Consider the following 56008-nt stretch of genomic DNA (forward strand, 5'->3'; position numbering starts at 1 on the left):
AGGTGGTGTCGGGTCCGACGGTCGCGTTCCAGGTGGCGGAGCCGAACAAGCGCAAGTTCCCGTGGTGGATCGTGATCGTCGCGGTGGTCGCGGTGCTGCTGCTGGCCGGGGGCGGCATCCTGATCTGGAACCTCACCCGACCCGCGCCGACCCCCACACCCACGAAGACCGAGGCGGCGCGGCCGGTGTTCACGACCGGGAACTTCGTCTTCGATCAGCCGACTCAGGACGTGGATCTGGACGGTGATGGGATCATCGACGTCTCCCTGTCCGACGCGGATCTGATCGCGGTGCCCGACAATCGCCCGACGACCGTGACCGGCGCGATGCGCGGCGTGGCCTTCACGACAGATCCGAGCTTCGTGGCGTGCCGTGACGCGACCTTCTCGCCCTCAGTGGACATCCCCGATGCCCAGGGCACGACGTGGGTCTGCACGTTCACCAGCAGAGAGCACGTGGCTGTGCTGGAGTTCGCACCGCAGAATGGGAGTCAGGCGCGCGATGTCTCATACACGGTCTGGCAGTAGGCACCGGCGTCATGTCGCAACCTCAGCGAAGCCGCGATGATACGGTGACGCCGTGAGCGGGTCGGGTGACGCGGGTTTTGGGCCGGTGGGTCCGGTGGGGCCGGAGGGGCCGCCGTTCGCGGTGGCGGGTCCGTCGCAGGTGGTGCTGGATGCCGCCCGGTCGGGTAGCGGGTCGTTCACGGTGTCGAATGTGACGGGTCGGCCGGTGCGGGCTCGGGTTCTGGTGCTGCCGGGTGCGGGTGCGGATGCGGCCTGGTTCCAGGTGGTGGGGGAGTCGGAGCGGGCGCTGCCGGTGGCGGGCACGGCGACGGTGGATGTCACGGTGAAGGTGGCGGAGAAGGCGGCGGCCGGGGCGTTCTCGTTCGCGGTGGGTGCGGCGTTGGAGGAGTCGCCGGATCAGGTGGTGTCGGGTCCGACGGTCGCGTTCCAGGTGGCGGAGCCGAACAAGCGCAAGTTCCCGTGGTGGATCGTGATCGTCGCGGTGGTCGCGGTGCTGCTGCTGGCCGGGGGCGGCATCCTGATCTGGAACCTCACCCGACCCAAACCTGGACCCACGAACACCCCCACCCCCACAACGACGGTGGCGGAGCCGTCCGTCTTCAAAAGCGATCTGTTCCTCGCGACCCCAGGGACGTACTTCGATCTGGACACGGGTCAGCAGGTCATGACTCCCAGCGCGGGCGGCGGCGAGGACGTGTTCTTCTATCAGGGTGCCGGGTCGGGTGAGCTCGGCGTTGTCGGGCAGGGCCCGCCGAGACTGGCCGTGGTCGACCAGCCGACCTTCGCGGCATGCGAGGCCGCGACCTCGTATGACGACCTCAACGCGCAGAACATCGTGCTGCTGCCGGATCGGGCGACGTTCGTCTGCGTCAAATTCACGGATCAAGACCGACGATCGGTGATGACCATCGGCCCTGCGACCGGTGGCGGGTTCCCGGTCTCCTTCACCACATGGAACAGGGGCTGACCTCGTCCCGGTGACGCCCTGGTGCGCCCTCCCGGCGCCTGGTACCGTGTGGCCGTGGTGACCATGGGGGATATGGCGCCGCGGGTGGGTCCTCGACGCGCGCGACCTCGCTGATCCCACGGGCCACCGGAATGGTCCGGTGCACGATCCTCGGCGCAGCGTCGCGGGTAGAGCGTGGGGTAGGTCCGATGTCGAACACATTCGTGCGAACGCTGGTCACCGCCGTGTTGGCAGCGGCCGTGAGCGTGGGCACCCTCTTCGCTGCCTCCGCGTTGTGGCCGGCTCTGCGGAACCCGTGGGTCCTGATCATCGTCGGCGCTGTGGCGCTCATCCTCGGCATCATCGCCGGCATTCTCGGAAGCTACGACCTCACGACGCCCAGCGGCTGGCTCCTGCTGCTGGTGGACAATTCCTGGGCCCTGCCCAGCACACTGCTCGGCGCGGTCGTCGGCAACATCGTCTATCCGTTCTTCGGCTCTCCGTCGACGTCGCAGAGTGCCGGCCAGGACTGGGTCTCGTACAAGGCGCGCGGGTCATCGGGCTTCGGGGTGGACGTGCTGCAGACGCTCGGAACCGTGAACATCGGCGGATCCGGGAACCACGAGCGCGTGCATCTGCTGCAGGCGCGCATTCTCGGACCGCTCTTCCTCGTCATCGTAGGTATCAGCTACGTGGTCCTCTTCCTCTTCCAGTGCGTGTGGTCCATCACGATCGGTCTCATCCTGCGCCTGACCAAGGTGCGCGACACCGCCTGGTTCCGCGCCCCTGCGAAGTCGGCCGTGCCCGGGTTCTGGGGCTGGATCTACTTCGCGACGCCGATGGAGCTGTGGGCGTATGCCACCGAACCCTGAGCCGTCGGAGGACTTCGCCCGCGCCGTCGAACCGGTCGTGGACTGGGCGACCTCCGTCACGAAGCTTCCCGTGGTCCACGACTTCGACGAAGAGCACACCGGTGCCGGCGCCATCCTGCTGCGACCGCTCGAGCTCGAGATCGCGCCGGCGGCCGGACCTGTCATGAGGCACATCAGCAGTGCCGAACTGACCCTCGATCTGCTGGTGACGACGGTCGGGCTGCCCGTGTTCGACGCCGCCGCGATGACGAGCGGGCTGGCGCTGTCTGCGACGGCGGACTCCGACTGGATGATGGATGCCGCAGGCCCGAGTCTCGAGCTCTGGCGGGCACTCGACCGCCCGCCTGCGCCGGCCTTCATCCTGCGGGTGCCTGTACGGCGGATCGTCGAGCGCCCGACGGCACCGCTCGTGCGCGAGCCGGTGCGAGTCATCCCCGCGCAGCAGCGCGTCGTCGTGGGACGGGTCGTGGCGTCGAACGGCCGCCCGCTCGCAGAAGCCCGCGTGGCTCTCGCCGACACCGGGGAGTCCACGATCGCCGACCACGGTGGTCGGTTCCGTCTGCCGGTCGCCACGGTCACCGGCATTCCGCTGACGCTGAGTGTCGCCGCCCACGGCACGTCCATCATGCTCTCCGTCGACGCGCCCGCAGTGGACGCCGGCGGCGACCTCGGGGATCTCACGCTCCCCCTGCCTGAATCCGTCTGACCGACACGCTGAGAAAGGCCGATACATGCCGCAATACCTCACCCCAGGCGTCTACGTCGAAGAACTCCTGGCGGGCACCAGGCCGATCGAAGGCGTCGGCACGAACGTCGCCGCCTTCGTCGGAGCGCTCGACAACGCCGATGCGCCCACCGGTGTTCCGACCGCCGTCAACAACTGGACGCAGTACACGAACCTGTTCGCGAGCGAGGGACCGAGTTCTGCGCTCACCCTCGCCGTTCACGGGTTCTTCCTCAACGGCGGTCAGAGATGCTACGTGCTGAACGTCGGTCCGGGCGGGTCGCTGACCGGCACACCGTCCAAGCCGGGCATTTCTGCGCTCGAGCACATCGACGAGATCGCGATCGTCGGAGCGCCGGGATTCACCGACGCGGCGTCGTACGATGCCGTTCTCAGCCATTGCGAACTCATGAAGGACCGGGTCGCGGTGCTCGACGCGCCGGCCGCGGTGGGCGATCTCAATGACCTCACGAAGCCCGCGACGGCCTCGTCCTCGTCGTCATCCGCAGCCGCGTCGTCATCGGGCGACGCTGGCGAGGCGGCTGACGGCGGTGCGGAGTCGCCGCCGGCGGCGGCGACCCCACGGCGGGGATCCTCCGGCGGAGGCGCGGCACCGCGGCAGTCCGAGTGGGGGGCGGTGTACTTCCCGTGGATCCGGGTCACCGACCCGCTCACCGGCAAGATCGTCGACGCGCCCCCATCGGGGCATGTCGCAGGAGTCTGGGCTCGGACGGACGGGAGTCGCGGCGTCCACAAGGCGCCGGCCAACGAGACGGTGCGCGGAGCCCTCGACCTCACCTACCCGCTCACGCCGAGTGAGCAGGGACTCCTCAACACGTCCGGCATCAACGCGATCCGCAACATCAACGGGAGCATAAAGATCTGGGGTGCCCGGACGCTGGCGGGCAGTGCGAGCGAGTGGCGCTATCTGCCGGTCCGGCGCCTGTTCGCCTTCGCCGAGGAGTCGATCCAGCAGGGCACCGGATGGGTCGTCTTCGAGCCGAACGACCGGACGCTCTGGAACGCCATACGCCGGGACATCCGCGCGTTCCTGCGTCGGCTCTGGCGCGACGGCGCGCTGTTCGGGGCGACGGAGCGGGAGGCGTTCTTCGTCAAGTGCGATGAGGAGACGAACCCGCAGGAGGACATCGATGCGGGCATCGTCACGGCTCTGGTGGGCATGGCACCGGTCAAGCCCGCGGAGTTCATCGTCTTCAAAGTCAGCCAGTACGCGGCCGGCGGAGCCGGCGGGGAGGAAGCACAGTGAGCGACGCATCGGCGACACCCAAACCGGCGGCAGGCGCCGCGCAGAGCAAATGGGTGGACCCCTTCGGGGCGTACAACTTCAAGCTCATGATCAGCGGGCTCGCGGTCGGGCACTTCACGGAGTGCTCGGGTCCGCAGGTGATCCTCGACACCGTCGAGTATCGCGAAGCGGGGCAGTCCCAGGTCGTGCACCACATTCCGACGATCACGTCGTACGGCGAGATCTTCCTGCGCCAGGGACTGACTCGCACGACCGAGCTGTGGGACTGGTTCATGGCGACGGTCCACGGCGAGATCCAGCGCCACGCGGTGTCGATCATCCTGCTCGACTCTCGCGGAACGACTCCGGTCGTCCAGTGGGATCTGTTCGATGCACTGCCCACCCGCTGGACGGGAGCGAACCTGCGGGCGACGGCACGCGAGGTCTACGTGCAGGAATTCGGACTGAAGTACGAGGGAATCGAAAGGGTCGGGGCGCGCGATGCCTGATCGGCGTCGGCCGGGTCTCTGGAAGACGCTGGTCGCCGCCGCCCAGACCGCCATCGATCGCCTCGCCGACGGGATGGAGTCCCTCGCCGACGGCATGCGGTTGTTCGGTCGCGGGAGAGCACCCGCTCCGCCGACCGACCCGCGGCTCGCGGGAGTCGACCCCGCGCTCGCGCAGTACGTCGCGGCCCGGGATCCGGCGTGGTTCTCACTCGACGTGCCGGCGACCCCGGCGGTGGACATCGAATGGCCCTTCGAGGAGGGCGAACAGCAGGCTGCGGCTGCATCGCCCCCGCCGTTCGTGCGGGTGAGTCACCCGGATGCGCCGGACGACGAGCCCGCGGCCGCCCCTGGGCGCGGAACAGGCGCGGCGTCATCCGCCGGCGACCCGCCCCCCGCCGCGTCCGTGACAGCCCCGCGGATCATGTTCCGTCGGCGGCGGGAGGGAGCCCCGGACGCGGGCCCGGGGCGCGAGCCCGCCATCGACACAGTCCGTTCGGCCCGACGCGGCGCCCTTCCACCGCGGTCGGACGAACCTCCGTCGAGTCCCCGCACGTATCCGGCTCAGGAACGTGCGCGATCGGATGCCGCCAGCCCGCAGCCGCCCGCAGGTACGCCGAGTCCCGCACGGACGGCGCCCTCACCACCAGCCGTCCGATCCATCCCATCGTTCCCGGCCGAGGATCCGGCGATCACCCCGCCGATCCTCCGAGGGGCACCCGCACCCCCGGCAGCAGCCCGTGCGCCCTGGCCGCCTCTCGTCCTCGCCCGGACCTCGCCTCCTGCCCACTCGGCCATCCCGTTCCCGACCCCGTCGGCACCGGCGGGGTCGAGTGCGCAGCACCGTGGTGCGACTGCTCCGTCGCCCTCACCTTCGCCTGAGCCGGGCGCAGGCAAGCCGGCTGCCGCAAAGCCGGCGCCGGCGGTGCCGGGGCCCTGGCCGGAGCTGCCGCCGCCGCGCTGGACGGATCCGTCGACCGACATCGGTGGGACTCTCGCATGGTCGGCATCCGCCAATTCCGATGTGCTCATCGACGAGCAGCGGAGGGTGTGATGGAGCGGGTCGCGTTCATCGTCGAGGCGACGGGCGAGCGGATCTCGTGCATGCTCAATCCCGAGCACATCGTGCAGCGCCGCATCGCCGGGCTCGCGCCCCGCCGCACCGGCTCCGGAATCGCGACGGGGCCGTCCCGCTCCGATCAGCCGCTTCTCCACACCGGCGGCGGTCGCACCGAACTCGAGCTGCAGCTGCTCTTCGACGTCGACCTTGTGCCGCCTCCGGTCGTTCCGCCCCCGGCCCCTCCGGTCCCCACGGACGAAGTCACCGACTTCCTCGATGTGGACTTCGCTCCGCCCGCCCCGCCTGCGCCGACCCGCCCGCGGCGGGATGTGCGCGACCACACGCGGCCGCTGTGGCAGCTGGCCGAGAACTCTGCGGAGGGCGGGAGGGGAGTCCCCCACGTGCGCATGGTCCTCGGCAAGGAATGGAACATGCTCGGCGTGGTCGAGGCACTTGCAGAGCGATTCGAGAGGTTCGACGCGAACGGCACCCCCGGGCGTTCGTGGCTCAGTATGCGCATGGTCCGCGTGCCCGACCCCAATCCGCCGGCGCCCGAGACACCGATACCCGTCACGATCCCCGACGCACAGGCGGCAGCGGCGGCAGCCGCTGCGCCGGCGGCCATCCACGCCGTGATCGGAGCCGGCCCGTCACCCGACGACCAGCCGGCATCCGGCGGCGAGACCCTTCCCGAGATCGCGGCCCGATACTTCGGTGGCCGCTCGGCGCTGTGGCGGTGGATCGCCGACGTCAATCTGCTCGACGACGTCATCTGGCCCGAAGCCGGCCGTGACCTGATCATTCCGCCCGCGCCCGAGGAACTGCCGACAGGAGAGCCCCGATGACGGATGCGCAATCCGCAGTAGCCTCCGGACCCACCCGGATTCCGGGGGTGACGCTGCGCGTGGACGGCGCCGAGGTGGACTCCGAGCGGGTCGCGCTCCTCGCCGGCATCCGTGTCCGCCGGGAGGCCAGTGCGCCTGCGGCATGCGCTCTCACGTTCGAGGATCCCGCCGATGCCGAGGCGCTCGAGAACCTCCTCGCCCTCGGAGCCTCGGTCGAGGCATCCGTCGACGGGTTCTCGGATGTGCTCTTCACCGGCGAGATCGTGGCCGTCGACCACGCGTTCGGATCCGACGGGATCCTGCAGATGACCGCGCGGTGCCAGGACGCCGCGCACCGCCTGCGCTTCGACTCGCAGCTGCGCGTCTTCGTCGACGTGTCCGTCGCGGAGCTCGTCCGCGAACTCGCCTCGGCCGGCGGCCTGCAGGTCAGCGCACCGGACGAGGGTCCGCGGATCCCGCGCCTCGTGCAGGATGGCCGGTCGGCGCTGGACCTGCTGACCTCGGTCACCCGGCGTGCCGGACTCTGGTGGCGCGTCGACCGGTCGGGGAACACGCTCGAGCTCTTCGACGAGGCCGGGACCGGGGATGAGGCGACAGTCGTCTATCGTGAGACGCTGCTGCAGGCGACCGTGACGGCGAGTTCGCTCTCGAACCGCTCCGGGTGGCGGGTGATGGGCTGGGATCCCGTCACGGGGGATGTCGCCACGGGCACCGCATCCGGTCAGGCGGCAGGGCCGGGCGCGACCGAGGCGGTGCTCGGCGGGGCGATGACGGCGGGCAGCGCGCACCTCGATGCCCTCGCGCGAGGTCTCGCAGAAGACGACGGCACCGTCGGCCGATCACTGCGGGCGGTCGTCGAGGGGGACCCCACCCTGGACCCCGGGACGTCGCTCATCGTCGAAGGGTTCACGCGGGCGGCATCCGGAACCTTCCTCCTCCTCACGACCGATCACGTCATCGACGCTTTCGGGGGCTACACCACGACCGTCACCACGACCCCGCCCGATCACCTGCGGCTGCTGCGTCGCCTCGACGAGTCCCCGGGGCGCGAATCGGCCGCTATCACGATCGCGGAGGTGCTGCGAATCGACGACCCCGAAGGACGCGGCAGGGTGTGCGTCTCGCTGTCCGCGTACGACGGGCTGGAATCGGAATGGCTGCCGGTGCTCGCCCTGGGCGCAGGTGAGTCGAAGGGGCTCGCACTGCAGCCCGACATCGGCGATCGCGTCGTCATCGCGCACGACTCGCACGACCCCGGGCGCGGCGTCGTGCTCGGGGGGCTTCGGACGAGCGACGGCGGCGAGCCCGGCGTCGGCGTCGTCGAGGGGGCGGTGGGCGTCTACGGCCTGCGGCTTCCGACGGGACAGTCGCTGCGCATGAGCGCCGACGGCGACAGCATCGTCGTCGCCAATAAAGGGGGCAGCCGGGTGGAGCTCACCGAGACCGGCATCGTCGTCCATGCGGCCGGCGACCTCGTTCTCGAGGCCCCGGGGCACCTCCTCCGGCTGCAGGCCGATCGGATCGAACTGGAGCAGGTCTGACATGTGGTTCTGGCTGACACTGGATGCCGACATCCGCTGCGAGCACAAGATCGGAAAGCTGGCCCTCATCGCACCCGAGGACTTCGTCTTCGTCGGAGGCAGGCCGGTGCTGACGGACGGCGACCCGGTCGGTCGCTCGATCGGCGGGTGCCCCAACGTCGGCCCCGGAATCAAGCCGTGCACGACGACGGTGAACGTGCAGCGCGGCGAGTCGGGCTATGTGACGATCGGCGGCAAGCCGGTCGTGCGGGCGGATCTTGCCGGGCTCACCGACGGCACGCCGCAAGGACTGGTGAAGTACCGGGTCGATCATCCCGGACAGACGCTCGTGACGGAGGCACCATGACCATCCAGGTACCGACCAGACGTCGGCCCCCGACGTGGACGGCATGGCGGTTCGGCCACCCCGACCTCGATGACGGCCTCAGCGGGCTCTCGGTCGGTCCGAACGGGCGGATCGAGCTCGTCCGCGACGCCGACGCGATCCGCCAGGCGCTCGTGCTCCTGCTCTCCACCCGTCCAGGGGAGCGCATCATGCGGCCCGACTACGGCTGCGACCTCGCCCGGCTGGTCTTCTCGCCGAACGATGACACGACGGCGGGTCTCGCCATCCACTACGTCCGTCGCGCGGTCGAGCGGTTCGAACCCCGCGTCGTCATCCTCGCGGTCGACGCAGGTCCCGCACCCGACGCCCCCGACCGGCTCGAGGTGACGCTCGACTACCGCCCGCGGCTGGGCGGACCGGCCGATCGGCTCGTCGCGGCCGTGCCGCTGCAAGGGGGTGCGTGACTTTGCCGCTTCCGATCCCGAACCTCGACGACCGCGACTTCGACCGGCTCGTCGCGGATGCGAAGGCGCTGATCGCTGCGCGCAGTCCGGAGTGGACGGATCTGTCCCCGAGCGATCCGGGGGTGACGCTGCTGGAGGTGTTCGCCTACCTCACCGACACGCTGCTCTACCGCGTGAACCGGATTCCCGAGAAGGCGTTCGTGCAGTTCCTCGAACTCATCGGCGTTCGGGTCATGCCTCCCGCCGCGGCATCCGTCGATCTCGTCTTCACCGCCTCAGCCCCCGCGACGACCGAGATCGTCATCCCGCGAGGAAGCCGCGTGGCGACGGCGCGATCGGATGCCGACTCGCCCGTCTTCTCGACAGCGGACGATGCCCGCATTGCCGTCGGTGCCCAGAGCGCGACCGTGCGGGCGTACGCGGGCGAGGTCGTCGAGGGTGAGTACCTCGGTGACGGGACGGGCAAGCCGGGTCAGCTCGTCCGGGTGGCGCACCCGCCGATCTCGCTGCCGACCGGCGATGTCTTCGATCTCGTCGTCGGCGTTCAGGCAGAGCCCGGCGAGCTCGAGAACCGCGAGCCGGCACGCGAATTCGCGGGAGCCACGTATCGGATCTGGACCGAGGTCGAGCACTTCGGGGCACCGCCCGGACCCGAGGCCGAGTCCCACCTCTATACGCTCGACCGGGCCGAGGGTGTCATCATGTTCGCGCCGGCCGCGCAGATCGCCGATGTCGGCGGCGACGGGCTGACGGCTCAGCCCGTCGCGCTCGCGGGCGTGCCTGGTCCGGGACGGCGAATCGTGGCGTGGTACCGCCACGGCGGCGGGGTGAACGGGAACGTCGCCGCCGGCGCGCTGACCACGCTCAAAGACCCCGTCCCCGGTGTCACGGTGACGAACACGGTTGCGGCGACCGGCGGACGGGACCGCGAGACTCTCGAGAACGCGATGATCCGCGGACCGCAGTCGATCCACACGCTCGACCGCGTCGTGACGGCGCGCGACTACGAGCAGTTCGCCGTGGCCGCCAGCGGCGGTGTGTCGCGGGCACGGGCGGTGACCAGGGCGGATGCCTGGGTGGGGGCCACACCCGGCGAGGTGCAGGTGTACGTCGTCCCCGGGGTGGACGGCGGGACGGACGTGAGCCGCGACGCCCTTGCGGCGGCGATGAGTCCGCAGGTGCTCGAGCGCCTCACGGAGGCCCTGCGTTCCCGGCAGCCGATCGGCACCCGGGTGCGCGTCTCATGGACGGGCTTCAAACGCATCCTGGTGCGCGCCTCGGTCGTCGTGCACCGCGCCGAGGATCGCATCGCGATCGAGCAGCGTCTCCGGGAGCGACTCGACCAGGTGCTCTCGCCTGTTCCGGTCGGCACCGAGACCGGCTGGCCGTTCGGCGAGCATCTGCGGGTGGCGAAGGTGTACGACGTGCTGCAGAGCGAACGCGGCGTGCGGTACGTGTCGGATGTGACCCTCGTCGTCGAGGACGTACCCGGCGTGGTCCCTTCGATCGTGCGCGACCCGAACGAGCGCAGGACGTGGTTCGCGGCGAGTGGCGAGCAGGTCTTCCGCACGGTCGACGACGCGACCGGCTGGGTCGCCGTCTCGCGGTTCGAAGGCGAGTCGGTGGAACGCGTCGCGGTGCTGCGGGACGCACCCGGATGCATCGTCGCCGTCGCGCGTGTCGGTGAGACCGAATCGAGCGTCGTCCACGTCTCGCTCGACTACGGCGAGACGTGGGCGCGCGTCCGCGAGTTCGACTCCCACGTCGAAGAGGTGGCGCTCGCGCTGATCGACGGCCAGCCGCATGCGTTCCTCGCGACCGACTCAGGGCTGTACCGCCAGCCGCTGCAGGGCGAGGCCGTGGGCGACCGCATCCTGGTCGTCGCCGAGAATCCCGCGATGGGCTTCTACGGCGTGACCACCTCGGTCGATCCTTCGGGGGCGCTGTGCGTCGCGGCCGCCGCGCAGGAGCTCAAGGGCGTCTTCGTCTCATTCAACGAGGGGCGCCCCGGGACCTACGTCAACTCCGGCCTGAGGGATCAGGACATCCGGGTGCTTCGCACCCTCGAGATCGCCAACCGGCGATACCTCTACGCGGGGGCGTACGCCACCGGCGACGAGGAAGGGGCCGGGGTGTCGCGGGTCGAGGTGCTGGCGGTGCAGCTGGACGCCAAGGGCTGGGCGCCCGCTGGTGCTAAGTGGAGCGGTGGCAGCTGCCGAGACATCTCGTTCATCGGCGAAACCGTCCTCGCATCGACCGAGCGCGCCGGCGTCGCCGTCGCCAACCCGCTGCAGGAGAGCGGCAGCTGGCGGGTTCCCACGCGCGACTGCGGGCTTCCGCTGCGCCCGAACGGGGCGTTCCAGGCGCTGTACACGGTGGCCGCCAGCGACACGAACCCTCCGCTGGCGCTGTGCGGCGGTCCGGACGGCGTCTTCCGCAGCGGGGACGGCCGGGTGTGGCGCCTGGCATCACCGGCCTCCTTCGGAGATGAAGTGTCGCTGCCGCCGAACTGGCTGTTCGCCCCCGGAACCCACGAGATCACGGTCGGGTACGACGATGCAGGCTGACCGCATCGCGACCCTGCTCCCCGAGGTCTACCAGCGCACCATCGTGGCGGGCACCCCGATCGCCGCACTGCTCGAGGTGATGGCGCAGCTCCAGGATCCGGTCGAAGACGTGCTCGGCCGGCTGCCCGACTATTTCGATCCCCAGCTCACGCCCGACCGGTTCGTGCCGTTCCTCGCGAGATGGGTCGACCTCGCTCGCTGGCTGGACGAGACGACCGGAGGCTTCGACTCGGGCGTCGGGCGACTCCGCCAGGTCGTCGCAGGCGCCGCACACCTGTCGCGTCTTCGGGGAACGGCTCAGGGCTTGAAAGAGGCCCTCGAGTGGGCGACCGGGGTGTCCGGCATCCGGATCGACGAGGACGTCCCGGATGCCAAGGGCCGCACGCGTCCCTTCCATGTCGTCGTGGCGCTCCCCAAGGAGGCCATCGCGCACCAGGTGCTCGTGGAGCGGATCGTGGAGCAGGAGAAGCCCGCGCACGTCACCGCCGACGTCGTCTTCGAGGATGGACCGGCCGCACCCGAACCGATGCCCGCGGCACCGGAGCCATCCCCGACGCTGCCGGTGGGCGAGCCCGATACCGCCCCGGAGCCGTCGTTCCCCGGGAGCGAGCCTGCGCCGGTGCTGACCGGAGCGCTGGAGCCGGAGGTTCCGGCCGAGACACCCGCCGCTGCACCGCCCGCGCCTGCCGCGCAGGCACCCGCGCCCGCCGCCCCGGCATCCCCGCCTGCATCTTCTCCTCCGCCTCCCTCGCCTGAGGGGTCGCACGCGTGAAGGTGATGATCGTCGTCCTCGTCGCGATCGCCGTCGCGGCAGTGCTCGTGCTGTTCTACGGGGCCGTGCGCCCCGAGGGCGACGCCGGCGCGGCTCAGGGGGGTGTCGGCGGCGGGCTGGGATGGCTCGTCCCTCGGCCGACCCTCGGGTTCGCCGATGTCCGCAGCGCGTCGTGCGCCGATCAGGAGCTGCGCGTTCTCGTGGTCGCCGCGAACGGACGGTGCGACATCCCGCTGCGCGATCCCTCGCAGATCGTGCTCTGTGTCGATGACCCGACCACCGTCGAGATCACGACGAAAGGCAAGGAGTATCCGGAGCAGCCGGTCGCGGCATCCCGTCTGTCATGTGCGGATCCCCAGGCGATCTCGATCTACGACCCGGGAACGAAGCTCACGATCAGGTGCCCGGGTCTTGCCCCGTGCGCCGTGCGGGTCATCGAGCCCTGAGCCGCGCCGGGGGTGGTCGCGCCGCCAGTGGTCGTCGGCTCCGCCGCTTCGCGCTCGCGCAGCGGGCCACCGCCCTGGCGCCCGAGGTTCAGCTGCTTGATGAGCGAGATGATGCCTCCGATGAACATCAGCAGCCCCCAGATGACGCCCACGATCGCGACGATGAGCGCCCCGATGGCGTCGGTGATGCTCACCAGGATGATGGGCACGATCGAGTGGAGGATCATGATCACGAGCGTCAGGAGCACCGTCAGGAGCAGCCAGAACACGAGGCGCTTGTTGCCGAGCATGCTCTGCTGGGCGACGATCAGGAAGACGATGGCGGCGAGCTGAAGGAACATGATCAGCCCGAGAACCGCAGCCGACGCCCAGATATTGAAGAACCCGAAGATCGCGAGGTAGGCGAGGGTGCCGAACGGCGCGGCGAGGAACAGCGACACCATCGTGATCAGCGCCACGAACGCGAGGATCGCGAGGATGATACCGCCGATGACGGCCACCAGCCCGCCGAGAACGCTCACTATCCCGCCGATGAGCGGGATCATCCGGTTTCCGATGAGCAGCGGAAGCACCATGAGCGCCACGATGATCAGCAGCAGCCCGTTCGGAAGCGCCAGATACGGGATGGCGAGACCCGGGGGATCGGCCGCGCTCGAGCCGAAATCGGTGGGAGCAAGCCCCTGGACATCGCCCGGGGTCACGCCCTCGGGGACCGACGATGAGCCGCTCTGCAGCTGTCCGATGCGGTCCTGGAGCGAACCCGGCGAGATGACGATCCCGGCTCCGACACACGCGAGAACGGCGAGCAGGATCGCTGCGAAGGCGACCCACAGGGCCCAGGCGCGCAAGCCGTGCATGCGCTCAGTCTGTCCACTCGCCGTGCGCGGCGCCAGTGCTCACATCGCGAGCAGGATGCCGCCGATGACGAAGCCGACGACGAGGATCCCGGCAGCGACCCACCACGCCCAGTCCGGCGGCACGAACTTGCCGCCGTACTTCGGACCGGAGACGGATCCCTGCGGGGTCGCGGTCGCACCGGCGATGAACGCGACGACCACGGCGGCCAGGAACGCGATGCCGATGACGATGAAGCCGGCCTGCGATCGCATGGCACCCACGACGATGGCGGTGATCCCCGCGGCGGCGCCGAGCACGTAGCCGAGGATCGACAGGATGAGTTTCAGAGTGCTGTTCATGTGGAGGATGAGAGGTCTGGATCGCGCCGTGATACATCGGCGTGAGATCGTGGCGGGCTGAGCCTCAGGCGGGCGCCGCGTCGGGGTCGAGGGTCTTGAGGGAATCCTCCTCGACCGCGTTGTCGGCCTCGAGCTGCTCCTCGGTGGTCTCGTCACCGCCCGTCGGAGCATCTTGGTGGGGCTGTCCGTTCTCGTCCGCTCGTCGTTCGCCCATGGTCCCACGGTAGGCGGTCAGTCGCGCAACCGATAGGCCAAGCAGGACGGCGTTCAGGCCTCCAGCCTCGGCTCGTAGCGATGCGGAGCGTAGGCCGCGGAAACCAGAGAGCGCAACGCCTCGAGGGAGGCATCCCGTCCGAACCAGCCCTGCGCGCGCGCCTGCACCAGCACATTGCCGATGGCGGTCGCCTCGACGGGACCGGCGAGCACGGGGATCTGCGCGCGGTCGGCCGTCCGCTGGCACAGCAGGGCATTGAGCGCGCCGCCACCGACGATGTGGATCGTCTCCAGCGAGCGCCCCGCGAGGTCGCCGGCGGTGAGCACGGTCGTGGCGAAGGCTTCCGCGAGGCTCTCGATGATGGCCCGGGTGAAGGCGGCGCGCGTGGTGGGCACCGCCAGTTCGCGCGCCCGGTACCATTCCGCGATCCGCGCCGGCAGATCGCCGGGTGCCAGGAATCCCGGGTCGTTCGCGTCGAACAGCGCGACGGGTTCGCCCACCTCGGCAGCATCCGCGAGCAGTGTCGGCAGGTCGATGGACTGGCCCGACTCCCGCTCCCACTGGCGCACGGACTCGCTCAGCAGCCACAGCCCCATGACGTTGTGGAGGAAGCGCACGCGCCCATCGACGCCGCCCTCGTTCGTGAAGTTGGCATCCCGCGCGGCATCGCTCGTGACGGGATGCCGGAGCTCGAGGCCGACCAGCCCCCAGGTGCCGCACGAGATGTACGCGGCCGTGGCCGGATCCCGCATGGGGACCGCCACGACGGCGGACGCGGTGTCATGCGAGCCGACAGCGACGACGTCGATGGCGCGGTCGGCGCCGATCTCGCTTCGGACGGAATCGCGAAGCGAGCCGATCACCGTCCCCGGATCCACGAGCCCGGGGAAGAGGGATGCCGGATACCCGAGCTCGGTCATGAGCTCGACATCCCACTGTCCGTCGTCGACCCGCAGCAAGCCGGTGGTGGACGCGTTCGTCCGCTCTGCGATCCGGGCGCCCGTGAGCAGGAACGCGAGCGCGTCGGGAACCAGCAGGAGTGAGTCGGCGAGGTCGAGGCATCCGCTCCCGTGTTCGGCGGCGAGCTGGTACAGCGTGTTGAAAGGCAGGAACTGCAGGCCGTTTCGGCGATAGAGGTCGGCGAACGGCACGCGGGTGTGGACGGCGGCGACCCCGGCATCGTTGCGTTCGTCGCGGTAGTGGAACGGCTCGCCCAGCAGCCGGTCGCCGCGCAGCATGGCGTAGTCGACGGCCCACGCGTCGATCCCGATGCTGGCGATGCCAGGCTCTGCGCGGACGGCGTCGGCCAGCCCGCGCAGGGCTGCGGCGTAGAGACCGGTCAGGTCCCAGTGCAGGCCGGAGGCCAGCCGCACCGCACCGTTCGGGAACCGCGCCACCTGCTCGAGCTGGAGCGTGCCGCGACCGGGATCCACGCGCCCGAGCATCACGCGTCCGCTCGTGGCCCCGAGGTCGACCGCTGCGACGCTGCCGCCGGTGGTCATCGCAGGAAGGCCGCCGCGACGCCGGAGTCGACGGGCACGTGCAGGCCCGTCGTGCGCGAGAGCTCGGGCCCGGTGAGCACGTAGACGGCGTCGGCGACGTTCTCGGGCACGACCTCGCGCTTGAGGATGGTGCGCTGGGCGTAGTACTTGCCGAGGTCCTCCTCCTTCACGCCGTAGGTCGCGGCGCGGTTGGCGCCCCAGCCGGATGCGAAGATGCCCGAGCCGCGGACGACCCCGTCGGGGTTGATCCCGTTGACGCGCACGCCGTATTCGCCGAGCTCCACCGCGAGCAGGCGCACCTGGTGGGCCTGGTCGGCCTTCGTCGCCGAGTATGCGATGTTGTTCGGTCCCGCGAACACCGAGTTCTTCGACGAGATGTAGATGATGTCGCCGCCGAGCCCCTGTGCGATCAGAGCGGCAGCGGCCGCTTTCGACACCAGGAACGAGCCCTTCGCCATGACGTCGTGCTGCAGGTCCCAGTCCTTCTCGGTGGTCTCCAGCAGCGGCTTCGACAGTGAGAGCCCGGCGTTGTTGACGACGAGGTCGATGCCGCCGAACGCGAGCAGCGTCGCGTCGATGGCGGCCTGCACCCCGTCGGCGTCGGCGACGTTCGCGGCGACGCCGATCGCGACATCCGTGTTCCCGAGCTCCGTCGCGGCGGCCTGCGCCTTCTCCAGGTCGAGGTCGGCCACGACGACGCACGCGCCCTCGGCGGCGAGGCGGGTCGCGATGGCCTTGCCGATGCCGGATGCCGCACCCGTGACGAAGGCGATCCGCCCCTGGTGGGTCTTGGGCTTGGGCATCCGCTGCAGCTTGGCCTCTTCGAGGGCCCAGTACTCGATGCGGAACTTCTCGGCATCCGAGATCGGCGTGTAGGCCGAGATCGCCTCGGCGCCGCGCATCACATTGATCGCGTTCAGGTAGAACTCCCCGGCGACGCGGGCGGTCTGCTTGTTGGCGCCGTAGCTGAACATGCCCACACCGGGGACGAGCACGATGAGGGGGTCGGCGCCGCGGATCGCGGGCGAGTCGGCCGTAGCGTGCTCGTCGTAGTACGCCGTATAGTCCGCGCGGTAAGCCTCGTGCAGCTCCTTCAGCCGTGCGACGGCCTTCTCGATGGGGGCGTCGGAGGGCAGGTCGAGCAGCATCGGCTTGACCTTGGTGCGCAGGAAGTGGTCCGGGCAGCTCGTGCCGAGAGCAGCGAGCCTGGGCGCCTTGGCCGAGGCGAGGAACTCGAGCACCCGGGGGTCGTCCGTGAAATGGCCGACCATCGGCTTGTCGTGCGACGCCAGCCCGCGGATGGTCGCAGCCAGAGCGGCGGCCTTCGCACGCCGTGCGTCGGCATCCAGCGCGGTGTACTTCGCGCGCTCCTTGCCGAACGGCTCGCCCTTGCCGTTGGCGTCGATGTACGCCTGCGCGGTCTCGATGATCCACAGCGAGTTCGCCTCGGCCTCTTCCGACGTGTCTCCCCAGGCGGTGATGCCGTGACCGCCGAGGATGCAGCCGATCGCGCCGGGGTTGCGCGCTTTGATGGCGGCGATGTCCAGGCCCAGCTGGAAGCCGGGCCTGCGCCACGGCACCCACACCACCCTGTCGCCGAAAGCCTTCTTCGTGAGCTTCTCGCCGTCCTTCGCGGTGGCGAACGCGATGCCCGAATCGGGGTGCAGGTGGTCGACGTGCGCGGCATCCACGAGACCATGCATCGCCGTGTCGATGGATGGCGCCGCACCCCCCTTGCCGTGGAGGCAGTAGTCGAACGCGGCGACCATCTCGTCCTCGCGGTCGACGCCCGGGTAGACGTCGACGAGAGCGCGCATGCGGTCGAGCCGCAGCACTGCGAGCCCCGACTCGGTCAGGGTGCCGAGGTCGCCGCCCGAGCCCTTCACCCAGAGCAGCTCCACCGGCTCACCCGTCACGGGGTCGGTCTCGGTGCCCTTCGCAGACGTGTTGCCGCCGGCATAGTTCGTGTTCTTCGGATCTGCGCCGAGGCGATTCGACCGAGCGATCAGCTCGGCGGCGGTGGGACTGGTCATGGTGGGTGTCCTTGCGTCTGTCGCTTCGCCTGTCAGGATCGGCCGGTGGCGTCGGCGTGTCGTGACAGGTGAGCGGAGGAGGGGTGGGAGAGGGCGAGGATTCGAGCGGCGAAGCGGTCGATGGATGCCGTGGCGCCAGGGTGGTCGGGCTGGTTGAGGTGGCCGTGGCGCGTGCCCCGTTCGGTGTGCAGGTCGAGGTCGATGCCGGCCCCGCGCTGGTAGTCCACCGACGCCACCGTGACCCCGCGCCGCGCGAACTGCGCGGCGACCCAGTCCGCCTCGGGCATGTCGGGGTCGCCGCCGGCGAAGCCGCCGGCGTGCAGCCACACCAGCCCGGGGCCTGCCGGGACATCGGGCGCGTAGACCCGCACCGTCAGCGGACCGTGTGGGCCGTCGAGGGTGAGCTCCTCCTGCTGCGCGAGGGTCATGCGCCCCAGCCGGCCTGGACGCCGCCGACGCGGTCGGTCTCGATCTTCTCCTGGTAGCCGGATGCCGCGTACGCCGCCATCGGGTCGGCCGGCAGGCCGCGGTCCTCACGCCACGCGGCCAGCGCGGGACGGATGTCGGTGTAGAACGCGTCCATGAGGACCGCATTCGCGGCGAGCACGTCGCCCGACACCTGCGCCGCGCGGAGCGCATCGTGGTCGACGATGAGCGCGCGGGCGGTCATCTCCTGAACGTTCAGCACCGAGCGGATCTGGCCGGGGATCTTCTTCTCGACGTTATGGCACTGGTCGAGCATGAAGGCCACGTCGGGGTTGTTGAGTCCACCGCCGCGGATCACCTCGAAGAGGATCCGGAACAGCTGGAACGGGTCGGCGGCGCCCACGATGAGGTCGTCGTCGGCGTAGAAGCGCGAGTTGAAGTCGAAGGAGCCGAGCTTGCCCAGGCGCAGGAGCTGCATCACGATGAACTCGATGTTGGTGCCCGGCGCGTGGTGTCCCGTGTCGAGGCACACCATCGCCCGGTCGCCGAGCGCGGCGACCTGGGCGTAGGACGTCCCCCAGTCCGGAACATCGGTGTGATAGAACGCCGGCTCGAAGAACTTGTACTCCAGCACCAGGCGCTGCTCGCCGGTGAGGCGCGCGTAGATGGTCGAGAGCGACTCGTGCAGCCGGTCCTGGCGACCGCGCAGATCTGCCTGACCCGGATAGTTCGAGCCCTCGGCGAGCCAGATCTTCAGGTCGCGCGAGCCGGTCGCATCCATGATGTCGATGCAGTCGAGGTGGTGGTCGATCGCCTTCCGGCGGATCGCCGCGTCCTCGTGGGTCAGCGCGCCGAACTTGTAGTCATCGTCCTGGAACGTGTTCGAGTTGATCGTGCCGAGTGCGACGCCGAGATCCTCGGCATGCTTGCGGAGGTCGTCGTACGAGTCGACCTTGTCCCACGGGATGTGCAGCGCGACGCTCGGCGCCAGAGCGGTGGCCCTGTTGACCTCGGCGGCATCCGCGATCTTCTCGTAGGGGTCGCGGGGCGTGCCCGGCGTCGTGAACACCTTGAAGCGCGTGCCGGAATTGCCGAACGCCCACGAGGGCAGCTCGATGGCCTGACCCTCGAGGGTCTGCAGGACGGCAGGGGAGAGAGTGCTCACAATGGATCGCTTTCGTCGTCGGTCGCGGATGAGGACGCAGTCGCGGCGGCGAGCTGGTCCTCGAGGTGGAAGATCTCGGTGAGGGGTGTGGCGGCCTGGTCGGGCCGGCCGTCAAGGCCGGCGAAGAACCCGCCCATGTCCGCTTCCCATCGAGCGGCGATGGAGGATGCCGCAAGGTACGCCTGCGCGGCTTCGTCGTCGTCGGTCTCGTAGTAGCCGATGAGGCGTCCGCCGTCGCCGAGGAAGAGGGAGTAGTTGCGCCGACCCGCAGCCGCGATCTCGGCGAGCATGTCGGGCCACACGGCGCGATGACGCTCGAGGTACTCATCGAGCAGTTCGGGCCTGACCTGAAGCTGGAAGCAGATGCGGTGCATGGTCTCTGGTGTCGTTCCCTCGGCGGTGAGGGGTGGTGATGGCGGAATGAATCGTTTCATTCTGTCCTGCAACGGTACGGGTCGACGGTGGATCCTGTCAAGCCGGTCGCCGCGGGATCGGTATGAGGCCGAGTTCGCGGACGCGTTCGAAGAGGTCGTCCGAGCCGACCTGCCCGCCCTTCAGGATGAGTTCGAGACCATCGATCCCCGGTGCGGTCGCGTGGGCGCGGAGCAGGACGACGTTGTCCCACGGATTCGCAGCGATCGTCAGCGACGTCGTGCCGAGCAGACTCGCGACACGCCCTGACGTGTCGCCGCCGCAGATGATGACACGGGAGGCCGCACCCTTCACCGCGACCGCCCTGACGATGGTCGCGGCGCTCTCTGCGATCGCCCCGAGCAGGTCGGCGTGTTCGTCCGCTGCGGCGTCGGCCGCCGTGAGCGCGACGCTCCGTCCCGCGGCGAGGTCGGCGATGACGTCGGTGATCCTCTCTGCGCGCCCAGAGGCATCGAGCGGAAGCTCCCCGACATGCCAGCCGGCGCGGGCGGCGGCATCCATCTGCCTTCGTGTCTGCGGGGATAGACTGCCGGACACCGCGATGACCGGACCCCGCGCGGGCGTCGCGGTGGGCAGCGCCACTGTGCCCGACCCCGCGGCCATCGCGATCGCGCGGCTCAGACCGCCGGACCCGATCGCGAACACAGGGCGGGGGAGCGCGACCAGCGCGTCGCCCACCATCCGCAGATGCCCGTCGTCGACGGCGTCGAGCACGACGGCGGCATCGTCATCGCCGCCCAGCCGTGCGGCGATGGCGGCGGCGCTGTTGTAGCCGGTGACGTGGAAGGCCCCGATCGGCAGCCGCGTCTGTCGTGAGAGGTGAAGTGCGAGGTCGGACTCGGTCATCGGGGTGGAGGGGTGCGTCGACATCGTCGGCTGGCGGTCGAGGCGGTAGACCGCACCGCCTTCGGACGCGAAGTGGTGCCCGAACACCGTGTATCGCCCGAAATCCGGCTGCGCGAAGAGCATCGGAACCGAGTGCTCGCCGACGACATCGCGGCCTATCTCGAGAACGCGGCCGAGGCTCCCGATCTGAGGCGAGGAATCCGCCGTCGAGCATGCCTTGTACTGGATGATGGCGGGATCCAGTGCGAGGAGCGCGACGAGCGCCGGACGCACCTCCGCCTCCAGATCGTCGGTTCGCAGCGATCGTGCGATGCCCGCGATTCCGATCACGTCGCAGTCGTCCGTCGCCGTGGCGAGCGCATCGGAGCCGGGAACGCCGACGAAGAGGCGGCCACGCCAGCCCTCCCGTGCGAACTGCAGCAGTGCGTCGACACTGCCGGTGATGTCATCGCCGTAGAACGCCGCGCGCACGTCAGACACGGACCGGCCCGAACCGCTCGGTCGCCCGGCGAAGCGCGGCCGACCGCTCCAGCGCACCCTGGGCGGATTCACCCCGTTCCGCGGACTCCCATGCGGCGCGCATGCTTTCGACTCCGGCCGCCGCGCCGTCGGGGTGACCGTGGATGCCGCCCCCCGCCAGCACGAGCAGGTCGGCCGTTCCGACGGCGGAGTAGGTCGCGTGGGCCAGTCCCGCCCACTGGCCGGATGACAGCACAGGCACGGTCGGCACGAGGCCGAGCAGCGGCTCGCGCACCGCCGCGATCGACTGGAGCACCTCGGCATCCGATTCGTAGAACTTGTTCGACATCCCGTTCGTATGGAGGTGATCTGCGCCGCTCAGCCGGACGAGCTTCTGCCACGCTCGAAAGCCGATGCCGACCTGGTCGGAGCGGCTGATGGCGCCGAAGCCGGCGCGATGCCCATGGATGGGTACGCGGGATATGCGACGGAGGGCTGCGAGTCCGGCAAGGCCCACCATGTTGATGCACACCATGACGCAGGTTCCGCCGGCTGCGACGACGAGGTCGTGGTTGCGCTCCAGCAGGTCGATGTCGTCGGTGATGTTGAAGGCGTACATCGGCTTGACGCCGGTGCGGTCGGCATGGCGCTCCAGCACGGGCATGACGGCGCGCACCCGGTCGGTCAGCGGGGCCGAAGGCCCGTTCCCCTGGAGCTCGTCGTCCTTGATGAAGTCGACGCCTGCGCCTGCGAGCTCCCCCACGACGTCGGCGAGCTCGGCAGGGGACAGCCCGATCGAGGGCTTCACGATCGTGCCGATCATCGCTCCCCGCGGTCGGCTCATCAGGGTGCGCGTCCCGTCGATGCCGAAGGAAGGGCCCTGGTAGCGGTCGACGAACGGCGCAGGGAGGTCGAGATCCACGAGTTTCACCGCGGCCAGCTCTTTGATCTCGAACAGGTTTCCCGCCACGGCAGTGAGGAGGTTCGGGATCGAGGGCCCGAAGTTGTCGAGCGGGAAGCGCAGTCGCAGGAGCGCCCGACGGCGCTGCGCCGGATCGCCGACAGAGCCCGGCAGTGGGTTCCCTCCGGTCGGGTCCAGCTCGGTGAGCTCGTGCACCTGTGCGGCGAAGCGGGTGCGCACGTCGTCGGTCTCGCGCTCGACGCGCACGAACGTGCCTGTCGACTGCTCGCCGGCCAGCACCTCGGCGGCGCGTTGGAGCGCCAGGGACGTCTCGATCACGTAGCTCGCGATGACCTGCTCGCTCATCGGGTCACCACACCAGGGGAAGCCACACCGACATCTCCGACGCCCCGCGGTTGCCCCACGCGAAGTAGGGGATCAGTCTCGCCGTCGCGGTGGTGACCGGATCGCTCCCGAGGACGTCGTAGAGCCGCGTGCCGTCGCCGACGGGCAGGATCGCGAGCTCGGTCTCGAGCGCGACGAGTCGCTGCCCGCCCAGCGTGATCTCGCGGGGCTCGAAGCGTGCGCCGCGATGCAGCGACGCCTGCTCCAGGCGTACGCCCGACGGAAGATCCTGGCTCTCGATGCAGTACACCATCGGCCCGCGCTGCACCGCGACCTGGTTCGCGAGCTCCTCGGCGAGGCGATGGCCCCGCAGGATGCGCACCGGCATCGGCAGCGCGAGGACGATCTCGTCTCCCGCGGTCCAGGTGCGCTCGACCGCCGTGTACGTCCCCGGCGCCGACACCCGAGCGGCTTCTCCATTGATGGTCAGAGTGGCGCCCGCCGACCATCCGGGGATGCGGAGGTGCACCGGCATCCCGCCGCCGCCCGCCTCGGTCACCCGGAAGGCGATGCGCCCGTCCCACGGATAGTCGCTCTCCTCTGAGAGCGCGAGCGTGCGCCCGTCGTCCGCAGCGAACCGGATGTCGCTTCCGCCGTACTGGTGCACATGGATGCCGTCAGTCGACACCGAAGCCACCCGCTCGTGGAATCGCGCCAGGGTGCGCGCGATGTTGGGCGGGCAGCAGAAGCAGCTGAGGTACGGCTCGCGGAGACGCTCGTCGGATGGCGGCGGCGGGGGCACAGGGTGCAGCCCGGTGTCGCCCGCGCGGCGCAGCTCGAACGGGAGGTCGCGCACCTGCCGGAGCGGGTTCGTGTAGAAGTAGTCGGTGCCGGCGAGGCTGATGCCGGCGAGCAGCGCGTTGCAGGCGATGCGCTCGATGGTGTCTGCGTACCGTGCGTCCCCGGTGAGCGCCAGCATGCGCTCGCTCCACAGGATCATCCCGACGTTGGCACACGATTCGGCATGCGCCGTCGCATGGGGCAGCTGATATGCGCGCCCGTAGGCTTGGTGCACGCGACTGATGTCGCCCTGCCAGGGGTGTCCATCCGGGGATGCGCCGTCGTAGAGCGCTCCGCACCCGCCGGTGATGTAGAGCTTCGTGTCGACGACATCCCGCCACAGGCGCTCCAGCACGTCGAGCAGCTCGACATCCGCGGTCTCGATGGCGAGGTCGGCCAGCCCAGCGTAGAGATAGTTCGCGCGCACGGCATGGCCGGCGGCGACGGTCTGCTCGCGAACCGGAAGACGATCCTGGTTGTCGTCGCCACCGTCGAACTCGTCTCGAACCCGGACGAACGACTCCGCAAGGCGCAGGTAGCGGTCGTCTCCAGTAGCCCGATGAAGGTCGACGACCGCCATGTAGTGCGACGGGCAGATCGCACTGCGGGCGAGTTCGCCCGGACTGTCGGCGGCGAGATGCTCGAGGAAGCCGGCGGCCTTGACGGCGACGTCGAGCAGCGTCGTGCTCCCGGTCACCTCGTAGTGGCGCACGCCGGCAGTGATGAGGTGTCCGAGGTTGTAGGTCTCGAAGTCGAACCGGTCGGCGAGAGCGGTGACGTCTTCGTCGTTGCGCGCGGCGATGACGGTCGGGGTGTGCAGGTACCCGTCCTCACGCTGCACAGAGGCGACGAGGAGCGCGACGTCTTCGACGCGAGCGGCGAGGTCGGGATCGGGATCGGTCTCGAGCGTCGCGATCGCGGCTTCGAGCCACTTGTAGAAGTCGCCGTCCATGAACGGCGGCCCTTCGTGGATGCCGCCTTCCAGCCCGGCCGCGCGCTGGAAGTTCTGCAGCCCCGGACTGACCGCGGGGTCGGACAGCGACGCCCACATCGACGGGATCGTGACGTCACGAGTGCGAGCATGGATGCCGCCCCAGAACCCGCGCGACCATCGGGCTCCGTCGGCGCCGAGCGGCCGCAGCGGCTGGTGCGTTGCGAGCGTCATGGCCGGTCTCCTTCGGCGTAGACGGTGCGACCGCCCGAATCCACGCTGTGGCGGAGGCGGTCGACGCCCGACGCGATGCTGGTCAGCACGGGAACACCCACATGGGCGGCCTCGGCCGCGGACGCCATCGACGCCTGCGCGAGGACGACCACGTCCACCGCTGCGCCCACACGCTCGACCGCCGCGGCGACCAGGCGATCGTGGGTCGTCCGGTCGCCCGAGGAGACGGCGGCGAATGCGCCCTCGACGACTTCCTCGATGATCTGCGGATCCCGGCCGGCGAGCGCGGCGCGCTCGCGCAGCAGGCCGACGGTCGGCGCGCACGTCGTGCGCAGGGTCGCCAGCACGGCGATCCGATCCCCGGTCGCGACGGCGGCATCCGCCATCGCCTCGTCGATGCGCAGCACCGGGATCCCGACAGCGGCTGCGACAGGCGCCGCCAGGTCCGAGATCGACGAGCACGTCAGCATCACGACCTCGGCACCCGCACTCCGGGCGGCGCGCACCAGATCGGCGACCCGGTCGGGGACGGATGCCGCGCGCTCGGGGTCGCCGAGATCAGCGACGATGCGATCGTCGAGGTAGTTGACGAAGGTCGCGTCCGGCAGGGCCGCGCGAGCTCGCTCGATGACGGGAGCGATGACGACGACTCCCGTGTGCAGAAAGGCGATGCGACGACCGGCGCTCATGCGATGTCCATCACGGCCTGGAGCGGGAGGATCCGCTCATGGACTCCATGTCCGAGGTCCTCGGGTTCGCGTCCCTCGATGTCGAGCACCGCCGTGGCACCGACCGGGACGGCGACCCGAACTCGCATGCCGCCGTCTTCGAGCCGCCAGTCGATCGCGGCCTCACCATAGGGCGTGAGGTGGCGAGCAGCGGCTGAGGTCAGCCCGCCGCCGGGACGCGGCGCGAACCGGATCCGGCGGTAGCCGGGCTCGGCGGGCGCGAGCCCCGCGACGACGCGATGCATCCAGTCGGCGACCGCGCCCAGCGCGTAGTGGTTGAAGGAGGTCATCGTTCCGGGGTTCACAGTGCCGTCGGGAAGCATCGAGTCCCAGCGCTCCCAGATCGTCGTGGCATCCATGCCCACCTGGTAGAGCCACGACGGGCACTCGCGTTCGAGGAGCAGGTCGTATGCGGCATCCAGCTCCCCGCTCCGGCTCAGCGCATCGGTCACGAGCGGTGTGCCGACGAAGCCGGTGGCGATGCGGTTGCCCGCATCGTGCACCAGGGTCGCGAGCCGCGCGGCTGCGGCCCTGCGGCGTTCGGCGTCGGGGATGAGGCCGAATTCCAATGCCAGCGCATATGCGGTCTGGGCGTCGCTGGTCATGCGTCCATCGGGAAGCAGGAACTCGTCGGCGAATGCGGCCGCGATCGCGTCGGCCAGCGTGGCGTAGTGGGCCTCTTCCTCGAGGAGGCCGAGTTCCGCCGCCATCCACGCGGTGATCCGTGACGACCGGGCGAAGTACGCCGTCGCCACGAGATAGCGGTCGGTTCGCGCGTCGGCGGGGTCCTGCGGCGGAGCCGCTGGATCGAGCCAATCGCCGAGCTGGAAGCCTTCGTCCCACAGGTGGTCATCGCCCGCGAGCCTGTCGACGAGATCGACCCAGCGCCGTGCGCTGTCGAATTGCGCCTCGAGCATTCCGCGGTCGCCGAAGCGCTGGAAGAGCGTCCACGGCAGGAAGGTCGCGACATCCCCCCACGCCGCGCCGGGACGGATGGGCGTCCACATGTCGTGGGCGGGGATGACGGGCACGTACCAGGGGACCGTGCCGTCGGGCAGCTGCTCGACGGCGACGTCGCGCAGCCAGCCGCCGAGCATGCCCGACACGTCGTATAGGAACGACGCGGTGGGGCCGAAGACCTGGATGTCGCCCGTCCAGCCGACGCGCTCGTCGCGCTGCGGGCAGTCGGTCGGGATGTCGACGAAGTTGCCGCGCATGCCCCAGAGAACGTTCTCGTGCAGGCGGTTCACGAGCGGGTCGGATGACTCGAACCACCCGGTGCGCTCGAGGTCGGTGTGATGGACCCGGGCGACCACGTCGCCTGCCGCGACCGCGGCATCCAGATCGCCGGGCCAGCCCGACAGCTCGGCGTACCGGAAGCCGTGGAAGGTGAACCGCGGCTCCCATGTTTCGCCGTCCTCGCGCCCGGCGAGCGTGTAGCTGTCGGTCGAGCGCGCGCCGCGGAGCGGACGCGTGTAGAGCTCGCCATCCTGCAGCACCTCGGCGGTGCGCACCGTGACGGTGGTCCCGGCGGGGCCGATCGTGCGCACACGCACCCGGCCGACGAGGTTCTGGCCGAAGTCCAGGATCCGCCGGCCGCTCGGGGTCGTCAGCACCGACGCGGGTGGCACATCCTGCGTGCACCGGACGGGGGGAGCCGTCGGTGCGACGAGGGTGGCGGGGTCACGTCGGCCGACGGTGACGGGGTGCCACTCGCCATCGTCGAAGTCGGCCCGGGTCCACCCGTCCCACTCGTCGCGCGCGTCGTAGTCCTCGCCGTCGTAGATGCCGCTGCGCAGGATCGGGCCGACCGCTGCACGCCAAGCGGCATCGGTGGCGACGATCTCTCGGCGTCCGTCGCGGAAGGTCAGTTCGAGCTGGCCGATGAAGCCGAGGTCGGTGCCGAACAGATTGCGGAATCCGCCCCGCCAGCCGAGCCGGCCGCGGTACCAGCCGTCACCGAGCCACGCGCCGATGGCGTTGCGGCCCTGCTGGATGAGGTCGGTGACGTCGTAGGTGTAGTAGCGAAGGCGTTCCCGGTACACCGTCCACCCCGGTGACAGGGCATCGTCGCCGATGCGGGCTCCGTTCAGTTCGGCCTCGTACAGCCCGTGCGCGCTGGCGTAGAGGCGGGCTTTGGCGACTTCGCCGTCGACCGTGAACTCGCGGCGGACAAGTGGCGGGCGTCGATCATCGGAGTCCGCGTCCTCGGGCCATGATCCCCCCACCGGCTGAGCCTGCCAGTCCGACGGCTCGAACAGACCTGCCTCGACGACCGCTGCGGGCGAGGCATCCGCCCAGACGCCGTCGGCGCCGCGGACGCTGACGCGGACGGAGACCCGTTCCCGCGAGCGCAGCGGCGTTCCAGGCCACGGGACGAGCACCTGCTCGGCCGATACGACGTCGAAGACCTCGGGTGCGCTGGAGCCCCGCGTGGTCTCGACACGGTACGCCGACTGCCGCCAGCCCTCGGGGGCATCGGTGACCCGCCAGGACAGACGCGGCCGACGCTCGCCGATCCCCAGCGCGATGCGGTGATGCTCGAAGTGGGGATGGCTCACTGTGACCGTCATCGGACACTCCTTGATAGATCGAAACGTTTCAGATCGGAGTCTATCGACCCGGCGATATCTGGCAACGTAGTATTGTGACGTTTCAAAACCCCGGCGAGACGAAGGCGCGACCGATGGGTCGACCCGGCGGCGAGGCGATGGTGCACACTGAGTGCGAGGAGGCACGGATGATCATCGGGGTGACCGGAAGCGGCGGAAAGCTGGGCAGGGCCGCGGTCGCGCGGCTTCGTGAGGCCGGACACGAAGTCATCGGCTTCGACCTTGTCGGACCGCCCGGCGGAGGCTTCACGCGAGTCGAGCTCACCGACTACGGCCAGATCCTCGACGCACTCCTCGGCGTGACCGCCCGCCACGAGGGACTCGATGCCCTCGTGCATCTGGCGGCGATCCCCGTGAACGGCCTCATCCCCGACGCGGCGACTTTCATCAACAACATGACGGTGTCGTTCAACGTGCTCTTCGGCGCCCACCGAGCCGGCATCCGCACCATCGTCATGGCCTCGAGCATCACCGCGATGGGCTTCCCGTTCGAGAAGGCGCCGCCGGCGCTCCCCGTCGACGAGACGTACACCGCCGCCTTCAACACGTACGGCCTCGGCAAGGTCGCCGAGGAGGCGATCGCCGCCCAGCTCGCCGGGTGGTCCGACGATCTCTCGATCACCGCGCTGCGCTTCACGAACGTCGTCGACGAGACCGAGTACGACACGTTCGATCGGGCTGACGACCCCGGCTATCGCCGCGACCTGATCGGCACGTGGATCGACGCGCGGGACGGCGCCGAAGCGGTGGCGCTCGCCCTCGAAGTCGCGCGCCCCGGGTTCGAGGTGTACAACGTCGTGGCTCCGACCTCGGGATCCTCGATCCCCTCGCGAGAACTCGCCGAGCGCTGGTTTCCCGGCACGCCGGTCGCCGACGACCTGGGCGAGTTCGAGTCGCTCGTGTCGGCTCGCAAGATCGAGGAGCACCTGGGCTTCACCGCCCGCCACGATTGGCGCTGACGGCCGCCGTCCAGTTGCGACCACGTCGGTCAGCCCTTCACCGCGCCGGCGGCGAGCCCCTTCATGATCTGCTGGTTCAGGAACAGGTAGAGGATGAAGATGCCGAAGACGGTGATGCAGATCGCGGCGAAGAGCGGTCCGTAGTTGATCGCCCCGTACTCGCCGGAGAAGTTGAGCAGACCGACCTGGATGGTGTTGAGACTCCGCTTTCCGGCGAAGATCAGCGCGATGAGCAGATCATTCCAGATGAGGAAGAACTGCACGATCGCGACGGTCACGATCGCGTTGCGCATCATCGGCATGCCGATGGAGAAGAACGCCCGCAGCATCGAGGCGCCGTCAAGCGTCGACGCCTCGAAGATCTCGCGAGGGATGGCGCGAAAGTACGTGGCCATCATGAACACCGTCAGCGGCAGCCCCGCGGCCGTGTAGATGAGGATCAGGGGCAGGTACGTTCCGGTGATCCCGATGCGGAAGAACGCGGTGAACAGAGGGAGCACGATCATCTGCCCGGGGATCATGATCCCGGCCAGGAACAGGAGCAGGATGAGCGCGCGGCCCTTGAAGACGAGGACCTCCAGCGCGAACCCGGCTGCGGTGCCCAGCAGCACGATGAGGGCGAGCGAGGGCATTGTCACGATGATCGAGTTCGAGATCGTGGTGGCGAGGTTTCCTGTCACCCACGCCTCGCCGTAGTTGCTCCACTCCCACACCTTGGGGAGCGCGTACGAGGGGCTGCCCAGGAACTCGGAGTTGGATTTCAGCGAGTTGATGAACATCCAGAACAGCGGGTACGCGCTCACCACGATGAGGAAGATGATCGTGATCCACACCGGGATCCGGCGGAGGATGCGCAGGACGTTCGCTCCTGCTCCACCGCCGTGCTGGACGGGCGCCTGCACCGAGTGGACCTCGGTGACGTCGAGTGCAGTCGTGGTCATGACGTTGCCTTTCAGACGCTGAGGTCGCGACGTGACGAACGGAAGATGACGAGGGTGACTGCAAGACACATCACGGTCAGCAGCAGCGCGATCGTCGACCCGTACCCGTAGTCGCTGAACTGGAACGCCGTGCGGTACATGTACAGCGTCAGCGGGGTGGTGGAGTTTCCGGGACCGCCGGCGGTCAACGCGAAGACGGAGTCGAACACCTTGATCGTGCCGTTGATGCTGAAGATGAACGACGCGAACAGGATCGGCAGCGACAGCGGGAGCACGATGTGCCGGAAGAGGCTCCACGACTTCGCGCCGTCGATGCGCGCCGACTCGATGATGTCGTCGGGGATGTCGAGCAGCCCCGAGAAGATCAGCACGGCGTAGAAGCCGACCGACCGCCACACGTCCATGATGACGATGACGATGAAGGCGGTGGTGCCTGCGCCCAGCCAGTCGACGGACCCGAGTCCGACGTTGACGAGCAGCTCGTTGACGAGGCCGTTGTCGGGGGCGGATTGGAAGAGCTTCTGATACAGCAGGCTGATCGCGACGGTCGGAAGCACGACGGGGAAGAAGACGAGCGTGCGCACGAGGACGGACGACTTGCGCAGCACGAAGTGGTACAGCAGAGCCAGACCGTACCCGAGCACGACCTGGAAGAGGGTCATGATCACGGCGTACTTGACGGTGAACCAGAATGCGTCCCCGACAGCGGGGTCGGTGAACAGCGTCTTGAAGTTGCCGAGGCCGTTGAACTCGAAGCCGCTGAGCGGGTCGCCCTTGAAGAACGTGAGTCCGAGCGACCAGAGCACCGGCACGAGGATGATCAGGGTGTAGAGCAGCAGGGCCGGGGTCAGCAGCAGCGCGATCGCCTTGCGGTCGCCGAGGACGGATTTCATGTGGCGGCCTTTCGATGGGAGCCGAGGGCGGGTGGCCCGGATTACAGAGTGACGCCCCGGCGCGTCTGGCGTTCAGACGCGCCGGGGCGTCCGCGGGTCAGCCTGCGTCGAGCGCGTCCTGAACGGACTTCATGAAGTCCTCGGGGGACATCTGGCCGGTCACCAGAAGCGCCGCGTTCGTCGACGAGATGGAGCTCGCCTTGGCGTTGAACAGGGCCTCGAACCACAGCACGCTGTCCTTCGACGAATCGATGGTCTGCTTGATCGTGGTCGAGATGGCGGGCAGCGAAATGCTGGTGTCATCCGCGACGAAACCGGTGATCTGGCCCTGCTTGAGGGCCTCGTTGCCGTAGTTCGTCGTGATGCACTTCAGCCAGTCCGCGACCTTCGGCGAATAGGTCGACGCGCCGAAAGTGGCGGGGAGACCGACGTTGGCGGGGTACTGGTCGATCGAGCCCTTGCCACCCGAGACTGCGGGGAACGGGAAGAATCCGACATTGTCGGCTCCGATCGCGTCGGTATCGCTGTTGATGTTGCCCAGCAGCCAGCTGCCCATGTAGATCATGGCGGCCTTGCCCGTGAGGAACTCGTTCGTGGCTGCGTCGTAGTCGAGGGATGCCACGTTGCTTCCGAAGTAGCCCTTGGCGCCGAGGTCGGCGATCTGCTTCGCGGCCGCGACATAGTCGGGGTCGGTGAGCTTGGCCTTGCCGTCGGCCACCTCACGCAGCGCGTCGGGGCCGAGGGTGCGGAACAGGTATCCGCTCACCAGCCGGGTGAGGGGCCAGCCCTGCTCGCCCGATGCGGAGAACGCCGTGAGGCCGGCAGCCTTGGCCTTCGCTGCGAGGGCCAGCAGGTCGTCCCAGGTCGCCGGAACCGCCCAGCCGTTGTCGGCGAAGATCTTCTTGTTGTAGAAGATGCCCTCGATGTTGTACTGGTAAGGCAGCATGTCGAACGAGCCGCCGTACAGCTTCTTGATCGTCGAGACGGCACCCTCCGAGACCTTGTCGCGGACGCCGAGGTCGGTCAGGGCCTTGTCGAAGTCGAGCAGGTAGCCCGCCTTGTTGAGCTTGGCTCCCTCGGCGGGGTTGCCGCCGGCCGAGAACATCGGCGGGAGTCCGTCCTGGCTGGCGAGGAGAGCGACCTTCGCGTCGAGGTCGGCCTGCGGGATGGAGCTGACCTCGAGCGGCAGGGCCGTGTTCTCGGCCTTGCACGCGCCCGTGGCGAGTGCCTGGAGAATCGGCTCCGTCGTGGTGTTCTCGGCGTTCTTCAGGAACTCGAACTTGGTCGGCTCGCTGGTTGCGCCTCCGCCTCCGCCGCCGCCGCCCGAACAGGCCGCGAGCACGAGCATGCCGACGCCGATGAGCGCCGCTCCGATGAACGGCTTCCGAAGACGCCGGTGGTGTGCTGTGGACACATTTCCTCCTTGAAAAGTGGGCGCCTCCATTGAGACGTTTCAATCGCGATGCTAGGTCAGACCCTCCGGCGCTGTCAAGACACCTCGATAACCAGTCTCGCGCGCTGTATCATCAAGGCTCTGCGCCAGTGGGGACAACAAGCGGGTTGCGGCATCCAAACCTTGAAACGTCACAAATCGGTAACGGTGTGTCGCGGCCGACGTCCACGCAGCCTCGGTCGGTTGAAACGTTCCGATGAGCCGACGGCGGACGCAGGCTGGGCTACAGTCATGTTCAATGCGATGCAGCTTGCGAGGAGGCAGGGATGGCGAGAGTCGGCATTCGCGAAGTCGCCGCGCACGCCGGCGTCGCCATCGGCACGGTCTCGCATTACCTCAATCACCCCGACAAGGTCTCGATCGAGAAGGCGGAGCGTATCCAGACCGCGATCGACGGCCTCGGCTTCGTGCCGAGCAACGCCGGGCGCCAGCTTCGGCTGGGTGTCAGCACCGTCATCGGCTACATCGCGCCCGATGTGAGCAACCCTCACTTCGCCGAGATCGCCGAGAGCGTCGAGCGACGCGCATCCGATCTCGGCGTGAGCGTCTTCCTGGCCAACTCCCATCGCAGCCGCGAGCGCGAGGACGCGTACCTCCGTGTCTTCGAGCAGCAGCAGGTGCGCGGGCTCATCGTGTCGTCGCACCTGCCGATCGAAGATCGCCTCGCAGCCGTGCGCGGCCGGGGGACCCCCTCGGTCCTGGTGGGACAGGCGGCGCGTTCGCCGGATCAGGCATCCGTCTCGCTCGACGATGTCAGCGGCGGTCGGCAGACGATCGAGCACCTGCTCAGCGTGGGATGCCGCCGGCTCGCGTTCGTCGGAGGTCCACTCGGGATCCCGCAGGTGGCGGATCGCCTCGCAGGTGCGAGTGAGGCGGCGGGTGAGAGCGGGAGCGCGACGCTCGAGGTCATCAACGCCCCTGATCGCACGATTCGGGGTGGACGCGAGGTAGCCGCCGCGATCCTCCGCCGATCGCCCGAGGTCCGACCGGAGGGCATCTTCGCGGTGAACGACCTGCTCGCTCTCGGAATCCTTCAGACGCTTTCGGCCGCTGGCCTGCGCGTGCCCGAAGAGATCGCGCTGGCAGGCTACGACGACAACGAGTTCGCTGAGGCATCTCTCATCCCGCTGACGACCGTCAAGGGTCGCCACGACGGTTTCGGCGTCGCCGTCGTCGATCTGCTCTTCGACGTGATGGAGCGCAAGTCGATCGCCGATCCACACCGCGTGTTCAAGCCCGAGCTGGTCGTGCGGGCGAGCACTCTCGGATTCGCGGGCCGATGACGGCCAACATCCGTGATGTCGCCGAGCGCGCAGGTGTATCCGTCGGCACCGTCTCGAACGTGCTCAACCACAACGAGCGAGTCTCTCCCGATGCCGCGAGTCGCGTGCGCGCGGCCATCGCCGACCTCGGCTACGTACGCAACGACGCTGCACGCCAGCTGCGCGCGGGGCGCAGCAGGACCGTCGGACTCGTGGTCCTCGATGTGCGCAACCCGTTCTTCACCGAGCTCGCCCGCGGGGCAGAGCGCGAGGCCGATCGGCACGGGCTGTCGGTGCTTCTGGCGAACAGCGACGAAGACATCGCGCGCGAATCACGATATCTCGCGCTGTTCGAACAGCAGCGGGTGCGCGGCATCCTGATCTCCCCTTATCAGCAGGCCGGCGCGCGACTGCGGGAACTGCGGGATCGCGGCATACCGTCGGTGCTGGTCGACCGGCGCAGCGAGGATGAGCTCTTCAGCTCGGTCTCGGTGGACGACGAGAACGGCGGCTATCTCGCGGCACGCCACCTTCTCGACATCGGTCGCCGCCGGATCCTGTACACCGGGGGACCGATCGACATGCGTCAGATCGACGATCGTCGACGCGGCGCTCGCCGCGCGGTCGATGAGACCGGCGCCGCGTCCCTCGAGATCCTGCCGGCTCGCGCTTCGCAGGTCGAGGATGGTCGGGCCGCCGGCCATGAGATCGCGTCCCGGCCGCCCTCGCACCGCCCTGACGCGGTGTTCTGCGCGAACGATCTCGTGGCTCTCGGCGTGCTGCAGTCGCTCGCGTCCCACGGCATCCGCGTCCCCGATGACGTGGCGCTCATCGGATTCGACGACATCGACTTCGCGGCGGCCGCGGTGGTGCCGCTGTCATCGGTTCGGCAGCCCAGCCTGCTCATGGGGGAGACCGCGCTGCGGATGCTGGTGGCCGAGACCGACGACGGCGAGCGACCCGCAGAGCAGGTGGTCTTCCAGCCCGAACTCGTCGTGCGTGCATCGACGGCGGGTTGACTCGCGGCGATCCCGTCGCGCGGATGCGTCTCATCCCGGAGGGGTCGCCGAGCGTCGCCGGTACGCCGTCGGGCTGAGTCCGTGCAGGTGCGAGAAGCGACGAGAGAAGTAGAGCGGATCGGCCCACCCGACATCCCGAGCGATCTCGCTCACCGCACGATCGGTGGAGTCCAGCAGCTGCGCGGCCCGCGTCAGGCGTTCGCGTTCCACGTAGCGCTGCGGCGGGATGCCGAGGGTGGCCGTGAACAGATGGGTCAGCCGTGACGGCGAGAGGGTGGCGACGCGCGCGAGCGCGTTGATGTCGAGGTCGCCGGCCAGGTCGGTGCCGATGTGCTCCATCACCCGAAGAAGCCTCTCGTCCATGCGACCGCGCAGCGGGTTCTGGGTGTCCAGCCACAGCAGGGCCGACTCGAGCGCGTTCACGGCGAACAGCTCGGACTGCGCGAGAGAGCCGATCGAGGATCGGGCGCAGGAGCGGAGCGCGCCGAGGACCCGGTGGCGCACTTCGCCGGGAACATGCAGGATGCCGACTCCTCCCGCCTGTCCGGGCCAGTCCAGGAGCGGCGCCCACTCCGTCCGCGGATGGAAGTGCGCGAACGCGAGGGACCATGAACGCGCGAACGTGCCGTAGTCGTGACGCTGCTGAGGACGCATGAGGACGGCGTCGCCGGCGACGGTGATGACATCGCCCGCCGTTCCGGCGACGCGGCCAGACCCGCCGACGGTGTAGATGAGCAGCCAGTCCGACGTTCCGTGCTCTCGCCACGTTGCGTACTCGGGGCCGTCCGTGAACTCGCCCGCCACGACGCGCACGACATGCGGATGCGGCGCCTCCCGGCGGAGCACCGGTGGGTCGGTCACAGCAGGATGATCCATATCATCGCCTGATCATGCCATGGCATTCGGACCTTTCGCAGACCAGAGTCGCCTCATGTCCATCGCGAACGCCTCCGCCCCGCCCCTGTCCCGCGACTTCGAAGAGCACGGTGTCGTGCAGGCGAAGGGCCTGCTGACCCCAGAAGAGGTCGCGGAGATCCGCGACGTCTTCATGGAGCAGGTCGAGAGGGATCGCACGGTGGGATACGCGGACAGCCTGTCTCCGGATGACGTGCTGGCCCGGTATCCGCGGTTCGTTCATCCGCATCGCCGCACCGACCTCGCGGTCGGCCGTCTCGCCCGGCACTGGATGCTCGATTCCCGCATCGTCGGGCCGGTGACCGAGATCATGGGGCCCGTGCATGCCGCCCAGTCGATGTTCTATTTCAAACCGCCGACCGCGCGCGGCCAGGCCCTGCACCAGGACAACATCTTCCTGCAGGCACATCCCGAGACCTGCATCGCCGCGTGGATCGCGATCGACGACTGCGACGCGGAGAACGGCGGGCTGAGGATCGTTCCGGATTCGCACCGCTACGAGATCGTGTGCCCGGATGAAGCCGACCCCGAGGAGTCGTTCACGAGCACCGCGATCACGCTCCCCGAGGGCATGTCGACGGTGCAGACCGAGCTCGCCGCCGGGGACGTGCTCTTCTTCCACGGCAGCCTGGTCCATGGCTCGGGACCGAACAGATCGGCGGACCGCTTCCGTCGGTCGCTGATCCTCCACTACGTTCCGGTCGACAGCACCGAGATCGCGAGGTTCTACAACCCGCTCCTGCGCCTCGATGGCAGCGAGGTCATGATCGCCGAGTCGGTCGATGGGGGAGCATGCGGCGAAGGATGGGCGCCTGCCGCACCCCACTGAACGAACCGGGCGCGCGGGTGCACCGCCTCAGAATTCGGTGACCATCGGCCGGCCCTCCAGATACGCGATGAGGTTCAGCACGAGGAAGTTCCAGTTCTGGAACCCCTTGGTCATGATGGGCTCCCCCGTGTCGGGATGGTAGAACTCGTGGAGCGCACCGGTCGCGTCGAGGTCACGGCCGAACAGGGCGACGGTCTCCTCGGCCAGCTCCCGGGCGTCATCGGCGAAGCCGTACTTGTCGAGGCCGCGGAAGACGAGGTAGTTGCTCACGCCCCACACCGGGCCGAGCCAGTTCGACGGATTGTTGGAGGCGCGCAGGCTGTACTGCTTCTCGAGCTTCGAGAGCGTCCGCACCCCGTAGTCTGCGCGGAACGTGCGGCGATCGAGATACCGCTCTCGCATCCGCTCGGCCTGTTCCGCAGTCGCGATCCCGGCCCACAGCGCAAGGAAGCTCGACCAGTTGTCGACACGGAGCAGCAGCGACGACCAAGTGCGGGGTGCACCGCTGTGCAGCCAGTCCTCCTCGTCGATCGCGCGCAGCGCAAGGTCGGCGCTGTAGAACGTGCCGTCGCGTTCGTCCCAGAGGTGCTCGCGCACCGCGTCGGCGAGATCTTCGGCGCGACCTCGCCATCGATTCGCCTCGGATGCGCGACCGGAGTCCTCGAGCAGCGACCCGTACGCGAGCAGCTCGCGGTACAGCAGCGAATTGAGGTAGATCGAGGCGCAGCTCCGATCCGGGCGGTAGAACACCGAGGGATCATTGTCGACGCCGACCGCGAAGTCCGTCTGCCAATAGGCGAGGCCCGTCGCGGCATCCACGTGGCTCTCGAGATAACGCTCGAGGAAGCGCTCGATGACGGGCAGGTCGTCGCGGATCCACTCGGCGCTGCCCTTGCGCCGCGTGAGCAGCGCTGCCTGCTGCGCGATCACGGGTTTGTGCATGTTCTGCGAGAACCCGCCGGCGCGACTCGGGTCGCCGTGCAGCATCGGACCGTCCGGCTTCAGCAGAATGGGCATGACGCCGTCCGCGTCGGTGTGCGCGAGGAAGTTGCGGATCACACCCTCCTCGTATGCGGCGAAACGCCCGGGCTCACCGGTGTCGGCCTCCACCTGCCCCAGTACGACGCTGACGAACCACGAGTCCCAGTCCCACAGCGTCGTCGAGTAGTAGGGCGAGTCGGGCGCACTCGGGACCGTGTAGGGATGCGTCAGGATGCCCGAGGGCTCCCGCATCATCTCGGCGGAGTGGTCGCGCACGAAGTCCTGCAGTAGGCGCATCCAGCGCTCGGTCATGATCGTTCCTCGGTGTTCAGGGGTCGGGTGGGGACGAGTCGTACGAAAGCTCCAGGCGCCACGGATGCCGCGACCTCGCCGTGGGGGGTGGTCACAGCCACCTCGCGCTCGCCGCGGCCGATGTTCGCGACGAGGACTCGGCTGCCGGCGGCCGAGTGCGCGCCGATGGCCCACAGCTCCCCGTCGGGACTGTCAGCCCACAGCAGGTCGCCCTCCAGTGCGGTCAGGGCCGAGATCGCTTCGAGTACCGGGAACGGATCCCCCGACGCGGAGCGGATGCCGCGAGGCCCCCACTCTTCGAAGAACGCCAGGCTCGCGACCCCCGGAACCGCCAGTGCGGCCGCGCTCGCGACCGTCCAGGCGGCCAGCTCGTCCGATGTCTGGCGGGAATCGACTGCCCCGGTGAACTGGGCGCCGTAGCCCTCGGAGAGGTCCTCGAGCTTCGGGCCGGGCTGCGACGCAGTGGCGACATCGTTGAACCGTGGTCGGAGCACGACCGGGCCGACGTGCACGTCGGCGCCGCCGGCATCCGTCACCGTCTGCTGCGCGACCAGCCGCTGCATTGCGACCGACTCCACCAGCTGTTCGGTGCCGAGCGCGTGGAAGAGCGGCGTGACGGTGACGGTCGTCCCGTCGAGATCGCCCGGAATGCGGTGCCGCTCGCGGTTGAGCTCGGTGAAGTGGGAACGTGCGCCGCCGACGACGGGGATGTCGATGCCCGCGGCGGCGAGTCCTGCGCGCAGCGCGGCGACAGCCGTGCGATCGGAGACATGCCGTGCCTCGCCCACCTGATGGAACGCGGCGGCGCGGATGACACGGACTCCGCGGAGCGCCTCGACGCCATCGGCGAGCGCGGCAGCTCGGTCCGGGTCGAGCAGGAACCGCACATCGAGGGGCTTCGCGCTGCGGGCCGCACGGGCGAGCGCCGCGCGCCAGTTCGAGCTCGCGAGATCGAGCTCGACCTGCACGAAGTCGCCGACCGATGGTGCTTCGGGCGCAGGCTCGGGCGCGGTAGACGCGCCGAGTCCGATCGCGGGGAACGCTCCTCCGGTGTGCAGCACGATGCGATCGCTCGTGGCACGTGGTTCGGCAGCGGCGGACTCACTGAAGCGAGCGCGGAAGGTCGCCGTCTGCGCGACGCGCCCACCCGCGGGCACCGGGTACGGGAAGGGCAGCGCGAGGGGACGACTGTAGGTCTTGAACGACGCGTCGGTCCAGTTGCGCTGATCCTCCATCTCGAAGACATCGCCGTCGAAGGCGACCGACACTTCGAGGCCATTCGCATGCCAGCCGAGGGCGGCGATGTCGAAGACCGGCTGGTGCGGGCTGATCGCGGTGGGGAACGCGGTCTGCTCGACCGAGCCGTCGGAGTGCGTGACGCGAAGGGTCGCACCAGCGACGAAAGGGGGGTGCAGCACGACGAGTCCGGTTCGATTCGTCGCGAAGCCGGTCTCGGATTCCAGGTCGGTGAACACGACGAGGCTTCTCGCGCGGGCTTCGACTCGCACGACCCCTCGAAAGCTCGATCCTAGGTCGTGCGAGCGCACGTGAAGCGTCAGCGTGGCATCGGTCTCGCGCACGTGGTCGACGAAGAGCGGTGCGGTGTCCCAGTTGCGATCTCGGACGACGGCGCGAACACTGCGTGCCACCAGCCTGCCCTCGAACGAGATGTCCGCGAATTCGTCTCCGCGACGCTCGAGGCTCCATGCTCCGCTGCGCCACACCGGATGCGGTGGACCCCACCACGTCGACGGTGCGGAAGGCGTATCGGGCATGTCAGAGGGTCGTCATCCCGCCGTCGACGGCGAACAGCGCGCCGGTGGCGAAGGCTCCGTCGTCGCTCGCGAGGTACACCATGATCCCCTCGACGTCGGCGGGACTGCCGGCGCGGCCGAGCGGGATGCGCCCGACGATTGCCGCGCGAGCCTCGGGATCGGAGGAGATCGCCGTGACGAGCGTCGTCTCGGTGTACCCGGGAACGACGGTGTTGACCCGGATGTTCCGGTCGGCGTAGGCGGCAGCGACCGTGCGCGCGAGGCCGTGGATGCCGGCCTTGGACGCGCTGTAGGCCGTGAAGTCGTGGCCTTCTCCGTTCAGTCCGGTCGGGCTGCCCGTCAGGATGATGGATCCGCCGCTGCGTCCGTCTTCCCGCGACAGCATCGACCGCACGGCGTGCTTCACCGTGAGGAACGTGCCGGTGAGGTTGATGTCGATCGTCCGCCGCCACACCTCGAGATCGAGGTCCGCGACCTTCGCGTCGTGCCCGAACAGCTGCACTCCCGCGTTCGCGACGACGACATCCGGCGCCCACCCCGCCGCCTCGAGGTCGGCGAACGCGGTCGCCACCGACTGCTCGTCCGAGATGTCGAGCACCGCTGCGCGTGCCGCATCGCCGATGGTCGCGACCGCGAGGGACGCGGCATCCGCGTCTCTGTCGGCGATGACGACACGCGCCCCCTCTCGGGCGAAGCGCTCCGCGACCGCGAGTCCGATGCCCGTCCCGGCGCCCGTGACGAGCGCGGTCTTTCCTTCGAGCCGTGTCATGTCGCCCTCTCAGCGCTCGATGTGGTCGAGGTGGAGCATCCGCGCGAGGTTCTTGTCGAGCTCGTCGTCGCGGAAGATCTTCTTCCAGTCCTCTTTGATGATGCTCTCGCGCCCGTAGTCCATCGCGATCAGGCACGCGTCGCTGAACGGGTTGTCACCGCGGAGCCCATTCGCGAGCGCGACCTGGGTGTGACCGTACAGGATGCTGCGGGCCGCCGCCTCGGGGACGCCCATGGTGTTCACGGCCTCGGAGAGAGCCTCGTTGAGGAGGGCGCCGATCATGCACGCGACGGTCTCGACGAGCGTCGGCTCGAGCTGGGCGAGCTGCTTGATCGTGACCCAGTGCACGTCGATGATCGGCGCGTAGATGGCGCGGACGGTGGCCTCGACGATCGCCTGCTTCGCGGCATCCTCGGATTCGATCGCGGCGATCGCGTCCTGGGGGGCGGCGATGCCGCCGAACGTGTCGGCCCACTCTTCGGGGGTCTGCCGCTGCAGGAAGATCGACGGGTGGCACGGGTGGGCGACGGCCTGGATGACGTCCTCGCGGGTCGTGAGGAGTCCGGCGTACGCGGCGGCGGGATCCAGCGTCAGCACGATCGAGCGGGGCTTCATCTGCGGCACCACCTGGGCGGTGACGGGGCCGAGGGCCAGGTCGGGGACGGCGAAGACGACGATGTCGGCGTCGGCGACGGCATCCGCCAGCTCGGTGACCTCGCGGCCGGCCTCGCGCGTGCGCTCCTGGCCGGCGGGCGAGTTCTCGACGTAGAAGACGGTGTGCGGCGTCCGCGCAAGGTTGTTCGAGACACGCATTCCCATCTTGCCGCCGGCGCCGAGGACGGCGATCGTGTAGGTCCCTGAGCCTGTCGAGGGGTCGGTGGTGATGCTCATGTCGTGCTCCTGAGGTATTCGAGGGTGGTGCGGGTCCAATCCCGCTCGGTTCGGACAGTGGTTTCGGGGTCGCCCTGCCAGGGCAGCCAGTGCTCGACGATCTCGTCGATGCCGCGTTCGCGGGGGCGGACCGTCTCGACCAGGTGGGGGTAGTCGTGCAGCCCGGTGCCCATCGGTGCGCCGCTGTAAGTGAATCCCACCCAGCCGTCCTGGCGCGCGAACGCGAAGTCCTTCACATGCACGTTCCTGGTGACGGGTGCGCACCGCTCCACGGCCGCACGCGGGGTCTCGAGCCGTGCGACGACGTTGGCGGGATCGAGGCAGATGCCGAGGTGGTCGGATCCGATCTGCTCGATGAGACCGACGAGGTCATCGGTCGCCACCTGCTCGTACGTCTCGAGAGCCAGGGTGACGCCGGCGCTCTCGTACGCGCGCAGGGCCGTGCGCAGCATCCGCTCGGCCTCGGGGAGGGACGGCCGCGACTCGGGCGCGTACAGCATGCTGCGGACAAGGCGGGCCTCGAAGACGGCGGCGCGCCGCAGGACGGTATCGAGGTGATCGGGCATCACCCCCTTGGTGCCGAGCTGGATGACGAGGCCGAGGTCGCGGGCGACCGCGGCCGCCTCGGCGGTCTCGCCGGCGCTCATGGTCAGAAGGGGCGCATAGTCGCAGATCTGGAAGAGCTCGACGCCCAGAGCGCGCGTGTCGCGGAAGGCGTCGATCAGCGACATCGGCTGGTCGACGCGGTCGGAGTGGCGCCAGAAGTAGGCGTAGGTGCCGAGGCCGATCACGTGGTCGCCTCCGACGTCCGGGACCTCGCATGCTCGGCGGCTTCATCCAGCACCGCGACGAGGTTGCCGACGTCGTGGGCGAAGCGTCCGAGGAAGAGGCCGTCCACGGCATCTCCCACCGCGGTCAGCAGGCCGGGGCCGGCGGACCCGCCGTAGATGACGAACGTGCCCGGACGATCCGCGACGGCGTCGCGCAGGGCCCGGGCCACGGTCGCGATGTGGGCGGCGGGCGCCGGTTCGGGCGCGCCGATCGCCCAGACCGGCTCGTAGGCCACGATCAGCGGACCGTCGGGCGCCCCGTCCAGGGCGTCGCGCAGCTGTGCCACGGTCCGGGTCGCGGCGTCGTCGGCTGCGAGCTGGTCCTCCTCGCCGATGCACAGCACCGGGCGAAGGCCGTTGCGGAGGACGGCGGCGGTCTTCGCGCGGACGACCTCGTCGGTCTCGGCGAACAGGCGGCGACGCTCGGCGTGGCCGATCTCGACGACGCCGACCCCCACCTCGGCGAGCTCCGCGGGGCTGACCTCGCCGGTGAAGGGTCCGAAGTCCTCGGATGCCGCATCCTGCGCGCCGACGATCGTGCGCGTGCCGTCGAACGCCTCGAGCGCCGCGCCGATCTGCAGGTAGGTCGGGATGACGAAGAACTCCACGCTCCCGTCGACGATCGCAGAGTGCCGCCCAGCGATCTCCGCGACGCGCGCGAACCACGTGCGAGCCTCACGATGCCCGAAGTACATCTTGAGGCTGACGCCGACGGTTGCGCGCGCGGTCATCAGCAGCTGCCGGTCTGCTCGTACTCGTCGATGGCGGCGACCTTGTCGGCGGAGGCGGATTCCGGATCGAAGCGGTAGGTCAGCCACTCCCGGGCGAGTCGGCGGGCGAGTTCGAGCCCGACGACGCGCTGACCCATGGTGAGCACCTGCGCGTTGTTGGACAGCACGCTGCGCTCGACCGAGTAGCTGTCGTGCGCGGTGACGGCGCGGATGCCGGACACCTTGTTCGCCGCGATGGCGACGCCGAGCCCCGTGCCGCAGACGAGCAGGGCGCGGTCGGCCTCGCCCTTCGCGACGAGCTCGGCCGCCGCCACCGCGATGCGGGGGTAGGACGTGTGGCCCTCGGCGTCGACTCCGACATCCACCACCGACGCGACGCCGGGATTCTGCTCGAGGTCGCGCTTGAGGATCTCCTTGTAGTCGAAGCCGGCGTCGTCGCAGCCCACGACGATGCGGAGCCGTTCGGGGAGTTCGGGCATGTCAGTTCCTTTCGTCCGGCGCATCGGCGAGAAGCGTGCCGATGGCGGTGGCGATGAGGGCGAGCGAGTGCGCGCCGGGATCAGGGGTGCCGAGGCTCTTCTCGGCGTGCGGGCGGGCACGGCCCATGCGGGGGAGGAGGTCGGCGGTGGCGGCCGCGGCGCGGGTCGCGGCATCCGCTGCCCCGGCCCATGCCGCGGACAGCGGCTCGCCCGTCTCCACTCCGCGGGTCAGCTCGGCGCTGAACGGCACAAGAGCGTCGACCATCGTCTTGTCCCCGACCTCGGCCTTCCCGTACGCCATGACACCTCGGGACGCGGCGGCCACTCCGGCGGCGACGGATTTCGCGTCCGGGCGATCCTCGTCGCCGATCGTCTCTCCGATGGAGCGCAGGATGACGCCCCATAGCGCGCCGGACGTCCCGCCGGCGCGGTCGGACCAGGCATCGGCCGCGTGCACGAGCACGGTGCCGGCGCCGGCACCGCGGTCGGCGGCGCTCTCCGCGGCGGCACGGGCGGCACGGGCGCCGCGCTGCATGCCGATGCCGTGGTCGCCGTCGCCGGCGATCTGGTCGAGGCGCCCGAGCTCATCGACGTGCGTGTCGATCGTCTCGGCTGTCACCGATACGACGAGGGCGGCAAGCGAGGCCGCGGCGCGCGATCCGTCGCCGGCGGTCGGGATGTCGGCGATCGCCTCCGCGGACGAGGTGGCATCATCACGTGCCGCGGCGATGACGGTCCCACGCCGGTAGGCGGGAGTGTCGACGGGCGTCTGCCACAGCCGCTCGAGCTCGTCGTCGAGCCAGAACAGCGTGAGCGAGGTTCCGGCCATGTCGAAGCTGGTGCAGTACTCGCCGACGTGCGGGTCGACGATGACAGCGCCCTCATCCGAGAGAAGCTCGGCGATCCGCCGGTAGATGACGAACATCTCCTCGTACTTGAGCGAGCCGAGGCCGTTGAGGATCGGCACCACTCGCGCATCGCGGGCCGTCTCGACACCCTCGGGAAGTTCGGCGAGCAGTCGTGAGACGAGGAGTTCGGCGAGGCCGTCGGCGGTGGGGATTTCGGTCTCGTCGATGCCGGGTTCGCCATGGATGCCGAGGCCGACCGCCATCCGGCCCTCGGGGACGCTGAACAGCGGTGCCTCTGCTCCGGGAAGCGTGCAGCCCGTGAACGCGACCCCGAACGAGCGGGTGCGCTCGTTGGCGAGCGCCGCGACGCGCGTCACTTCGCCGAGGTCGCCGCCCGCCTCCGCCGCGGCGGAGGCGATGCGGAACACGGTCAGATCGCCCGCGATGCCGCGCCGCTTGTGCTTCTCGGCCGGCGTCGCCGAGGAGATGTCGTCGGTGACCGTGACGGTCGTGCAGGCGATCCCGTCGGCGCGAAGCCGATCCTGGGCCGCGTCGAAGTTGAGCACGTCGCCGGCGTAGTTGCCATACGTGAAGAACACCCCGCCACCGTGCTCCGCCGCCTTGGCGACCGACACGATCTGCTGCGTCGACGGCGATGCGAAGAGGTTTCCCATCGCCGCGCCGTGCGCGAGGCCCTGACCGACGAGTCCGGCGAAGGCCGGGTAGTGTCCCGAGCCACCGCCGATCACGACGGCGACCTGGCCATCGGGCACCACGGTGCTGCGGACCACTCCGCCCGCGACGCGCCGGACGCACCGTCCGTTCGCCGCGACGAACCCGTCGATCATCTCGTCCGCGAAAGCGGAGGGATCGTTCCAAAGCCTCGTCATGCGCGGCTCGCCTCCTGGGGATCATCCTTGACTCGGCCGATGTCGGCTTCGACGGCCATGGCTATTCTGGCAAACCGGTTGACCAATTGCAAGCCCTCATTCCGATCGGACGCGCTAAGTTGATCGCATGCCCGCCTTTCCCGACGACCGCTCGGCCCAGATCTCGGCGGCCCTCGATCCGCTTCCGAGCGGAACCCCCGTGTCGGAGGTCGCCCGCCGTCTGCTGGACCTCTTCACGAGCGGATCGATCGCACCGGGCACGCGTCTCCCGCCCGAGCGCCACCTCGCCGCGACGCTCGGGGTCGGCCGGTCCGCCGTGCGTGAGGCGCTCGCGGCTCTCGAGATCCTCGGCATCGTGGACGTGCGTCCGGGCTCGGGGACGTACCTCCGTGGGACCGCGAGCGAACTGCTGCCGCAGACTCTCCGCTGGGGTCTGCTGATCGGCGAGAAACGCACGGACGAGCTGCTCGAGCTGCGTTCCGGGCTGGAGATCTATGTCGCCCGCCTCGCCGCGGGGCGCGCTGCGGCATCCGACCTGAGAGCCATCGCAGGTCCGCTGGATCGAATGCGAGCCGAGGTCTCGAACCTGAAAGCCTTCGCACGCGCCGATCTCGACTTCCACAATGCGCTCGCCGCCGCGGCGGGCAATGTGACGCTCGTCGATCTGCTCCATGTGGTGCGTGCGCTGCTGCAGGTCTATGCGGACCGCGCCGTGCACGACGAGGCCGAGGCGCGCATCGCGATCGCCGAGCATGATGCCGTCTATCGAGCGATCACTGATGAAGACGAGGATGCCGCCGCTTCTGCGATGGCGACCCACATGGCGACGGCATCCCAGCGCCTCGCCGCCGAAGCGACCAAGTGACGAGGAGCGGCCATGACGCGCAACTGGGCAGGGACGTACGAGTACACCGCTCCGAGGATCGTGACCGCGAACTCGGTCGACGATGTGCGGCGGATCCTGGGCGAGCCGGGGCGCGTCCGCGCGCTGGGCACCCGCCACTCGTTCACGGATCTTCCCGACACGACCGGAACGCTCGTTGACGTCACGGGCCTCGCGGCGGACTTCGTGCTCGACGAGGATGACCGCACCGTGACGGTGGCCGCCGGCATCCGCTACGGCGAGCTCGCGGTCTGGCTCGAGGAGCGCGGCTGGGCGCTCAAGAACATGGGTTCTCTCCCGCACATCAACGTGGGCGGAGCGACGGCCACCGGCACACACGGCTCCGGAGACACCAACCCCGTGCTCTCGGCGTCGGTGCGCGCCCTTCGCTACGTCGGCGCGGATGCCGAGGTCCACGAGATCCGCCGCGGCGACGCGGACTTCGACGCTCTCGTGGTGGGACTCGGCGCCTATGGAATCACGGTCGCTGTGACACTCGACATCCAGCCCTCCTTCCGGCTGCGGCAGGACGTGTACACCGGAATCTCCTGGGATGCCGCTCTCGCCGATCTGGATGCGGTCACCGGCGCCGGATACAGCGTGTCGGTGTTCTCGCGGTGGGAGCCGGAGTCCATCGGCCCGGTATTGGTGAAGACCCACCTCGAGAGCGATGACGGGGGGGTCCCCGATGCGATCCTCGACGGAGTCCACGCGCCCGGGGAGGCGCCGTTGGGTGGTGGCGACAACATCACCGAGGGCGGCGGCGTGCCAGGTCCGTGGATGCTGCGCCTGCCGCACTTCCGGCTGGACGCACAGCCGTCGTTCGGCGACGAGATCCAGACGGAGTACTTCGTCGAGCGGCGCCACGCGCCGGACGCCCTGCGCGCGGTTCAGGCGCTGGGCGACGGCATCCGGCCGCACCTGATCGTTACCGAACTGCGAACGGCCGCCGCCGACGAGCTGTGGCTGAGCGCCGCATATCAGCGCGACTCTGTGATCATCCACTTCACCTGGGCGAACCACCCGGACGGGGTCTGGGCGATGCTGCCGCCCATCGAACAGGCGCTCGCGCCGTTCGAGGCGCGTCCGCACTGGGGCAAGGTCCACCGTTTCGACCGCGCCGCGATCGAGCGGGTGCACCCGCGGCTCGCCGATGCCCGGGCGGTGTTCGAGCGCCTCGACCCGGAGGGGCGGTTCGCGAACGATCACCTCGTCCGTCTGGGCGTGCGCGAGGATCGCTGACGAGTTCGGCGTTCCGGCGTGGCTCGTGATGGGCTCAGAACGGCGGCACATGCTCCGCCATCGGTCCTGGTGGTGCGTCGAACGCGCGCGATGGAACGAACTGCACGATGGCCGGCGGTCGATCGACGTAGCGACGTCCGGTGAGGCTCGTCCACTCCAGCCTGCCTTGGCCGAGCTGTCTGACCCGCCAGGCGGTCGCGTGCTTGACGGTGTGGTGCCTGCGGCAGAAATGCGCGAGGTTGCAGTCCGTGGTGGCTCCGCCGAACGCGGCGTCGACCGTGTGATCGAGGTCGCAGCGCCACGGTCGCTGGGTGCAGCCGGGAAAGCGGCAGCGCTCATCGCGGACGCGCAGGAAGCGTCGCAGCTGCTTGCTCGGCCGGTATCGGTCCACGGCGAGCGGAGCGCCGGAGTACGGGTCGTACATGACGCGATCCCAGCCCGGAGCGTTCGCGGCGAGGAGGCGGGCTGTCTCGCGATCGATCGGGCCGACTCCGGCGAGAAGTGACGGCTCCTTGTCGACTCCGGCGGCCGTGAGGACCGGGAGGGTGACTTGGACATGGGCGCGGATCGACGCGAGCGCGTCCCCGTCGCCGTGAGCCGTCGGCGCTCCGCAGAGGAGGAGGTCGGCGAGCACGTCGGCGCGGACTTCGTCCAGCGTGCGAAGATCGGGGAGCGGACTGGCGATCGCTGTCGGCTCGCCGGCATCGGCGTCGGCGGCAGCCCCTGAGGCGTCGATGCGGGGACCGGTCACGACGGTGGCGCTTCCGTCGGGAATATGGTCCGCGTCGGTCTCGTCGACGAGCGGCCACGCTTCGGCATCCGTCTCGGGATCGCCGTGAAGGATTTCGTGCCCCAGCTGAGTCAGGCGGTCGAGGATGGCATGCGCGAGGGTCGCGGGGAGGTCGGCGAGCAGACGCGCCATGCCATCACCCAGGTCGGTCACTCGCACGCACCGGCCGGCGAACCCGTTGCGCTGCAGTTCTTCGACAAGGTCGGGATCGATGCGCGCGGCAACGACTCGCGCGATCGCGCGGAGCCTCGGTGGAGTCTCGAATCGAGCCGCCTCCAGCACGATTCGCTCGAACTGCGCTCGCAGCTCCGCGTCGCCGATGGACCCACCCGCGTCGATGATCCCGCTGACATGGGCGGCATCGATCCCGCCCTTCTGGAATGTCAGATACGTTGCCGCGAATGACTCGGTGAGAGTCGAGGCCGACGACATCCGCTCCTGCACGGTGCGGTCGCTCAGCCTCATCGCAGCGCCCAGTTCGGAGGTCACCTCGCGCAGGGCGAGATCGTGCTGACCGCGCCTGCCCATTGCGCGCCGCTCTTCGGCTCTGGCCATCGCCAGATCAGTCGCTTCGGCCAGCAGCGCGGCTTCCCGCGCCTGGAGCGCGGCCATCGCAGCCCTGGTTCGGACGATCCTCGTCACGAGCTGGTCGAGCTCGCCCCATGCAAGAGCGTCCGGCGGACTCGACGTCTGGCCCATGGTGCTCCCGGATCACGGCACCCTCAGCGGGTGGCGGTGGGTCGCGCGATATGGGCACTGCGCGTTTTCTTGATCGCCAGGCTAGCACACAGATATCAATCAATACAAGACAATCTCGAGGAAGATTCAGATATAGATGCGAAGACTGTGTTCCCTCGCAGACGTGATCCCTCGTGGAATGCTCAATCCTGACGGATGACGTCGACCAGCCGACCTGTCATTGCCAATCTTGCCGCCCGGTTCCGACATCCCCCGGACCGCCCACCGCTTGGACCGCGCGCTCTCACTGCTCGGGCAGCGAGGGCAGCTCAGTTCGCGCGCGAGCCTGAGCCGGCCAGTCGTCCGTCCTGCGGAAGCGGGATCGGCATGGTCGAGGCGGCCTCGTCGCTGAAGTCCTCGGGAGCTGCATCCACGACCGCCAACGGACGCGTCTCGTCGATCGTCAGCCGGAAGCGGCTCTCGTCGTGGCGGCGGAGGCGTCCCGAGCTGATCAGCCAGGTGGCGCCGATGCCGAATGCGACGAGGGCGGCCGCCGCGCCCACGAGGATCGCGACGCGCGGTCCGTACTGCGCCGCCACCCAGCCCACGATCGGCGCGCCGACCGGGGTGCCGCCCATGAGGATGGCCATGTAGAGCGCGAGGACGCGGCCGCGCAGCGCAGGCGGTGTCGTCGTCTGCACGTAGCCGTTCGCCGTCGTGAGCATCGTCACCACGGCGAAACCCGTGAACATGAGCGTGGCGGCATATGCCCAGTAGGTCGGCATGAACGCGGAGATGGTGGCCGCCACGGCGAACAGCAGCGTCCCCGCGATGACGACGCGGATGCGAGCCCTGTCGCGGCGTGCCGCCAGCAGCGCACCCGTCAGCGAGCCGATCGCCAGAATCGAGCTGAGCAGCCCGAAACCGTCCGCATCCTGGCCGAATTCGATCGCCATCGTGGAGGCGTAGATCGGGAAGTTCATGCCGAAGGCGCCGACCAGGAACACCATCGCGAAGGTCACCATGAGGTCGGGCCGCTTGCCGACGTAGCGGAATCCGTCGGCGAGACGCGCCGCTCCGGATGCCTTCGCCCGCGGCACGAGTTCCTTGCCGCGAATAAGCACCAGCGCCGCGATCATCGCCAGGAAGGTGACGGCGTTGACCAGGAACACCCACCCCGTGCCGACGGCGACGATCACCAGACCGGCGACCGCGGGTCCGATCATCCGTGCGCCGTTGAAGGATGCCGCGTTCAGCGCGACGGCGTTCGAGGCGTTCTCACGTGATACCAGGTCCGAGACGAAGGCCTGGCGCGAAGGATTGTCGAATGCCGCGACGACGCCCAGGGCGAGGGCGAACCCGAACATGAGCGGAAGGGTCATGACCCCCGTGAGTATCAGGATGCCGATGGCGAGACCCAGGATCATGAGGGATCCCTGCGTGAGCATCAGCAGCCTGCGGCGATCGAAGCGGTCCGCGACCCACCCCGTCACACCGACGAGCACCAGCGGCGGACCGAACTGCAGCGCCATCGTCACGCCCATGGCCGCGGCGTTGTTGTCGGTGAGCTCGGTCAGCACCACCCAGCTGAGGGCGGTCGCCTGCATCCAGGCGCCGATGTTCGAGACGAGGGCGCCGATGAACCAGACGCGGTAGTTGAAGACGGAGAACGAGCGGAACATCGCGCTCATCGCGCGACCATCCGCTGCATGATCTTGGCGGCGTCGGACATCGTCCTGCGCTCATGCGGTGTGAGCTCAGCCAGAGCCTCTTCGACCCAGGCGTCGCGTCGCCGGGCCGTCTCGTCGACGACGGCTCGACCTTCGTCGGTGAGCGAGATCACGACCTTTCGCCCATCGCTCTCGTCAGCCGACCGGCGGACGAAGCCGGACTCCTGCAGGCAGTTGACGGTGCGGTTCATCGACGGTGCGGAGACCCGCTCGCGCTCGGCGAGCTCGCCGAGCGTGTGTGAGCCGTGCACGAAGAGCCCGGCCAGAACCGCGAACTGGCCGTCGCTCATCGAGTCGACCGCGCGCTGGGTGCGCATGCGCCTCGCGAAGCGGAAGGTCGCAATGCGAAGCTCGGATGCCGCCGTGGAGAGCTCTTCGGCGCTGCGCGGGGTGCTGATCGCGGTACTCATAGGTTATTTAGCATAGCTTATTAGTCTTGCTAAGTAAATTTGGTGGTCGTGCGCAGCCGATCCGGCGACCCTAAACTCAACCGCATGCCCGAATACACCGATGCGTACGGCGTCGCGATCGTCTACGACATCCACCCCGCGAAGACGACGCCGCGCGCCGTCGTCCAGCTGCTGCACGGCGTCGGCGAGCACGCCGGCCGCTATTCCTCGCTCGTGGAGGCTCTCGCCACGGATGGCTACTCGGTGTACGCCGACGACCACCGCGGGCATGGGCGCACCGGCATGGGGCAGCACGGCGGCGACCGGGCGAAGCTCGGGCGGCTCGGCCCCGGCGGGCTGCCGGCCGCGGTGGCCGCCCTGTGGCAGTTCACGCAGCTGATCCGCACCGCGAACCCTGACCTGCCACTCGTGCTTCTCGGCCACTCGTGGGGATCGTTCCTCGCGCAGATGCTGGTCAACGAGCATCCCAAGGCGTACGACGCGCTGGTGCTGAGCGGCTCCGCGCTGCGCATCCCGGGCTCGCTCAATTCGGGCGATCTCAACGCGAAGTGGAAACAGGCCGACGCGATGGGGACCGAGTGGCTCTCGTCCGACCTCGAGGTCGGCAAGGCGTTCGTCGACGACCCGCTCACCACGATGACTCCTCTCGCGAAGCTCTTCGGCCCGATCGACACGGCGCGCATCATCGGGCGTCCTCGCAAGAACCTCGGCCGCGACATCCCAGCCCTGCTGATGGTCGGCAGAGACGATCCGGTGGGCGGACCGCGGAGCGTCCACAAGCTCGCCGACGCCTACCGCTCGCGTTCGGGGCTCACGGATGTCACGACGCTCGTCTACCCGGGGGCCCGTCACGAGATCTTCAACGAGACCGTCCAGGAGGACGTGCGCGGCGACCTGCTGGCGTGGCTCGACGAGCGGTTCCCGGCGCGCGACTGATCGCATCGCGGGATGCCGTCCTATTTAGGGCCTTGACTCGCGAGCGGTCCCACGGCAGTCTGGCGACGTGCGAGCACCTGGGAGCGCTCCCGCGCAACGGCCGCGCCTGAAGACGCGCTGAGCCCTCGTTGCCCCGTGCGTCGCGGGGCTGGGAACCCGAACCCGGCCCCGCGGCGCGCGCGTCGCCCACCGCCGCGTCGCCGCACCGCTAGGCTGGCGCGGCCGTGCGGACCGCACGGACCACCCGATCGACAGGACCCCCCGCCTTGATCACTCTCTCCTGGCTCCTTCTCATCGCTCTCGTCGGCGGCATCCTCGCCGTCGTCGACGGCATCCTGCGCCTCCGCGGCAAGGGAGGCACCGTCGTCGGCATCATCGAGCTCGTCGCCGGCGGTCTGTTCCTCATCTCCCTGTTCGTCCCGATCGCGTTCGGATCGCTCGTGCTCGCCGTCGTCACAGTGATCGCGCTGATCATCGCTCTCGTCCTGCGCGGCAAGTCGGGGATCGCGCTGACGATCGTCTCGCTCGTGCTGCTCGTGGTGTGGATCGTGCTCATCAACCACTGGCTGATCATCCCCGTCCTGAACTGACGCGCGGTGCCCACGGGCGCCGCGCGCCGCACCATGATCCGGCCCGCATCTAGGCTGTGACCATGCACGGCGAATACAAGGTGCCCGGCGGAAAACTGGTCGTCGTCGACCTCGAAGAGCGCGACGGCCGGATCGCCGATTTCCACCTCGCGGGAGACTTCTTCCTCGAGCCGGACACGGCGCTCGCCGATATCGACGCGGCCGTGAACGGACTTCCCGTCGAGGCGGATGTCACCGCCATCGCCACGGCGGTGCGCGCGGCGCTTCCCGAAGGCGCGCAGCTGCTCGGCTTCACTCCCGAGGCGGTGGGAACGGCGGTGCGGCGGGCTCTCGTGACGGCTCCCGGATGGCGGGACTTCGACTGGGAGGTCGTGCACGAGCCGCCCGTCTCGCCGCGCATGAACCTCGCCCTCGATGAGGTGCTGACCGGCCGGGTCGGCGATGGCCGGCGACGGCCGACGCTGCGGCTCTGGGAGTGGGACGAATCCGCCGTCGTGATCGGATCCTTCCAGTCGCTGCGCAACGAGGTCGACCCCGAGGGTGCCGCACGCCACGGCTTCGACGTGGTGCGCCGCATCTCGGGAGGCGGCGCGATGATGATGGCCGCGAACTCGATCGTGACGTACTCGCTCTACGTGCCGGCATCCCTCGTCGCGGGAATGACGTTCGCCGACTCATACGCGTTCCTGGACGACTGGGTGCTGCAGGCGCTGCGCTCGCTCGGGATCGAAGCGACCTACCAGCCGCTCAACGACATCGCGTCGCCGCAGGGCAAGATCGGCGGGGCGGCCCAGAAGCGCCTCGCGAACGGCGGGGTCCTGCACCACGCGACGCTCAGCTACGACATGGACGGCCAGGTGATGACCGAGGTGCTGCGGATCGGGCGCGAGAAGCTCAGCGACAAGGGCACCGTGTCGGCCGCCAAGCGTGTAGACCCGCTGCGCCGGCAGACCGGACTTCCCCGCGAGGCCATCATCCAGCGGTTCATCGAGACGTTCACCGACCTCTACGGCGCCGTGCCCGGCACCATCAGCGACGACGAGTACGCCGAAGCCGAAGCGCTCGTCGAGTCGAAGTTCTCGACCGACGCGTGGCTGCGCCGCGTGCCGTGACGGCTCCCGAGCCGGGGCCGGTCACCGGATCCGTCGAGATCCATCACGGCGACAACCTCACGATCATCCGTGGGTTCGCGGACGCCTCGTTCACGCTGGTCTACCTCGACCCGCCGTTCAACACCGGGCGGATGCGCGAGCGCTCGGTGGAGACGGCGAGCGCGCCAGGTAGCTCGCCGGCTGCCGCCGTCGTCCGCCGAGGGTTCCACGGTCGCGACTACGAGCGGCTGCGCGGCGACCTGCGTGCCTACGACGACCGGTTCGACGACTACTGGGCCTTCCTCGAGCCGCGACTGGAGGAAGCCTGGCGGCTGCTCGCCGACGACGGCACGCTGTACCTTCACCTCGACTACCGCGAAGCGCACTACGCGAAGGTGCTGCTGGACGCGCTCTTCGGCCGCGATCACTTCCTCAACGAGCTCATCTGGGCGTACGACTACGGCGCCAAGACGCGCAGGCGCTGGCCGACGAAGCACGACACGATCCTGGTCTACGTCAAGGACCCCGAGAAGTACTGGTTCGACTCGGATGCCGTCGACCGCGAGCCGTACATGGCACCGGGTCTCGTGACGCCCGAGAAGGCCGAACGCGGCAAGCTTCCCACCGATGTCTGGTGGCACACCATCGTGCCCACCACCGGCCGCGAGAAGACGGGCTACCCGACGCAGAAGCCGGAAGGCATCCTGCGCCGGATCGTCCAGGCGTCGAGCCGCCCGGGCGACCGCGTGCTCGACTTCTTCGCCGGCAGCGGCACGACCGGCGCCGTGGCGTCTGCACTCGGACGCGACGCCGTGCTCGTCGACGAGAACCCGGAGGCGGTCGCCGTCATGAAGGCCCGGATGCCGCACGCCACCGTGACTGACTGACGGGAAGGAAACCGATCGTCCCTAAGCTGAGGCCATGCGATTCGGAACCTTCATTCCCCAGGGCTGGCGTCTCGACCTCGTCGGCATCGACCCTGTCGACCAGTGGCGGGTCATGGCGACCCTCGCCCAGATGGCGGATGAGGGGCCGTGGGAGTCGCTGTGGGTGTACGACCACTTCCACACCGTCCCCGTCGTGACCGACGAGCCGACCCACGAGGCCTGGACGCTCATGTCCGCATTCGCGGCGGCGACGAGCCGAATCCGCCTCGGGCAGATGTGCACGTGCATGGGATACCGCAATCCTGCCTATCTCGCCAAGGTCGCCGCGACGATCGACATCGTCTCGGGCGGCCGAGTGGAGATGGGCATCGGCGGCGGCTGGTACGAGCACGAGTGGCGCGCGTACGGGTATGGCTTTCCGCCCGTCCCGCAGCGCCTCGCGAAACTGCGCGAAGGCGTCGAGATCATGCACCAGGCGTGGACGACCGGCACGGCGACCCTGGACGGCGAGCACTATCAGGTCGATGGCGCGGTCGTGCGCCCGCTGCCGCTGCAGGATGGCGGCATCCCGATGTGGATCGCCGGTGCCGGCGAGAAGGTGACGCTCAGGATCGCCGCGAAGTACGGCGCCTACACGAACTTCGCGGGAACGATCGAGGAGTTCGACCACAAGAGCGGCATACTTCGCGGGCACTGCGACGCGCTCGGCCGCGACTTCGCCGAGATCACGCGATCCTCGAACTTCAACACCATCGTCGGCGCGACCGAGGCCGAGGCGGCCGACCGCCTGGCAGTGGTCAAGGCACGTCTTCTTCCGCTGGTGGGCGAGCGACGGGCCGACGCGATCGAGCAGGACTACCTCTCGTCCGACGGGTACGGCACGGTCGAGCAGGTCGCCGAGCGGCTCGCCCGCCGCTCGGCGCTCGGACTCGGTTACGCCATCCACTACTTCCCCGAGGCCGCGTACGACCGCTCCGGCATCGAGCTCTTCGAGCGCGGCGTCATCGCCGCGCTCGCGTGACTCACAGGAGGGCTTCGACGCTCGCGTAGCCGTGGGGGACGACCTCTGGGGTCGAGGGGTCGCCGCCGAAGACCCGGGTCGTCTCCAGCACCTGCGACCACGGCGTCCAGCCCGGGTCGCCGTCGCGCACGAAAGCGGCTGCCGCACCGTGCACCGCCGCCGCAAGGGCAGCCGGTGCCGCGTCGCCCGCGATGGCGGTCACGCCTTCGGCGTCCAGGCAGTCGAACCAGAACGGGACGTCCAGGCAGTGGACGGCCCAGCCGCGCGTGGGCGAGATCCACGAGAACCGGTACGCCCACGTGACCGAGTCGGAGCTCGCCTCCGATCGGATGCGCGCGATCCGCACCACCGGAACCCGGAACCTGCGGTCGGTGCCGAACCGTCCGAGCACGGCCGCTGTGCCCTTCCTGCGCTGGTCCCGGTTCGCGGCGAGATACGCCTTGCGGACAGCCCGGTCGACCCCGACCCTCCCGAGCGCGTAACCGACGGGGATGAAGCGCAGCCTCCCCTTCGCGCCGTCGGTGATCATGGTGAACTCGTCGTCGGTCGCGCCGAGCACCAGCGGCTTGTCCGCGCCGGTGCCCGCGCGCAGCGAGTCCGCCGTCGACCGCGAGATCAGCTCGCCGTCGATCATCGGCCCCCAGGGCAGCCCTTCGTCCAGGAGTGTGCGGACCCCGGCGATCCGGCTGCCGTCATCCGGCGAGGCGGCCTTCTCCTCCAGCTCGAGCAGCCGCTCCTCGGGGACGGACGCGAATCCCTCGCGCGTCGGCGCCACCCCGGCGAGGTTCGCGAGGCGGGCGGACAGAGTTCGCGCACGCTCCGGCGAAAGGTCGCCGAGCGCGCCCGAGAGCGCCCACACCGCGTGGAACAGATCCTGGGCGGCAGGCATCCCGAGCAGCGTCAGCACTGCACCGCCGCCGGCCGACTGCCCCGCGATCGTCACCCGTGACGGGTCCCCGCCGAACGCAGCAACGTTCTCGCGCACCCACTCCAGCGCGGCGAGCCAGTCGCGCACCCCGCGGTTCGATGGCGCTCCGGGGATGTGGCCGAACCCGTCGAAGCCGAGCCGGTACGAGATCGTCACGGTAACGACGCCGTCGCGATTGAACGCCCGGCCGTCGTACCACGGGCTGGCGGGGGAGCCCGCGGTGTAGCCGCCGCCGTGGATGTAGACGAGCACCGGCAGGCGTGCCTCGGTGCCTCCCGGCGCAGGCGTGAAGACGTTGACGTTGAGGGTCGACTCGCCGGGGATGGACGGCTCGGGGATC

The 56008-nt window shown here is 69.3% G+C and carries 54 protein-coding genes (1 of these 54 cut by a window edge); 25 read left to right on the plus strand and 29 right to left on the minus strand.

Annotation, left to right across the window (positions count from 1 at the left end; translation table 11 throughout):
- The 14 genes from ABD212_RS09600 to ABD212_RS09665 form a co-directional block, all read left to right on the plus strand.
- Window positions 1-527: hypothetical protein (locus tag ABD212_RS09600; RefSeq protein ID WP_344093817.1), on the plus strand; the 527-nt coding region annotated here is incomplete at its 5' end.
- A 52-nt stretch (window positions 528-579) separates the two neighbouring features.
- Window positions 580-1494, plus strand: coding sequence for a hypothetical protein (locus tag ABD212_RS09605; RefSeq protein WP_344093819.1), 915 nt, complete (start codon window positions 580-582; stop codon window positions 1492-1494).
- A 188-nt stretch (window positions 1495-1682) separates the two neighbouring features.
- Window positions 1683-2345, plus strand: a complete 663-nt coding sequence (locus ABD212_RS09610) for a hypothetical protein (protein WP_344093821.1) — start codon at window positions 1683-1685, stop codon at window positions 2343-2345.
- Window positions 2329-3051: a hypothetical protein gene (locus tag ABD212_RS09615; protein ID WP_344093824.1), complete on the plus strand. Its 723-nt coding sequence runs from the start codon at window positions 2329-2331 to the stop codon at window positions 3049-3051. Before ABD212_RS09610 ends, ABD212_RS09615 begins: the two co-directional genes overlap by 17 nt.
- Window positions 3052-3076: 25 nt before the next feature.
- Window positions 3077-4336, plus strand: coding sequence for a phage tail sheath family protein (locus ABD212_RS09620; RefSeq protein ID WP_344093827.1), 1260 nt, complete (start codon window positions 3077-3079; stop codon window positions 4334-4336).
- Window positions 4333-4824 carry a phage tail protein gene (locus ABD212_RS09625; RefSeq protein ID WP_344093829.1) on the plus strand — a complete coding sequence of 164 codons (492 nt, stop codon included), beginning with the start codon at window positions 4333-4335 and terminating at the stop codon, window positions 4822-4824. Before ABD212_RS09620 ends, ABD212_RS09625 begins: the two co-directional genes overlap by 4 nt.
- Entirely contained in the window at window positions 4817-5875 is a 1059-nt protein-coding gene (locus ABD212_RS09630) for a hypothetical protein (protein ID WP_344093831.1), read from the plus strand. Before ABD212_RS09625 ends, ABD212_RS09630 begins: the two co-directional genes overlap by 8 nt.
- On the plus strand, window positions 5875-6726 hold the full coding sequence (locus tag ABD212_RS09635; protein WP_344093833.1) for a hypothetical protein: 852 nt from the start codon (window positions 5875-5877) through the stop codon (window positions 6724-6726). Before ABD212_RS09630 ends, ABD212_RS09635 begins: the two co-directional genes overlap by 1 nt.
- Window positions 6723-8267: a phage baseplate assembly protein V gene (locus ABD212_RS09640; RefSeq protein WP_344093835.1), complete on the plus strand. Its 1545-nt coding sequence runs from the start codon at window positions 6723-6725 to the stop codon at window positions 8265-8267. Before ABD212_RS09635 ends, ABD212_RS09640 begins: the two co-directional genes overlap by 4 nt.
- Window position 8268: 1 nt before the next feature.
- The gene (locus ABD212_RS09645; RefSeq protein ID WP_344093837.1) at window positions 8269-8613 is read left to right on the plus strand and encodes a hypothetical protein; all 345 of its coding nucleotides are present in this window, start codon (window positions 8269-8271) and stop codon (window positions 8611-8613) included.
- Window positions 8610-9056, plus strand: a complete 447-nt coding sequence (locus ABD212_RS09650; RefSeq protein ID WP_344093839.1) for a GPW/gp25 family protein — start codon at window positions 8610-8612, stop codon at window positions 9054-9056. Before ABD212_RS09645 ends, ABD212_RS09650 begins: the two co-directional genes overlap by 4 nt.
- Window positions 9053-11623, plus strand: coding sequence for a baseplate J/gp47 family protein (locus ABD212_RS09655; RefSeq protein ID WP_344093841.1), 2571 nt, complete (start codon window positions 9053-9055; stop codon window positions 11621-11623). Before ABD212_RS09650 ends, ABD212_RS09655 begins: the two co-directional genes overlap by 4 nt.
- Window positions 11613-12395, plus strand: coding sequence for a phage tail protein (locus ABD212_RS09660; RefSeq protein ID WP_344093843.1), 783 nt, complete (start codon window positions 11613-11615; stop codon window positions 12393-12395). Before ABD212_RS09655 ends, ABD212_RS09660 begins: the two co-directional genes overlap by 11 nt.
- Window positions 12392-12841 (plus strand): hypothetical protein, encoded by a 450-nt coding sequence (locus tag ABD212_RS09665; protein ID WP_344093845.1) that lies wholly within the window; start codon window positions 12392-12394, stop codon window positions 12839-12841. The genes ABD212_RS09660 and ABD212_RS09665 overlap by 4 nt, the downstream gene beginning before the upstream one ends.
- Here ABD212_RS09665 and ABD212_RS09670 read toward each other — a convergent pair.
- The 13 genes from ABD212_RS09670 to ABD212_RS09730 form a co-directional block, all read right to left on the minus strand.
- Entirely contained in the window at window positions 12766-13698 is a 933-nt protein-coding gene (locus ABD212_RS09670) for a hypothetical protein (RefSeq protein WP_344093847.1), read from the minus strand. The two genes, ABD212_RS09665 and ABD212_RS09670, sit on opposite strands and share 76 nt — an antisense overlap.
- 39 nt (window positions 13699-13737) lie before the next feature.
- The gene (locus tag ABD212_RS09675) at window positions 13738-14037 is read right to left on the minus strand and encodes a hypothetical protein (protein ID WP_344093849.1); all 300 of its coding nucleotides are present in this window, start codon (window positions 14035-14037) and stop codon (window positions 13738-13740) included.
- A 64-nt stretch (window positions 14038-14101) separates the two neighbouring features.
- Window positions 14102-14251, minus strand: coding sequence for a hypothetical protein (locus ABD212_RS09680; RefSeq protein WP_344093851.1), 150 nt, complete (start codon window positions 14249-14251; stop codon window positions 14102-14104).
- A 53-nt stretch (window positions 14252-14304) separates the two neighbouring features.
- Complete coding sequence (locus ABD212_RS09685) at window positions 14305-15753, minus strand: rhamnulokinase (RefSeq protein WP_344093853.1); 1449 nt, start codon at window positions 15751-15753, stop codon at window positions 14305-14307.
- Complete coding sequence (locus ABD212_RS09690) at window positions 15750-17786, minus strand: bifunctional aldolase/short-chain dehydrogenase (protein WP_344093855.1); 2037 nt, start codon at window positions 17784-17786, stop codon at window positions 15750-15752. Before ABD212_RS09690 ends, ABD212_RS09685 begins: the two co-directional genes overlap by 4 nt.
- 32 nt (window positions 17787-17818) lie before the next feature.
- Window positions 17819-18214, minus strand: coding sequence for a hypothetical protein (locus tag ABD212_RS09695; RefSeq protein WP_344093857.1), 396 nt, complete (start codon window positions 18212-18214; stop codon window positions 17819-17821).
- Complete coding sequence (gene rhaI, locus ABD212_RS09700) at window positions 18211-19377, minus strand: L-rhamnose isomerase (RefSeq protein ID WP_344093860.1); 1167 nt, start codon at window positions 19375-19377, stop codon at window positions 18211-18213. Before rhaI ends, ABD212_RS09695 begins: the two co-directional genes overlap by 4 nt.
- Window positions 19374-19751: an L-rhamnose mutarotase gene (locus tag ABD212_RS09705; RefSeq protein ID WP_344093862.1), complete on the minus strand. Its 378-nt coding sequence runs from the start codon at window positions 19749-19751 to the stop codon at window positions 19374-19376. The genes rhaI and ABD212_RS09705 overlap by 4 nt, the downstream gene beginning before the upstream one ends.
- 97 nt (window positions 19752-19848) lie before the next feature.
- Complete coding sequence (locus ABD212_RS09710) at window positions 19849-21135, minus strand: four-carbon acid sugar kinase family protein (RefSeq protein WP_344093864.1); 1287 nt, start codon at window positions 21133-21135, stop codon at window positions 19849-19851.
- Window positions 21128-22381, minus strand: a complete 1254-nt coding sequence (locus tag ABD212_RS09715; RefSeq protein ID WP_344093866.1) for a RuBisCO large subunit C-terminal-like domain-containing protein — start codon at window positions 22379-22381, stop codon at window positions 21128-21130. Before ABD212_RS09715 ends, ABD212_RS09710 begins: the two co-directional genes overlap by 8 nt.
- Window positions 22382-22385: 4 nt before the next feature.
- Window positions 22386-24365, minus strand: coding sequence for a glycoside hydrolase family 127 protein (locus ABD212_RS09720; RefSeq protein ID WP_344093868.1), 1980 nt, complete (start codon window positions 24363-24365; stop codon window positions 22386-22388).
- On the minus strand, window positions 24362-25054 hold the full coding sequence (locus ABD212_RS09725) for an aspartate/glutamate racemase family protein (RefSeq protein ID WP_344093870.1): 693 nt from the start codon (window positions 25052-25054) through the stop codon (window positions 24362-24364). Before ABD212_RS09725 ends, ABD212_RS09720 begins: the two co-directional genes overlap by 4 nt.
- Window positions 25051-27666 carry a family 78 glycoside hydrolase catalytic domain gene (locus ABD212_RS09730; RefSeq protein WP_344093872.1) on the minus strand — a complete coding sequence of 872 codons (2616 nt, stop codon included), beginning with the start codon at window positions 27664-27666 and terminating at the stop codon, window positions 25051-25053. Before ABD212_RS09730 ends, ABD212_RS09725 begins: the two co-directional genes overlap by 4 nt.
- Before the next feature lie 167 nt (window positions 27667-27833).
- Here ABD212_RS09730 and ABD212_RS09735 point away from each other — a divergent pair, with 167 nt between their 5' ends.
- Complete coding sequence (locus ABD212_RS09735) at window positions 27834-28664, plus strand: NAD-dependent epimerase/dehydratase family protein (protein ID WP_344093874.1); 831 nt, start codon at window positions 27834-27836, stop codon at window positions 28662-28664.
- Between the two features lie 29 nt (window positions 28665-28693).
- Here ABD212_RS09735 and ABD212_RS09740 read toward each other — a convergent pair whose 3' ends face one another.
- The 3 genes from ABD212_RS09740 to ABD212_RS09750 form a co-directional block, all read right to left on the minus strand.
- Entirely contained in the window at window positions 28694-29605 is a 912-nt protein-coding gene (locus ABD212_RS09740; protein WP_344093876.1) for a carbohydrate ABC transporter permease, read from the minus strand.
- A gap of 11 nt (window positions 29606-29616) precedes the next feature.
- A complete protein-coding gene (locus tag ABD212_RS09745) occupies window positions 29617-30498 on the minus strand; it encodes a carbohydrate ABC transporter permease (protein ID WP_344093878.1) in 882 nt (293 codons plus the stop codon).
- A gap of 97 nt (window positions 30499-30595) precedes the next feature.
- Window positions 30596-31912: an ABC transporter substrate-binding protein gene (locus tag ABD212_RS09750; RefSeq protein WP_344093880.1), complete on the minus strand. Its 1317-nt coding sequence runs from the start codon at window positions 31910-31912 to the stop codon at window positions 30596-30598.
- Between the two features lie 305 nt (window positions 31913-32217).
- Here ABD212_RS09750 and ABD212_RS09755 point away from each other — a divergent pair, with 305 nt between their 5' ends.
- Both ABD212_RS09755 and ABD212_RS09760 read left to right on the plus strand, forming a co-directional pair.
- Window positions 32218-33234 (plus strand): LacI family DNA-binding transcriptional regulator, encoded by a 1017-nt coding sequence (locus ABD212_RS09755; protein ID WP_344093882.1) that lies wholly within the window; start codon window positions 32218-32220, stop codon window positions 33232-33234.
- On the plus strand, window positions 33231-34232 hold the full coding sequence (locus ABD212_RS09760) for a LacI family DNA-binding transcriptional regulator (protein ID WP_344093884.1): 1002 nt from the start codon (window positions 33231-33233) through the stop codon (window positions 34230-34232). The genes ABD212_RS09755 and ABD212_RS09760 overlap by 4 nt, the downstream gene beginning before the upstream one ends.
- A 30-nt stretch (window positions 34233-34262) precedes the next feature.
- On the opposite strand, the gene ABD212_RS09765 is transcribed toward ABD212_RS09760, so the two are convergent.
- Complete coding sequence (locus ABD212_RS09765) at window positions 34263-35093, minus strand: helix-turn-helix domain-containing protein (RefSeq protein ID WP_344093887.1); 831 nt, start codon at window positions 35091-35093, stop codon at window positions 34263-34265.
- A gap of 70 nt (window positions 35094-35163) precedes the next feature.
- Here ABD212_RS09765 and ABD212_RS09770 point away from each other — a divergent pair, with 70 nt between their 5' ends.
- Window positions 35164-35976 carry a phytanoyl-CoA dioxygenase family protein gene (locus ABD212_RS09770; protein WP_344093889.1) on the plus strand — a complete coding sequence of 271 codons (813 nt, stop codon included), beginning with the start codon at window positions 35164-35166 and terminating at the stop codon, window positions 35974-35976.
- Between the two features lie 27 nt (window positions 35977-36003).
- Here ABD212_RS09770 and ABD212_RS09775 read toward each other — a convergent pair whose 3' ends face one another.
- Genes ABD212_RS09775 through ABD212_RS09810 form a run of 8 tightly spaced genes read right to left on the minus strand, consistent with a single transcriptional unit; the run spans window position 36004 to window position 44482 of the window.
- The gene (locus ABD212_RS09775; RefSeq protein ID WP_344093891.1) at window positions 36004-37269 is read right to left on the minus strand and encodes an MGH1-like glycoside hydrolase domain-containing protein; all 1266 of its coding nucleotides are present in this window, start codon (window positions 37267-37269) and stop codon (window positions 36004-36006) included.
- Entirely contained in the window at window positions 37266-39044 is a 1779-nt protein-coding gene (locus ABD212_RS09780; RefSeq protein ID WP_344093893.1) for a D-apionate lactonase family protein, read from the minus strand. The genes ABD212_RS09775 and ABD212_RS09780 overlap by 4 nt, the downstream gene beginning before the upstream one ends.
- Window position 39045: 1 nt before the next feature.
- The gene (locus tag ABD212_RS09785; RefSeq protein WP_344093895.1) at window positions 39046-39813 is read right to left on the minus strand and encodes an SDR family NAD(P)-dependent oxidoreductase; all 768 of its coding nucleotides are present in this window, start codon (window positions 39811-39813) and stop codon (window positions 39046-39048) included.
- A gap of 9 nt (window positions 39814-39822) precedes the next feature.
- Window positions 39823-40704, minus strand: coding sequence for a phosphogluconate dehydrogenase C-terminal domain-containing protein (locus ABD212_RS09790; protein ID WP_344093898.1), 882 nt, complete (start codon window positions 40702-40704; stop codon window positions 39823-39825).
- Window positions 40701-41495 carry a sugar phosphate isomerase/epimerase family protein gene (locus ABD212_RS09795; protein WP_344093901.1) on the minus strand — a complete coding sequence of 265 codons (795 nt, stop codon included), beginning with the start codon at window positions 41493-41495 and terminating at the stop codon, window positions 40701-40703. Before ABD212_RS09795 ends, ABD212_RS09790 begins: the two co-directional genes overlap by 4 nt.
- Complete coding sequence (locus tag ABD212_RS09800) at window positions 41492-42265, minus strand: triose-phosphate isomerase family protein (RefSeq protein WP_344093903.1); 774 nt, start codon at window positions 42263-42265, stop codon at window positions 41492-41494. The genes ABD212_RS09795 and ABD212_RS09800 overlap by 4 nt, the downstream gene beginning before the upstream one ends.
- Window positions 42265-42744, minus strand: coding sequence for a ribose-5-phosphate isomerase (locus ABD212_RS09805; protein WP_344093905.1), 480 nt, complete (start codon window positions 42742-42744; stop codon window positions 42265-42267). Before ABD212_RS09805 ends, ABD212_RS09800 begins: the two co-directional genes overlap by 1 nt.
- 1 nt (window position 42745) lies before the next feature.
- Entirely contained in the window at window positions 42746-44482 is a 1737-nt protein-coding gene (locus ABD212_RS09810; RefSeq protein WP_344093907.1) for a dihydroxyacetone kinase family protein, read from the minus strand.
- A 127-nt stretch (window positions 44483-44609) separates the two neighbouring features.
- Between ABD212_RS09810 and ABD212_RS09815 the strand changes: the two genes are divergently transcribed.
- Both ABD212_RS09815 and ABD212_RS09820 read left to right on the plus strand, forming a co-directional pair.
- A complete protein-coding gene (locus tag ABD212_RS09815; RefSeq protein ID WP_344093908.1) occupies window positions 44610-45347 on the plus strand; it encodes a FadR/GntR family transcriptional regulator in 738 nt (245 codons plus the stop codon).
- 12 nt (window positions 45348-45359) lie between these two features.
- The gene (locus tag ABD212_RS09820) at window positions 45360-46607 is read left to right on the plus strand and encodes a D-arabinono-1,4-lactone oxidase (RefSeq protein WP_344093910.1); all 1248 of its coding nucleotides are present in this window, start codon (window positions 45360-45362) and stop codon (window positions 46605-46607) included.
- A 34-nt stretch (window positions 46608-46641) separates the two neighbouring features.
- Here ABD212_RS09820 and ABD212_RS09825 read toward each other — a convergent pair whose 3' ends face one another.
- From ABD212_RS09825 to ABD212_RS09835, 3 genes are all read right to left on the minus strand, one after another.
- On the minus strand, window positions 46642-48096 hold the full coding sequence (locus ABD212_RS09825) for an HNH endonuclease signature motif containing protein (protein WP_344093912.1): 1455 nt from the start codon (window positions 48094-48096) through the stop codon (window positions 46642-46644).
- Window positions 48097-48404: 308 nt separating this feature from the next.
- Window positions 48405-49766, minus strand: a complete 1362-nt coding sequence (locus ABD212_RS09830) for an MFS transporter (protein WP_344093914.1) — start codon at window positions 49764-49766, stop codon at window positions 48405-48407.
- Window positions 49763-50215 carry a MarR family winged helix-turn-helix transcriptional regulator gene (locus tag ABD212_RS09835; protein ID WP_344093917.1) on the minus strand — a complete coding sequence of 151 codons (453 nt, stop codon included), beginning with the start codon at window positions 50213-50215 and terminating at the stop codon, window positions 49763-49765. The genes ABD212_RS09830 and ABD212_RS09835 overlap by 4 nt, the downstream gene beginning before the upstream one ends.
- 84 nt (window positions 50216-50299) lie before the next feature.
- Between ABD212_RS09835 and ABD212_RS09840 the strand changes: the two genes are divergently transcribed.
- The 5 genes from ABD212_RS09840 (at window position 50300) to ABD212_RS09860 (ending at window position 54740) form a co-directional block, all read left to right on the plus strand.
- Window positions 50300-51151, plus strand: coding sequence for an alpha/beta fold hydrolase (locus ABD212_RS09840; RefSeq protein ID WP_344093920.1), 852 nt, complete (start codon window positions 50300-50302; stop codon window positions 51149-51151).
- 266 nt (window positions 51152-51417) lie between these two features.
- Entirely contained in the window at window positions 51418-51741 is a 324-nt protein-coding gene (locus tag ABD212_RS09845; RefSeq protein ID WP_344093922.1) for a hypothetical protein, read from the plus strand.
- Window positions 51742-51803: 62 nt separating this feature from the next.
- The gene (gene lplAB / locus ABD212_RS09850; protein ID WP_344093924.1) at window positions 51804-52853 is read left to right on the plus strand and encodes a lipoate-protein ligase LplAB; all 1050 of its coding nucleotides are present in this window, start codon (window positions 51804-51806) and stop codon (window positions 52851-52853) included.
- Window positions 52832-53719 (plus strand): DNA-methyltransferase, encoded by an 888-nt coding sequence (locus ABD212_RS09855; RefSeq protein ID WP_425561256.1) that lies wholly within the window; start codon window positions 52832-52834, stop codon window positions 53717-53719. The genes lplAB and ABD212_RS09855 overlap by 22 nt, the downstream gene beginning before the upstream one ends.
- A 34-nt stretch (window positions 53720-53753) precedes the next feature.
- Window positions 53754-54740, plus strand: a complete 987-nt coding sequence (locus ABD212_RS09860; RefSeq protein ID WP_344093927.1) for an LLM class F420-dependent oxidoreductase — start codon at window positions 53754-53756, stop codon at window positions 54738-54740.
- A gap of 1 nt (window position 54741) precedes the next feature.
- Here the strand turns inward: ABD212_RS09860 and ABD212_RS09865 are convergent, their stop codons facing one another.
- Window positions 54742-56008, minus strand: the 3' portion of a protein-coding gene (locus ABD212_RS09865) for a carboxylesterase/lipase family protein (RefSeq protein WP_344093930.1). Its footprint extends 239 nt past the window's final position; 1267 of the gene's 1506 nt are visible here — the last part of the coding sequence; the start codon falls outside the window, past its right edge — the gene reads right to left on this strand; its stop codon occupies window positions 54742-54744.

The organism is Microbacterium deminutum (assembly GCF_039530205.1).
GTDB lineage: Bacteria > Actinomycetota > Actinomycetes > Actinomycetales > Microbacteriaceae > Microbacterium > Microbacterium deminutum.

What these genes read in the sequence shown, in the direction of transcription:
- ABD212_RS09740 (WP_344093876.1), bottom strand. Translation starts at nt 29,605, where the DNA reads ATGACCACGACTGCACTCGACGTCACCGAGGTCCACTCGGTGCAGGCG.
- ABD212_RS09640 (WP_344093835.1), top strand. Translation starts at nt 6,723, where the DNA reads ATGACGGATGCGCAATCCGCAGTAGCCTCCGGACCCACCCGGATTCCG.
- lplAB (WP_344093924.1), top strand. Translation starts at nt 51,804, where the DNA reads ATGCACGGCGAATACAAGGTGCCCGGCGGAAAACTGGTCGTCGTCGAC.
- ABD212_RS09735 (WP_344093874.1), top strand. Translation starts at nt 27,834, where the DNA reads ATGATCATCGGGGTGACCGGAAGCGGCGGAAAGCTGGGCAGGGCCGCG.
- ABD212_RS09715 (WP_344093866.1), bottom strand. Translation starts at nt 22,381, where the DNA reads ATGAGCGAGCAGGTCATCGCGAGCTACGTGATCGAGACGTCCCTGGCG.
- ABD212_RS09785 (WP_344093895.1), bottom strand. Translation starts at nt 39,813, where the DNA reads ATGACACGGCTCGAAGGAAAGACCGCGCTCGTCACGGGCGCCGGGACG.
- ABD212_RS09760 (WP_344093884.1), top strand. Translation starts at nt 33,231, where the DNA reads ATGACGGCCAACATCCGTGATGTCGCCGAGCGCGCAGGTGTATCCGTC.
- ABD212_RS09820 (WP_344093910.1), top strand. Translation starts at nt 45,360, where the DNA reads ATGACGCGCAACTGGGCAGGGACGTACGAGTACACCGCTCCGAGGATC.
- ABD212_RS09615 (WP_344093824.1), top strand. Translation starts at nt 2,329, where the DNA reads ATGCCACCGAACCCTGAGCCGTCGGAGGACTTCGCCCGCGCCGTCGAA.
- ABD212_RS09825 (WP_344093912.1), bottom strand. Translation starts at nt 48,096, where the DNA reads ATGGGCCAGACGTCGAGTCCGCCGGACGCTCTTGCATGGGGCGAGCTC.
- ABD212_RS09775 (WP_344093891.1), bottom strand. Translation starts at nt 37,269, where the DNA reads ATGACCGAGCGCTGGATGCGCCTACTGCAGGACTTCGTGCGCGACCAC.
- ABD212_RS09725 (WP_344093870.1), bottom strand. Translation starts at nt 25,054, where the DNA reads ATGAGCGCCGGTCGTCGCATCGCCTTTCTGCACACGGGAGTCGTCGTC.
- ABD212_RS09685 (WP_344093853.1), bottom strand. Translation starts at nt 15,753, where the DNA reads ATGACCACCGGCGGCAGCGTCGCAGCGGTCGACCTCGGGGCCACGAGC.
- ABD212_RS09705 (WP_344093862.1), bottom strand. Translation starts at nt 19,751, where the DNA reads ATGCACCGCATCTGCTTCCAGCTTCAGGTCAGGCCCGAACTGCTCGAT.
- ABD212_RS09630 (WP_344093831.1), top strand. Translation starts at nt 4,817, where the DNA reads ATGCCTGATCGGCGTCGGCCGGGTCTCTGGAAGACGCTGGTCGCCGCC.
- ABD212_RS09635 (WP_344093833.1), top strand. Translation starts at nt 5,875, where the DNA reads ATGGAGCGGGTCGCGTTCATCGTCGAGGCGACGGGCGAGCGGATCTCG.
- ABD212_RS09675 (WP_344093849.1), bottom strand. Translation starts at nt 14,037, where the DNA reads ATGAACAGCACTCTGAAACTCATCCTGTCGATCCTCGGCTACGTGCTC.
- ABD212_RS09720 (WP_344093868.1), bottom strand. Translation starts at nt 24,365, where the DNA reads ATGACGCTCGCAACGCACCAGCCGCTGCGGCCGCTCGGCGCCGACGGA.
- ABD212_RS09610 (WP_344093821.1), top strand. Translation starts at nt 1,683, where the DNA reads ATGTCGAACACATTCGTGCGAACGCTGGTCACCGCCGTGTTGGCAGCG.
- ABD212_RS09680 (WP_344093851.1), bottom strand. Translation starts at nt 14,251, where the DNA reads ATGGGCGAACGACGAGCGGACGAGAACGGACAGCCCCACCAAGATGCT.
- ABD212_RS09645 (WP_344093837.1), top strand. Translation starts at nt 8,269, where the DNA reads ATGTGGTTCTGGCTGACACTGGATGCCGACATCCGCTGCGAGCACAAG.
- ABD212_RS09815 (WP_344093908.1), top strand. Translation starts at nt 44,610, where the DNA reads ATGCCCGCCTTTCCCGACGACCGCTCGGCCCAGATCTCGGCGGCCCTC.
- ABD212_RS09835 (WP_344093917.1), bottom strand. Translation starts at nt 50,215, where the DNA reads ATGAGTACCGCGATCAGCACCCCGCGCAGCGCCGAAGAGCTCTCCACG.
- ABD212_RS09670 (WP_344093847.1), bottom strand. Translation starts at nt 13,698, where the DNA reads ATGCACGGCTTGCGCGCCTGGGCCCTGTGGGTCGCCTTCGCAGCGATC.
- ABD212_RS09830 (WP_344093914.1), bottom strand. Translation starts at nt 49,766, where the DNA reads ATGAGCGCGATGTTCCGCTCGTTCTCCGTCTTCAACTACCGCGTCTGG.
- ABD212_RS09695 (WP_344093857.1), bottom strand. Translation starts at nt 18,214, where the DNA reads ATGACCCTCGCGCAGCAGGAGGAGCTCACCCTCGACGGCCCACACGGT.
- ABD212_RS09780 (WP_344093893.1), bottom strand. Translation starts at nt 39,044, where the DNA reads ATGCCCGATACGCCTTCCGCACCGTCGACGTGGTGGGGTCCACCGCAT.
- ABD212_RS09770 (WP_344093889.1), top strand. Translation starts at nt 35,164, where the DNA reads ATGTCCATCGCGAACGCCTCCGCCCCGCCCCTGTCCCGCGACTTCGAA.
- ABD212_RS09745 (WP_344093878.1), bottom strand. Translation starts at nt 30,498, where the DNA reads ATGAAATCCGTCCTCGGCGACCGCAAGGCGATCGCGCTGCTGCTGACC.
- ABD212_RS09860 (WP_344093927.1), top strand. Translation starts at nt 53,754, where the DNA reads ATGCGATTCGGAACCTTCATTCCCCAGGGCTGGCGTCTCGACCTCGTC.
- ABD212_RS09620 (WP_344093827.1), top strand. Translation starts at nt 3,077, where the DNA reads ATGCCGCAATACCTCACCCCAGGCGTCTACGTCGAAGAACTCCTGGCG.
- ABD212_RS09810 (WP_344093907.1), bottom strand. Translation starts at nt 44,482, where the DNA reads ATGACGAGGCTTTGGAACGATCCCTCCGCTTTCGCGGACGAGATGATC.
- ABD212_RS09790 (WP_344093898.1), bottom strand. Translation starts at nt 40,704, where the DNA reads ATGAGCATCACCACCGACCCCTCGACAGGCTCAGGGACCTACACGATC.
- ABD212_RS09840 (WP_344093920.1), top strand. Translation starts at nt 50,300, where the DNA reads ATGCCCGAATACACCGATGCGTACGGCGTCGCGATCGTCTACGACATC.
- ABD212_RS09690 (WP_344093855.1), bottom strand. Translation starts at nt 17,786, where the DNA reads ATGACCAGTCCCACCGCCGCCGAGCTGATCGCTCGGTCGAATCGCCTC.
- ABD212_RS09730 (WP_344093872.1), bottom strand. Translation starts at nt 27,666, where the DNA reads ATGACGGTCACAGTGAGCCATCCCCACTTCGAGCATCACCGCATCGCG.
- ABD212_RS09805 (WP_344093905.1), bottom strand. Translation starts at nt 42,744, where the DNA reads ATGCCCGAACTCCCCGAACGGCTCCGCATCGTCGTGGGCTGCGACGAC.
- ABD212_RS09660 (WP_344093843.1), top strand. Translation starts at nt 11,613, where the DNA reads ATGCAGGCTGACCGCATCGCGACCCTGCTCCCCGAGGTCTACCAGCGC.
- ABD212_RS09755 (WP_344093882.1), top strand. Translation starts at nt 32,218, where the DNA reads ATGGCGAGAGTCGGCATTCGCGAAGTCGCCGCGCACGCCGGCGTCGCC.
- ABD212_RS09650 (WP_344093839.1), top strand. Translation starts at nt 8,610, where the DNA reads ATGACCATCCAGGTACCGACCAGACGTCGGCCCCCGACGTGGACGGCA.
- ABD212_RS09800 (WP_344093903.1), bottom strand. Translation starts at nt 42,265, where the DNA reads ATGACCGCGCGCGCAACCGTCGGCGTCAGCCTCAAGATGTACTTCGGG.